This window comes from Herpetosiphon sp., assembly GCF_003512625.1.
Taxonomy (GTDB): domain Bacteria; phylum Chloroflexota; class Chloroflexia; order Chloroflexales; family Herpetosiphonaceae; genus Herpetosiphon; species Herpetosiphon aurantiacus.
Genome location: NZ_DOPT01000044.1, coordinates 1 through 57671, shown reverse-complemented (window position 1 = coordinate 57671; position 57671 = coordinate 1). Strand labels below are relative to the sequence as shown.

Genomic DNA, 57671 nt, shown 5'->3' with positions numbered 1-57671 from the left:
ATTCTCAATCACGCTGATCAAATGCACCGATACCAGTGAGGTTAATAATAAGGGATAGGCATGCTGCAAAACTGTGGTTAATCGTGCTCCACGCCAGCGCCAACTTGGCAACCACGGTACATCGGCTTGCAACAAGGGTATTAATCGCAAAACCGCCCCAACCACCAAGCCCCAAGCCAAGCCATACACGCTGCCAGTTGCAATCAAAGCAATTACGGGAGCTAATTTCAACATCAAATCGGCCAAGGCTGGGCGAGTGAATTGCTCAAACGCTTGATACCACGCGCCCAATACCGCTGTGAAACACATCACCGGAAAGGCCAATAAGCCAATTCGAATAATCGTGGTGGTCATAAGCAAGGTTGGTTGATCGAAGCCTGGGCCAAATAAACGGGCCAATTGCGCGGCATAAAGCCAACCCAAACCGGTGAGTGGAATTGCCGCCAAACTTACCAAGCCTAAACTCGCGCGAAGCGTGCGCGGACTATTCGTTTGATCGTGCAAAATCATGGGAACGAGGGTTGGCCCGGCAATATCGCCTAGTAAAAATCCCATCAATAACACCACCGCTGCCCCGGCCAAATAGGCATCAGCGGTCGTGCTTGTGCCAAAAAAATGGGCTAAAGCTACTTTTTCAGCAAACCCTAGCACTTTATAGGCGGCGGTTGCGGCAACTAAAATTAGCGATGTACGAAACAAGGTTTTTGGCTGCATAGATACTCTTTTAATCGAATTGCTCGTATAATTGACATTATGCAACAGCAAACCGAACAATTAAGCGATGGGCAACGATTAAATGCGGCGCAAATTTGGGCATTTTTAGCCAAAGCCGCAGTTGGCCGCTTGGCAACTCACGATCACGCCCACAATCAGAGCAATCTTACGCCGCTCTTTTTTGTCTGCGAAGCACCGCATATTTATTTTGCAACTCAACCTGGCCACAAGCTGAATTTGTTGCGGCGCTATCCCCAAGGCGTGGGCTTACAAGCCGATGCCTTTGATCCAGAATCTTCAACCAGTGTCTTTGTTTGGGGGCGCTACCGCGATGTGCCACTGGGCGCGGAGTATGCCCATGCCACCCGTTTGCTGGCCTTCAAATATGGCACTGGCTTTTGGCAACAAATTCTTGATCAAGCCACCAAGGCCTTGAAGGCTGGGCCTCGCGCGGTAATCACGACAATCAGCCAAGCCACCACTGGTTGTATTCAAATCGAACGGATCGGCGGGCGACGCTGGGAGCATGGCCTATGATGCGTATTTTAGCGCCAGCCGAAGCCTTGGCTTTGCTCGATGAACTGTCGGTGCTCCGCATTGCGGGTTTTGATCAAGCGCGATCTGCCAGCTATGCCGTGCCCTTGGCCTTTGTGCGGCGCGATCAATGCCTGTTGATTGCGATTCGCGCCACGGGCCGCTTGGCCCAGCTATTGCAACAGCAACCCCAAGGCTGGTGCATCGAAGCCGATCAGATTAACCCTGATTGGACGTTTCGCTCAGTTGTTGCCCAAGCCAGCGCTCAGCCTTTGGCCGACCCGCACATTGCGCTGGTGGCGCTAGCTGAGCGCTATGGCCGCAATTGGCCGCAATGGCGACCGAATGCCCCAATTCAAGCCTTTTCATTGGAACTAGCGGCGATCCAAGGCCGCCACAAATCCTAAGGAGCGCCGATGATCACCGTTACCCGCGAACGTCAACTCCGCCGCCCAATCAGCGAACTCTGGCAACTGTTGGCCAATCCGCATAATTTGCCGCGAATTTTGCCACGCATCGCCCGCGTCGAAGTCAGTGAGCTAGCTAATGATCGCCAACCAGTAACTGCCTATTTCGATTTTGGCATTCCGCTTGGGACGCAGGCCGCCCAAGGCACATTTAGCCTGATCGAGCAACAATCGATTCGCTTTGATGCCGAACAACCCTTGCCAATTATGGCTCACTGGCAACTCCAACCTCATGCCAATAACACCAAAGTGCATGCCAGCCTCAGCTTCGATCTTAAACCAATTTTGGGGCCAGTCGCCAAAGTTGTGCCGATGAGCATCGTCAAAAGCGAAGTTTCGCGTGAGCTAGAGCAAGCGCTCGCCCGCATCGAACGCCTACGTCTGAGCTAGAGGACAAATCATGCCAGCAAAGCCGCTTGCGCCAAGTAAACGTTGGTTTGATCTGATTGTGGCTGGTTTGGGCTTGCTGCTGCTTAGTCCATTGCTGCTGCTGATTAGCTTAGCGATTAAATTAACCTCGCGTGGCCCAATTTTCTACATTCGCCCGCGGGTTGGCCGCGATGGCCATGAATTTCCCTTCTATAAATTTCGCACGATGGTGCTGAATGCTGAAGGCCAAGGCTTGGGCATTGAGGTCGCCCACAACGATCAACGCATTACGCGAGTTGGTCAATGGTTGCGCCGTTGGAGTTTCGATGAATTGCCGCAATTATTGAATGTTGTGCGGGGTGAGATGAGCTTAATCGGCCCGCGACCCAGCTTGCCCGAACAAGTAGCGCGTTATACTCCCGACCAGCGTCAACGGTTGGCGGTGCGCCCAGGGATTACTGGCTGGGCCCAAGTTAATGGCCGCAACGATATCGATTGGGCTGCTCGGATTCAGCTTGATTGTTGGTATATTGAGCATTGGAGTTGGCGGCTCGATAGGCTGATTCTTTGGCGGACAATTGGGGCAATTTTACGCCCAGTTGGGATTTATGGGCGCGATGGCGTGGCCAAAGATTTGCGGAGTAAATAATGCGACCAGTAATTATTGTTGGCACTGGCGGCCATGCGCGTGAGGTAGCTGAAATTGTGCAAGCCCAACATGCGGCTGGTAAAGGCGGCCCATTACGTGGCATGCTTACCGACGACGTTGCGCAGCATGGTACAAGCATTTTCGGTATTCGGGTGTTGGGGCCAATCGATTGGCTGACCACCCGTTTGGCTCAAGTGCATGTCGTGGTTGCGATTGGTGATAATGCCACTCGCCAGCGCATCGCCCACCAATTTGGCGCAGAGTTACAAGCGACCAGCGCAATCTCGCCTCATGCGCTGGTTTCGCCGCATGCCACGATTGGCGCAGGCGCAATGATTTTCCCCAATGCTGTGGTTGGGCCGCTTGCCGTCATTGGCGAATATAGTATCGTGAATGTTGGGGCGAGCGTTAGCCACGATAGCGTTGTGGCAGCATTTTGCAATCTCAACCCTGGCTCGCGAGTTGCTGGCACCTGCCAGATTGGCGAAGGCGTTTCGCTCGGAATGGGCGCACAGGTTATTCAAGGCCGTAGCATCGGGGCATGGACGGTGGTTGGGGCGGGCGCGGTGGTTATTCGCGATTTGCCCAGCCAAGCAAAGGCAGTTGGTGTGCCAACCCGTTTGTTGGGTTGATCCATGAAGGACACGAAGAGCACTAAGCTCGGTTAAGTGGTTCTTTGTCATTTTTATAAATTTTCAAGATTCTACTTAACTCAACATTCGTGCCCTTCGTGTCCTTCATGGATCAATCGGCTAGTTTTGGTCGGAATTTATAGCCATAGACCAACAAATCATCGTCGCCAACTTTGCCCCAACTGCGGGTCACTGCTTCCATAGCCATGCCAATTTGTAACTCGCTTGGCTCGCAATCAGTCAATTGAGCAGTAATCATACAACCATCAGCCAGCTTGATCATGCCCACCAGCACAATTGGCTCGTGGTCAAATTCGTTACGATTGCTACGTTGGGCTGTCCATGAGTAGAGTTCGCCAGTGTTGGCTAATTGATAAGGCTGCCAAGCGTCGCTGGCCTCGCCTAATTTGGCTGGCTGAGCCGGAAAACGTACCCGACCATCGCTGTGGCGCTGGCCTTCGAGGCGGTAGCGTTGGCCTTTGAGTCGCCATTGTTTTGGTAAATTCATCTAGACCTCCGCTACTTGCAAAATATGAGTCACGGCAGTTGCGCCAACGCCACCCAAGCACTGGGCTAGGGCTGTTTTGGCATTGGCAATTTGGTTGGCTCCGGCTTGGCCGCGCAGTTGAGCCACTAACTCAACCACTTGATAGACTCCGGTTGCGCCGCCAACATCGCCACGAGCTTTGTAGCCCCCAGCAGTCGCCAAAGGCAACGCGCCATCCTTGGCAATCACACCTTCGGCGGCCAGTTGTGTGGCATGACCACGTTCGGCATACCCAAGTGCCTCTAAACTCAAGGCTGCGGCAATCCCGTGCGGGTCGCTTAATTCGATGATGTTAATTGCATCGCGCTTGAGTTTAGCTTGTTGCAACGCGTTGTTACCGCTAGCTGCTGCCGCTTCAAGCCACAACAGATCGGGGCGTTGCGCCAAGGCAACATTGGTGCTGCTGGTTGCGCTGCCCACAATTGCGATTGGCTGCGCTATTTCGCGGGCATAGCGTTGGCTGACCAACACCACTGCTGCTGCACCATCGGCCACCGTCGAGCAATCGAGCATATTCAATGGCTCGGCAATTTGGCCGGCATTGGCCCATTTTTGAGCGTTGATTGCAAAGCGATACAGCGCATGGCGATTGCCAGCCCCATTGGCATGTGCATTAACCGCAAATGGCGCGAAGGCGGTGGCTGGCAATTGATATTCATGCAAATAACGTTGCATCAACAGTGCCCAAGCCCCAGTTAATGTCAGCCCAAGTGCCCGTTCAAGTTCGCCATCCAAGCCCAAGGCCAAGGCAGCCTGCAAAGCAGCATCGAGTTTGTCAGTGGCCTTTTCAACGCCTAGCACGACCACCACATCAGCCTGGCCGCTGGCAATTGCCAAATAGCCTTGACGCAAAGCCAATGCGCCGCTAGCACCAGCCGCTTCAACCCGTACCGCTTCGCAGTTCAAGCCAGCCGCGCCAGCGATATACGCGCCCAATTGGCTTTGCTCACTCAGCGTATCGCCTAGCGCATTGCCAACATACAACGCTTGAATTAAGCTTGGATCGAGTGAACCAACCGCGCCATGCAGCGCCTCTAAGGCCAAATCGAGCAACGAACGATCATAATGTTCGCGAACGGCGGTGCAAGCTGTGCCTGCAATAAAAACCTGGTTCATGCTCCTACCCCTTTACTCAACAATTTTGCCGCGCCACTTGGCATAGGTGGCATAATCGATTAATTGCCGACGTTTGAGATAGGCGCTGGTGCGTGGCGCTAAATTGCGAGCTGCCGCCAAAGCCTCAGTTACCACTAACGAATAGGCATCGCTGCCAGCTCCACTGCCATAGGAAGCCAGCAAAATCCGGTCGCCAGCTTGAGCCACATCAAGCACAGCACATAAGCCAATCATTGAGGCTGCCGAATAGCTGTTGCCAATTTCGCCCGCCAACAAACCAGCTTGGCATTGTTCGGGAGCAAAACCCACCTGTTTCGCAACAGTTTGCGGAAATTTAACATTCGGTTGGTGAAACACAGCATATTGATAATCGGCAGCAGTGCGACCTAATTCGGCCAACAATTGCTTGGCAGCAGTGCTAACGTGGTGAAAATAGGCTGGCTCGCCGGTAAAGCGATTGCCATGCATCGGGTAAGGTCGATCAGCGCGGCGAAAGAAATCAGGGGTATCAGAAACATACGAAAGGGTTGCTTCAATAGTGGCTAGCGCTTGCTGAGCAGGCCCGACGATCAACGCTCCCGCAGCGGCAGCAGCGGTATATTCCAAAGCATCGCCTGGGCGACCTTGGGCCGTATCAGCGCCAATCGCTAGCACATAATCAGCCATTCCACTGCCAACCAAGCCCATGCCTGCGCTCAAGGCCTCGGTGCCAGCTTTGCAGGCAAATTCCCAATCGGCGGCGCTGATCCAGCGCGATGTGCCAAGGGCTTCGGCGACTAATGTGCCGCTAGGCTTGACACTATAAGGGTGGCTTTCGCTGCCAACCCACACAGCGGCTAATTGTTGTGGGTCGAGTTGCGCCCGATTGAGTGCATTCCGGCCTGCCTCAATCGCCATGGTAATTGTATCTTCATCGGGGCCAGGCACACTTTTTGATGTAATTGGCAATGCTCCTTCGCCAGCGGCCCATACTCGAGCGATCTCTTGGGCTGCAATTCGATAGCGCGGAACATATGCTCCATACCCAACGATCCCAACTGGACGTTCAGGTTGACGCATGAGTTTGTCCTTTCAACAATGGTTGGTGGTGCTTCGTTGCAACCGCTGGCCGCATTGCCAACTCAATTTCTGCTAGCACTCTAGCACGCCAAAGCTGCCAAAACCTGTCAAGCCAGCCGTAAAAGCTTGATGAAAACTCTCAACTTGGGCGAAGCTGTGGTATGCTGATGGATATTTGGGCAATTTTAATGATTGATTACGGCTGGCAAGTCAATTTGGTTTGCTATGCCAAACTATGGGTCGCAATTGCCCTATCAGTGCGAGATGTTGTATGTATTACGAATATCAGCATGAGCAAAATTTGGTTGTGAGCACTGCCGAAATGGAGCTTGGGTTTTCGACCTCAACAGGCATGCTCACCTTGCTGCGTCGCCCTAACCAAGCCAACATTTTGAATATCGGTAGCATTGGCATGTCGGTCGATGTGCAATTAGCCGATGGTTGGGTCAGCGAAACTCATTTTCCCCGCTATTTAAGCCATCATGGCCGTGAAGTTGACGGCGTAACTGAATTGACGATCAACATTGGCTTGGGCTTTTTGCGCATCAGCGATAGCTTGCAAATTACTGGAACCTTGATTCGGCGTTCGGTCGCTGTGACCAACAGTGGCGGCAACGAGGCGCGGGTACATTGGGTGCGGTTGAGTTGGCCCTATGCGCGGGTTGGCAGTTATAGCGAAGCTCGGTTTGAAGCACCTAGCAATAGTTTTCGGCCACGGCTGGATATTGCCGCAGTTTCAAAATTGCGGCGTGGTACATTGCCGACGCAAACGATTGCCCCAGCCATTCGCCGTGGACGCTTATTTGAAAATGCACCAGATCGTGGACCCGGGTTATTAGCCTTGCACAGCACCAGCGAGAGCGATAATTTGCTGTGTTGGTATTGGAGTAAAAGCCAATCGGCTTGGCCCGATATTGATGGCAACGATTTGGCATTAACGGTCGGCCACGAGCTTGAAATTGCTGGCTGGCTCGCGCCCGATGCCACGCTGAGCGGCGGCACGCAATATTGTATGTTGGTGCATGGCAATTGGTACGATGCGATGCATGCCTTTCATAACACCTGGCCTGTGCTGGGAGTGCAGACCTTGCCCGATGTGCCCGATTGGGTTTGCGCCGCCAATATTTATGAAACGCACGTTGGTTTATGGGGTGGCTTTGCCAAATTTAGCCAAGAGCTAACCCGTTTGCGCGATTTGGGCTTCGATACGATTAATCTCATGCCAATTTGGCGCTATCACAATCTTTCGGACCAGCCGTGGGATATGAACTGGCAGGCTTCTGGTTCGCCCTACGCGATCGAAGATTTTGAGCAGCTGGAGCCTAGCTTGGGCACTGCCGAAGAATTTAAGGTCTTGGTTGAGCAAGCGCACGCCTTGGGCATGCGAATTTTATGCGATCTGGTGGTGCAAGGTTGCTCGCGCACTGCCCGCTATGTGCAAGAGCGGCCAGGCTGGTTTTGTCGCGATGAGCGGGGGCGCTTGGTTTCATCGCACGGTTGGAACGATACCTACAGCTTTGATTGGGCGAATCCTGAAGTGCAAGATTTCTATGTTGATTGGACGACTCGTTTTGCCCAAACCTATCAGATTGATGGCTGGCGAGTTGATGCCCCACATCGCAAGGAGCCAAATTGGGATCGGCGCTTGGAGCGGATGGCTGCTAGCACCTCATTTGGCGTATTGACGATTGTTGAGCGCATGCGCCAAGCCTTGCGCCAAATCAACCCGCAAGCAGCATTATTGTGTGAATTGTATGGCCCGTTGTTTCCAATTAATCACGATTTTGCCTACGATTATCTGGCGCATTTGATGTTTTTCCACGCTGGCTTGGGCGTGCTCTCGCCCTACGAATTGGGCGAATGGCTCGAAGATCACTTTTTGGCTTTGCCCAAGGGAGCAATTCGAGTTTGCTTTACTGAAACCCACGATACCCGCGATGTCAACCCGATTGCCGATGCCGTGCGAGGTTCGCGTTTGGCGCGGTTGCTGCTGACTGGCATGGTTGGCTGTGGCTTTGTGCCAATGCTTTGGACGGGACAGGAAGTGGGACAGGAAGCCTGGCTCAAACAATTATTCAGCATTCGTGCCAACTACCCAATTTTGCGTTATGGCAAACAACTGTTTAACGTCATGCCCTGCGATATGCCCTCAGTTTGGAGCGTGCTACGGGTTTGGCACGAAGAACGCTTGGCGGTGGTGCTGAATATGGGGCCACATCGGCGCACTGCCACCCTGAGCATGCCCGTTGATCGTATGCACATGGTCGAAGGTGACTATCATTTGTTTGATTTAGTGCGCGGCCAAGCAGTCGAATACGCTGGGCGCAACACTTGGCGACGTGATGATTTGTTGAATTTGACCTTGATTTTAGAGCCATTCGATAGTCTGCTGCTGCATATTCGAGCTGGTACGCCGCCCCAATCAGAGCCTGCCAAGGCTGAGCCAGTTGCCGCCGCTGCACCAGCAACCACGAGCCGACGACGGAATCGATAACAAATGGAGATCGGTTGTCGGGGATCGGGGATCAGGTTTTAACCCAGAGGCGCAGAGAATGGCTATGGGCTGAATGTAATAGGCTAGCGGAATATTTGATGAAATTTCAACCAATCCCCCGCTAGCCCATAGCCTAAAGCCTGTAATCAACTTCCCTTCGTGCGCTTCGTGTCCTTCGTGGATCAAAAAAGCTCTGCGTCTCTGCGTTAATAGGGTTATTGCTGGATGTTCCAACCAAACCCCGCTAGCCAAAAGCCCAGAGCCAATTCCCCCTTCGTGTCCTTCGTGGTTAAATTTCATCCTGCATCCCTCGTTGCCCCAAGCTTGTATGGTAAGATAAGGCAAGATTTGATTTTACTTCACGGAGGACAACGATGTCGGACCATAAGGTGTACTATAACTACATTGGCGGCGAGTGGGTGCCAGCGCGTTCGGGCAAGACCTACGAGAACCGCAACCCCGCCGATACCCGCGATGTGATTGGCATCTTCCCCGACTCTGGTGCTGAGGATATTGCCGATGCGGTTGCTGCCGCAAAGGAAGCCTACAATGCATGGCGACTTGTGCCAGCTCCCAAGCGTGGCGAGTTGCTGTATCGGGCTTCGCAAATTCTTCAAGAACGCAAAGAGCAATATGCCAATGATATGACCCGTGAAATGGGCAAGGTTTTGGCCGAAACCCGTGGCGATGTCCAAGAAGCGATCGACATGGGCTATTTTATGGCTGGCGAAGGTCGGCGTTTGTATGGCGTAACCACGCCCTCGGAATTGCCCAATAAATTCCAAATGAGCGTGCGCCAACCGTTGGGCGTGTGTGGCTTGATTACGCCATGGAACTTCCCAATGGCCATCCCATCGTGGAAGATTTTTCCAGCCTTGATTTGCGGCAACACCGTGGTGATCAAGCCTGCCGAAGATACGCCACTTTCAACCTACAACTTTGTGCAAGCTTTGGTTGATGCTGGCCTACCCAAAGGCGTGGTCAATATTGTTTCAGGCCATGGCCCAACTGCTGGCGAGCCATTGGTGCAACATCCCGATGTTAAAGTGATTTCGTTCACTGGCTCGACCGAAGTTGGTCGCCATGTTTCAACGCTTTGTGCCCAACAAGGCAAGCATGTATCGCTCGAAATGGGCGGCAAAAACCCCATGATCATCATGGACGATGCTGATCTTGATTTGGTGTTGGCGGGCGCGGTTTGGGGCGCGTTTGGTACAACTGGCCAACGCTGTACCGCGACCTCACGGATTATTGCTCATCGCTCAATTGTTGATGAACTGACCAGCCGCATCCAAGCTGAAGCCAAAACCATTCAAGTGGGCAATGGCTTGCTCGATGGCATGCAAATGGGACCATCAATTAACGAAGGCCAATTGAGCGTGGTTGAAAAATATGTCAAGATTGGCCGTGAAGAAGGCGCTGAATTGGTGCTGGGCGGCGAACGCTTGACCGATGGCGATTTAGGCCATGGCTTCTTCCACCAGCCAACCATTTTTGGCAATGTCAAACGCAATATGCGCATTGCTCAAGAGGAAATTTTCGGGCCAGTGGTCTCGATCATTCCGGTTGATAGCCTTGAAGAAGCGATTGATGTTGCCAACGATGTGCCATACGGCTTATCATCATCGATTTATACTCGCAATGTCAACAATGCCTTCATTGCCATGCGCGATCTCTACACTGGGATTGTCTATGTCAATGCGCCAACCATCGGGGCCGAAATTCACTTGCCCTTCGGTGGTACCAAAGGCACTGGCAACGGCAAGCGTGAAGGTGGCACGCAGGTACTCGATACCTACAGCGAATGGAAATCGTTGTATGTCGATTACAGTGGTGGCTTGCAACGCGCCCAAATCGATAACGCCGAATAACCAGTATTTCAGCCGAGAGCCAGTCGTTGGGCTGGCTCTTGGTTGGATGCAAAAGCGCGTTAAGACTTTGTTTCTTGTCACTCCCCCCTCGTTCGAGTACAATACCAAAAAATTCTGACACATTTCGTTGTCTCAATGAGCAGCGCTGCTCCAACCCCTTTGCAACGACACGAGAACACACACTTATGATCGCAACATCTTCACGACAGGTAGCCGTGCCACGCACACAACGTCGCCGCTTCACGGTTGAACATCTGGCCTATATTGGCCTTGGCTTGCTCTCGGTGCTGATGCACGTGTGGGCGCTTGGCGGTCGATCATTGCACCACGATGAGACGATTCATGCCTATTATTCGTGGTTGCTCTATCGCGGCGATGGCTATTTGCATGATCCGTTGACCCACGGGCCGTTTTTGTATTATTGGACAGCCTTGCAATACTTTTTGTTTGGCGACAATGAGTTTACGGCACGTTTGGCCGCTGCGACCTTTGGCATTGCCTTAACCCTCACGCCGTGGCTGTTGCGCAAAAATATTGGGCGCGGCACAGCTTTGTTGATGGTGGGCTATCTGTTAATTTCGCCAGTAACCTTGTATGTCGGGCGTTTTATTCGCCACGATATTTTTGCGGTTACTCAAGAAATTATCTGTCTGATTGCGATCATTCGCTATATTTCCACGCGCCATGTGCGTTGGATTTATATTTTCTTCGCTTCGTTTGCTTTAATGTTTGTAACGATTGAGACCTCGTATCTCTTTACCTTGACCCTTGGTAGTTTTATTGTGCTGGTCACCTTGTGGCAAGTCAATCGCAAGCTGTTGATTCTGTTTGGAGTCTATGGCTTATTGGCGGTCGCTTGTCTCAAAGGCATCCCTGATCATCGTGGCCTCTTGGTTACAGCTAATGGCAACCCCGCCCCAGTGCTCGATGCCAATGGTCAAGAGCAATGGTTGCCGCTGCCGTTGGTCACTGAAAGCCAAGCCTTGGTCGTGCGTAATCAAGGCGATGATCTGTTTTTCGATGACACCGCCAATGGTGGTTTCCGCCAAGGCTACTTCTCGAAATTGCGCGAAACCTTGTTTGGCATTAGCGCTGCCGAGGTGCAATCGAATCCAAGCCGCCTCTATCACCAAGTTAAAAATCAAACGCTCTATGGCAACAACGGCGTGTTTATGCACATGCCAATTACCGCCCTAACGCTGCTCACGCTGGTCTTTTTGATCGCGGTGATTGTGATTATTTGGTTTTACAAGGGCAAAGATCAGACGCAAACTATGTGGAAACGGGCGGTCAGCCAAGCTCCCGAGCGTAGTTTATTGCCCGCTCTAGATTCGTTGTGGAGTATGCACGGGGCGCTGGCGGTGATTTTGGGACTAGTGATTTACGCCGCTTTCTTCACCTCGTTTGGTGTGCATCCGGTTGGCGTGGTTTCGGGGATTGCTGGTTCGTTGCTGTATTGGGTGGCCCAACACGATGTTGAGCGCGGCGGTCAGCCCAGCCATTATTATTTTGTGCAATTGCTGGTGTACGAGCCATTACTGCTGTTTGCTGGCTTTGCGGGAACCTTGGCAGGCATCGGCCACTTGGTGTTGCAAATCAAACGAGGCGCTGCCTTGACGGCTCAGCGCATGGCGCCTGGTTTGTTGGCGTGGTGGGCGGCTGGCTCGTTTGCTCTGTATAGCTGGGCTGGCGAGAAAATGCCATGGATCACCTTGCACGTGGCCGTACCATTGATTTTTATTGCAGCTTGGGGCATTGGGCGGATTTTCACTTGGGGCTTTCAGCCAATTCAAAAAGCTTGGCTTAGCAGCAAAATCCCAACCCGCCGCGATGAATGGCTTGGGCTATTCGGCTATTTGGCGGTAGTGGGTTTGGTTGCTAGCTATGCACTCATGCAATTAGTGCGGATGATTCGCATCCAACCCAATATTGCACCAACTGGTAGCCCCGCAACGCCGATGTTCCTTGTGAGCATGATCTTGATCATGCTAGCAATTACCGGTTTTTATAGCTTGTTCCATGGCTGGCGGCGAGCGCTCACAGGCTTGACCTTGGCCTTAACCATTATGTGGAGTGCCTATTCATTCCGCTCGGCTTGGCGCTTGAACTACCAAAATGGCGATATTCCGGTAGAAATGCTGGTGTATGTGCAAAGTTCGCCCGATGTTGGCCGCGTGATGGACGATTTGCGCAAAATCTCGGTTGCTGAGACAGGCCGCATGGAATTGCCGATTATGTATGATAACGAGCAAATCTGGAAGTGGTATGTGCGCGAATATACCAAAGCGGTTGGCTTCTCTGGCTCGATGAATAGCCCAGCCACCGCTGAAACAGCAGCAATTTTGATGATCGACAGCAATTGGTCAACCAACGAAGCCAATGTCCAAGGCTTCCTTGAAGGGCGCTTCCCATTGCGTTGGTGGTTCCCTGAAAGCCAGTTTTATCGCTTTGCCGAAGTACCAGAACTTGATGCCAATGGTCAAACCATGCGCGATAGTAGCGGTGAGCAAGTGATGAAAGCTGCGCCATACGAGCAAGATTCGACGATTGGGCGATTAATCCGCGACCCATTTGATGCTAAAACCCAAAATGAGCTTTGGCGTTACTTGCTGTTCCGTCAGCCGCCAGGCCAACTCTCATCGGTTGATTTTAAAGTCTATGTTCGCCCGCGCTATGCCCACGTGTTGGGCGTGCAAGCTCAAAACGTGAATGGCCAATCGCAGGTGCGTTAGGCCGGTCTGTGTTTCCACTTTGTAACGAGATGATTTGTTGCTTATGACCACACCTGACTTAACCAAAAAGCGTCTGCGTCGCGCTCAGCCAATTCAAGTGCGCCGTCGGCAGAGTTCATCATGGTTAGATCGTTCGATTGCATTTAGCTGGCTGAATAGCGAGCTAATTGGCTATGTTGTGCTGATTGCGCTGAGTGTGTTTATGCACTTGTGGCAATTGGGCAATATGGCCATGCACCACGATGAATCGATCCATGCCAAATATAGCTGGCAGTTTTATATGGGCAAAGGTGGCTTCCAATGTGGCCTGAACAATGCCTCATCGGATACCTACTGCTATAACCCAGTTTTTCACGGCCCAACCCTGTATCTCAGTACCTATCTGAGCTACTTTTTATTTGGGGCGAGCGATGCCACCGCCCGTTTACCAATGGCCGTGGCTGGCATTGCTTTGGTCGCCTCATGTTGGATGTTGCGGCCATTAATTGGTAAACGTGCTGCGTTGTTGAGCGCTGGCTTGATGGTGCTCTCACCAACCTTGCTCTACTTTACGCGCTTTGCCCGCCACGATGCCTTGGCAATTCTGTTCACCTTTTGGTTGATGGTCGGCTTGTTTCGCTTTTGGCAATCGGGCCGTGGTCGCTGGCTCAATTTGGCTATGGCCAGTTTGGCGTTGCTCTGGGCAACTCATGAGCTAGTCTTTATTATTGGCTTTATTATCATCAGCTTCTTGGTGCAGCGCTTACTATGGGAAGCGTTTGGCTCGAAAAAATTCGTGATTGTCTCAGGCGTTTTGATGGCAATTACTGGGATCTTGATGATCTTCCAGCCGCACGTGTCGCTACCAACCGCCACCAATCAAGAAGCCAATGAGCTGAATTTTGGTGGTTTGGGCTTGATTGGGTTTTCGACCTTGCTCTTTGGGCAATTAATTAGCCTGCGTTGGAGTGAAGCCCCACTATTTCGCCAAGGCCTGCGCTATGTGACCAAACGGGTGTTTTGGCAAGCCTTTGCGGCCTTTGCAGTAACCTTTATTGTGCTGTTCAGCACCTTCTTCACCTACCCGCGTGGGGTGGTCGATGGCCTGTTTGCTGGAATTAGCTATTGGTTTGGCACACAGCAGACCTATGCTCGTGGCGACCAGCCATGGTTCTACTATTTCATGCAATTGGGTATTTACGAATTATTGCCAGTCAGCTTGACCTTGGTTGGCTTAGGTGGTTGGCTGGCCAAAATTGGCTGGCGCAAGGCCGTTACCAATTCCAGTTTATGGGATGATGAAACCAGCGCTGAAACCCCGAAATCTGCTGATGCTGACGCTACAAGTGCTCAGCCCGAAGCCCAAGCTGAACCTGTGGTTGTCACGATTGAGCCAATTGTTGATGGTGTTCCGATCGGCGAAAATCCAGTTGTGGTTGCTGGTCAAACCTCATATATGGCCCAAGCTGTAGCCGAAGCCAAGTCTAGCGAACCTACATTCGAAGAAACGGTGCCAGCAATTTGGTTGGGCTTTTTGTTCTATTGGTTCTTGATGGCATTAACCCTGTTTTCGTGGGCTGGCGAGAAAATGCCCTGGTTGACGATTCACATGACCCTGCCCGCCGTTTTGGCAGGAGCATGGGCACTCGATAAAATCGTTGAGCGCACCAATTGGGCCGAAACCAAACGCACAATTGCCTGGTTGGCAATTCCCTTGGGCAGCATCGCCTTTGCCCTGATTATTGCGATTATGGGTTCGATTGGGGCTTCAACCGGAGCCAGCCAACAGGTTATGACCACCCGCGTCAGTGCCTTCTTGCTGGTCGTGTTGTTGCTGATCGTTGGGGTATTGCTGTGGATGTTGGTGCAACGCGCCCGCTTGCGAATCATCGCGGCCTTTGCAACCTTGGGTATTTTGGCACTTTTGGGGGTTTATAGCCTGCGCTCAAGCGTGGTTGCAGCCTATATTCAACCTGATGTGCCCGTGGAATTTTTGGTCTATACCCAAACCGCCCCTGACATGCCAGTGATTGTGCGTGAAGCTGAGCGCTTGGCAATTAGCCAAACTCGCAACAGCCGCTCAATCGAAGATCCAACTGGCGGCCACACCATGAAAATTCTGATTAGCTCAGGCGATGATTCAAGCCCAAGCCGTGAAGGTGGCCTGAATCAACCGCTCGATTGGTATTTCCGCGATTGGACAAACATTCAGTGGGTCAGCAAGAGCCAAATCGCTACACTTGATCAAAGTATGCTCGATGCTCCAATGGCGATCTTCTCGAAATCGAATTTAGCTGCTGATACGACCCAACGCATGGAGCAAGCAGGCTATGTGCAGCTCTACGATACCTATCATAATTGGTGGTTCCCCGAAGGCAGCAGCGACGGCTTATCAAGCTATAAAGAAAAACTCTACGATCCGGCCTATGGCTGCGATCCCGCGCTCAAAGGTCAGCAAGATATCAATGGGCGCTCAAAATTCAACTGTACTTTGGGCGGCGCATTCATTCTGACATGGCCGTTGCGCCCATCAAATTGGGTCGCATTGCGTGAGTATATGCTCTCGCGCGAGTTGCCCGATACGGTTTCATTGAATGGTCGCGAGATTGTGGTTTACGTCAAGCGCGATTTGGCCAGCTTGCCAGTTGGCGAAGGTGGTGCAGTTAGCGGCACAGGCAGCACGCTCAAACTGGTTTCCGAAGGCCAATTGTTGGGCGACGAACCAGCCGAACCACGGGGCATTGCAACTGGCCCCGATGGCTCGGTTTATATCGCCGATGCCCCGAATAATCGGATTTTGGTCTATCAAACCGATAGCCAAACCCGCATTATCAGCGGCACGAACACTGGCGCATTGCTCGAACCATCGGGCGTTGCGGTCGATGAACAGGGCTTCGTCTATGTTGCTGATACCTGGAATGCCCGCATTGCCAAGTTCAACCCTCAAGGCAATTTCGTCACCAGTTGGGGTAGCGGCAGCGAAGAATTACAACCTGGTTCAGGCAAGCGTTTGACCCGCACTGGCGGCACAACTGAGGGCAATAGCGCCAATCCACTGGGCTTCTTTGGCCCGCGCAACTTGGTAGTCAGTGCTGGCCGCGTCTATATCGCCGACACTGGCAACAAACGGGTGGTTGTCACCGATACTGATGGCAATTATCTAGGCCAAGTTGGCACTGCTGGCGCAGGCATCGGTCAATTCAACGAGCCAATTGGCTTGGGCATTGCCAACAACAATTTATATGTTGGCGATACTTGGAATGGCCGAATTCAGGTGTTCCCACTTGATGCCAATGGCGTGCCACAAGGCGTACCAAGCGTGCAATGGCCAGTTGCTGGCTGGCAAACCGATACCTACCTCGACCCATTTATTGCGGTTGATAGCCAAGGTCGGGTGGCGGCGGCTATTCCGAGCAAAAACCAAGTTGCGTTGTATGGAGCAACTGGCCAATTGCTGCTGGTTTGGGGTGGCCAAGGCAACGACGATGCCTCAACTGGCCAACCCAGCGGTATGGCCTTCGCCCCTGATGGCAGCGTCTATGTCAGCGAAAAAGCCAATCGTCGGATTCAACGCTGGGTTCTGCCCAAAGTTCGCTAAATCAAGCTAGCTTGACACAAGCCCATGGCTAAAACCATGGGCTTGTGTCATTAACGAGCGTTGCTATGCTACAATGGCGTTTATTCCAGCCCCATTTTGTTGATTGCGCTTTTGCGTAGGTGAAGGTGTGTTATGACTCAGCCGCAAACCACATATGACCCCGACAGCGATAGCCTGTTGTTGCGTTTGGCCTCTGGCGAGGAATGGGTGCAGTTTGATTTAAATGAGTATGTGCAGGTCGAGACCGATCCCCAATTGCAGACCTGCTATGCCTTGACCTTGAATGATTATTCGCTGCTGATTGCCCAAACCAAATATGGACAGCGCTTCTTTCCGCTTGATGGTTTGCAAACGCTCCACCAAGCGCAACAAGAACGGTTGTTGGCTTTATTACTTAGCCACGACTTACAACCATTTTTAAGCGTTGCCGCCTTCACGCCTTCCTTGGTCGATACCATCCCGATGATCACCATCCACGATTCGATCAGCTTTGATCAGGCTGAATGGCAATCGCGCTTTGGCCAATATCGCAATAGCTAGCTGTTATTTTATGATTGAGAGAGTGTCCTATGACAACGGATCTGTTGCAGGCTGCCCGCCAGGCATTGCAAGAACACAATTATCCCTTAGCACAACAACACTTAATTCCGCTTGTGCGGGCTAATCCTAGTAATGGTGAAGCATGGTGGCATTTAGCCCAAACCTTTGATGACCCTCAAAAACGCCAAGATTGCCTTGATCGTGCGCAACGTCATGGCTACTCACCGCCAGTAGCGATAGCTGAACCTGAAATTATTTTGCCATGGGAACAAGCCGATGCTTGGAATAGCCCTATGCCAATGACCAATCCCTCACCATCGTTTGCGCCACCACCGCCGAGCAGTGCTGTGGCTGCCAATCCGCGCCAGCCCGCGCCAAGTGCTGCCCATCAATTACCAACCGCACCACCGTACCCAACGCTTAAACCAGCCGATCTGCGCCAAATTGTTAGTATTCTGAAAAGCCCTGTATCACGAGATCAGCAAATTCAGTCGGTTATGGGCATGTTTCATTGCTCTGCTGAGCATGCTGATACGCTCTTGCAAGGGGTTGCTTACCACTACCCTGAGCAGTTTAAGAGCCCAGTTAAGCGCAACCTCTATAGAATCTCGGTGGAAGTGGCTAGCGTTCTTTTAGGTGTGATTTTGACGCTGATTGCGACCTTTTTGATTTTCGATCCAGACCGAACGAATAGCCTTAGATGGCCGGTTCGCCTGCTTTTAGTTGGCATCTTTATTACGCTAACCGCATCCTATCGCGTATTTAAGCTGATGTATAACACTCCTGAACACTAGTCGTGGCACAGCATTTGCTTTTATACAATTGTGTAAAAGACAGATAGTTGTAGCGATAACAAAGGAGTTAGCAATGAGTAATTTAGGCGAACGAATCAAAGGTAAGGCTGAAGAAATATATGGCGATGCCAAAGAACGCCTTGGCGATGCCTTAGATAACGAACAAATGCAAGCTGAAGGCCGCGCCACCGAACTCAAAGGCGAAGCCCGCCAAGAGGCCGCCAAAGCCGCCGAACGGCTGGGTGGCATGGCCGATGAAGCCAAAGGTAACCTCAAACAAGTAGCTGGCGATTTGTTGAACAACGAACAAATGCAAGCTGAGGGTATCGCTGAAGAACTCAAAGGCGAAGCCCGTCGCAAAGCCAACCAATAGCTATCAACAGTTCCCTCGCAATAGCTCACCTAACGCCACCATGAATCGGTGGCGTTAGGCTTTTATGGTGATTTTTGCCGTAGTACCCGCCCAAAATGCCTCCATTGTGGCTCTATCTCAGGTAGAGTAAAACAAATGGAGGCGTTTATGAATCGTTCAAGCTCACTATTCACATTATTAATCGTGGCAATCTTATTGATTCCAACATCATCACAAGCAACCACGAGTACCTCAACTCGCCGCTTTATCGATCAGCCTTGGCTGAATCTTTATTATACAAATTTGGTATGGGAAGATACGGGTAAATGTCGGGCGATGTTCCGCGTGAAAACTACGGATTTATGCACCCATGGCCCTGATTCGCCTGAACCTCAAATGGCTAAAAGTTGGGCTGAAGAATTATTTTATCCTAACAATCAAATGCATTTGTCAATAGAGCAATCATCCCAACCTTGCCTTGACGATAGTACCAACGACTATCGAACTCAAGTTTTATATGTGCGGGCTAGCGATGCCCAAGATAATAGCTCGATCATCGCGCCCGTTTTACGCAAGCATTTATTGGGTGTAAACGAAATCTATAACCAAAGTGCCCAATTAACTGGTGGTCAGCGCCATATTCGTTGGCAACTTAACCAAGCCTGCCAAATTGACGTGCAGCATGTGGTTATTCCGCCAGCAGCCGATGATGATTTTGGCGCAACGATCAATGCCGTGGTGGCCCAAGGCTTCAATCGTGATGATCGTAAATATGTGATGTTTGTTGAAGCCCGCTATTACTGTGGGATTGCCACGGTGCAGCACGATACGCAACCAAGCAGTGCCAATTTAAATAACCATAGCGTAGCCTATGCCCGGATTGATGCTGGCTGTTGGAATGCTCGCGTAGTCGCTCACGAACATATGCATATGATTGGTGGAGTTCAGCCAAGTGCGCCGCATACCACCAAGAGTTGGCATTGCACCGATGAATGGGACATTATGTGCTACTCCGATGCACCGTCGTATCCAGATTTAGAAATCGCCTGCCCTGAGCATAGCATTCGTGATATTTTCGATTGTGGCAATGATGATTATTTTCATACCAACCCAGCCGCCGATAATTACCTTGCCAGCAATTGGAATAGCGCCAATAGCCTATTTTTGAGCCAACAAAGCCAATATTGGCGGATCTATCTGCCGATTGCCAGCAATTGAACGGGCCGGACTACCCATGCCAGTCCTTGTTAGAACTAGTAGTAGTACAGTGCTGATAAGTGCCTTGTAGTGCAGGCGAGATATGCCTTTAGGGCTATAGGCAGTTTGCGCAATAAGCCGTAGCCTAAAAGCCTGATTGATTGAATTATGTTGAATGGGCACATGTATGAACACATTGGCTAATGCTGCGCTGATTCCCCTGCTGATCGCTGCCAAACAGGCCGACCGAGGCGCGTTCGTCCAAATCTATGAGCATTATCGCAATGCCTTGCTGCGCTTTTTCTATGCTCATTGCAGCAGTGCTGATCTGGCTGAGGAGTTGAGTAGCGAACTATGGTTGCGGGTGGTGGAGCATCTGCCACACTTCAATTTGCCGCTCGAGCATGCTGATTTGGCCTTTACTGGCTGGCTTTTTCAAATTGCGCGGCATCTGCTCACCGATGGTTATCGCCAACGCCAGCGTCAAGCCTATGAACCACTCAACGAGGCAACCGCGCTGGCCAACTCTGATCCAACCGCAATTAGCGAATTACACGCAATTCAAGCATCGTTAGTCCATGCTTTAGCCGCGCTCACGCCCGATCAACGTGAGGTAGTGTACCTACGCTTTTTTGCCCACTACACCAGTGCCCAAGTCGCTGCCTATACTGGTCGAACGGAATATGCGGTCAAATCGTTGCAATATCGTGCCCTGCATACCCTTGCTCGCTCAACCGAGCTTCGGCAATGGTATCTTGGTGAAAAAGAGCCGCTGTTTAAATTTAGCATGTGATGAAAACCTTTCCAAGAGAGAATAGGACTAATGGTCTATCAGCAAGCCATAGCGAAAAAGCACTCCTCACGTTTTACCTAGCAGAATCGCAACAGAAGGAGCCACCCATGTCAGCAAAACCAACCAACGAATGGCGTTTCAAAATCTTGCTTGCCAGCCTTGTAATCATTTTTATGTTTGCAGGGTTGAGCCAAGCCAGCGGCAAAACCAGCCCCTTAGACCATGGTGTCGATAATCCATACCCAATGCCAACCCGGACTCGCGTGCCGTTTGTCACTCGTACACCCCGCCCAACTCATGTGCCAATCACCCGCACACCCCGCCCAACTCGTGTGCCAATCACTCGCACGCCCGAGGCCACTCGTACACCTTGGCCAACCCCACTTGCTACTCGCACTCCATTGGCAACGCGCACGCCCGAGGCCACTCGTACACCTTGGCCAACCCCACTTGCTACTCGCACTCCATTGGCAACGCGCACGCCCGAAGCTACCCGCTTGCCGATCACCCGCACGCCCGAGGCAACGCGTACACCTTGGCCAACCCGCACCCCTGAAGCAACAAAAACGCCAACTCCTACACTTTAGTTAAATTATAGAGCAGCCAGATTACATATTGATCTCGCTGCTCTAGCTACAAAAATAGGACTAAAGATTAAATAAGTACTTTTAATATTTTATACGAGTAGTAATAATTAAATGCCAAGAATATAGGACTAAAGAACTGTAAAATTCACATATCGATTGATTGAATACTTCGTTTCTCTCAATAGCAATACTATTTTGGTGAAGGAGTATTCAATGTTTAAATTCCGATCGATTTCAAGCAAGCGATTAACGCTATTCGCAAGCAGTCTAGGATTATTGTTAATCGCAGGTTGTAGCCAAACAACCCAACAAACGCAGAATTCCAGCAACTATCCAGGACCACAAGCTACGGCAACTGCTTTGATCGCTTCAACTACCCGCACGCCGCGCCCAGAACCAACCAAAACTAAAACTGCCACTGCGGTAGCCACGCCTACGCGTCCAGCCACCTATCCTCAGCCGACTAAAACGCTGGTAGCAGTTGCGACCCGTACCCCACGGCCTGAACCAACCAACATCGCCTCACCCGTGCCAGCAACTCCAAGCCAAACCTTGGTTGCGACCCGCACGCCCCGACCTGAACCAACATTAACGCCACGCCCAGCGCCAACCGCAACCAACATTCCACCAGTCAATCCCTATCCGCAGCCAACCACTGGCAGCCAACCAACGCTTGTCATTCAACCAACGGCTGGCGTTCAGCCTACAACTGGAACGCAACCAGAACCAACTCAGACCCCACGATCAGAACCAACGGCCAATCCGTATCCGCAGCCCCAACCAACGCGCACGCCTCGGCCCGAACCGACGGCCAATCCGTATCCACAGCCTCAACCAACGCGCACACCCCGACCCGAACCGACGGCCAATCCGTATCCACAGCCACAGCCAACGCGCACGCCTCGGCCCGAACCGACGGCCAATCCGTATCCACAGCCACAGCCAACGCGCACGCCCCGACCCGAACCAACCCAACATCCCTATCCATAAGCTAAAATGAAGCAGAGGCGATCGAATTCGATCGCCTCTGCTTCTCTTTTTGATACGTGCAATCTAGAGTTGTTCGAGCACTGCGCTCTCTTGACCAAGCATTGAGTAGAGGTTGCTCAATAAGCCCTCTTGGGGATTGATGCGATAACTTGGTTCTAACATCACTTGGCCCATTGGATTCGGCAAATAGATCGTGATTGGCTGGTCACCTTCATAGCCGCGCAACACCCGATCAATCTCTTGCATGCGCCGAATATCAGTTTCGGTGTTGCCTGAGCGGGGCAAATAAATGTGGAGATGATAACGCGGCCCGCTAGCAATCGCTACGTTGCTGCTATCTTCAGGCGCTGCGGTTGGCGCAACACTGACTTTACGCCGTGGCCGTGGCACAATTGTAACGGCGGCTGGAGCTGCTTCGGCATGACCATTGCCATTGCTATGATTGCCGTTGCCATTGGGATAATGCCCGTTGCCATTGCCATTACTTGCAGCATAGCCATTGCCATTGCTATTAGCGGGGGCTGAATTAACGCTGGGTGTGCTCATAGCTGGACGTACCTCAACATACACATCGTCATGGAATGGTTCCTCAGGCATTGGTGCGCCATCATCAAGATACTCGGGCATGGCCTCGACCGCGCCAACCGAACGCCGCACCGCCACGGTTGCCGCAGGTGCAGCTTTGTTGGTTGTTTGTTCAACCTTAAAGGCCGTGACGGATTCAAGCATCAACTGCATTTCGTCGCGGCGATTGTCAACTTTGGCCGTAATTTGCACAATTGCATCATCAACCAGCAGCTCGGCATATTGCTCCAAAGTACGTGGAAAGGCCACAAATTCAATTTCGCCCTCAAGATCCTCGACCTTGCCCACCAGCATCGAATCGCCTTTTTTGGTTTGGATGCGCTTGGTGTTGTTAATCATGCCAATCAAGCGGATGGTTGTGCCAATGTGCTTTTTATCGATCATTCCAAGGCTGATCCGACCTGGATCGTGTGGAGCATTGGCTAAGGCTTGAGCCATGGGATGCTCAGAGATATACATCCCCAACAGCTCTTTTTCCCAGTTCAACAATTCGCGCTGCATTTCGAGGCCAGTTGCGGCTGGCGGAAAGGGAATTGGTGAGATCGTCGGAGTGCTGGTTTGCTCGCCACCACCCAGCATATCAAACAGGCTATTTTGGCCTGCTTCACGGGCTTTTTGGGTTTCATGGCCGGCGCTAATCGCCCGATCAAGGATTGCTAATTTTTGGTGACGCGTGCCAGGCAACGAATCCATCGCGCCACATTTGACCAAACTTTCCATTACGCGCTTGTTAAGCACACCGCGATCAACCCGCGCACAAAAATCTTCGATGCTGCTGAATGGGCCGCTTTCGTCGCGAACTTTCAAAATTGCCTGAATCGGACCAACCCCTACGTTGCGAATTGCACTCAGTCCAAAGCGAATCCCGCGATTGTATTTGATGCCTTCGGGCAATTCGCCAGCAATATCAACAATCGTAAAGCCTTCTTTGCTCCCATTGACATCGGGCGGCGAGACGGCTACGCCCAAACGCGAGGCTTCGGCAACGCTCTTGGCCACTTCATCGATCTCGCCCGAAGCTGCTGAGAGCGTAGCGGTCATATATTCGGTTGGATAATTGTTTTTGAGCCAAGCCGTTTGATACGAGAGCAAACCATACAGCGTCGAGTGCGGACGGTTGAATGAATAGCCAGCAAATGGCAGAATCAGTTCCCATAGTTCGTCGGCTTGAGCTTGGGTTAGGCCTTTGCGTAAACACCCTTCTTTAAACCGCACCGAGTTTTCAGCCATCAGCTCTTTGTTTTTCTTGCTGATGGCCTTAATCACGATATAGGCTTCACCAAGCGTATATTCAGCAACTGCTTGGAGCAATTGCATAATTTGTTCTTGATAAACGATAACCCCGTAGGTATCTTCAAGAATTGGCTTGAGAATCGGGTGAATATATTTAATCGCGTGGGGATTATTTTTGTTGTGAATATAGACTGGAATTTGTTCTAGCGGGCCTGGCCGATACAGTGCCACCATACCGTACAAATCATCCACACGGGTCGGCTTGAGCTGTACAAGATAACGGGTCATGCCTGCCGATTCAAGCTGGAAAACATCGACAGTTTCGCCACGGCCTAGGGCTTCAAAGGTTTTCTTATCATCAAGCGGAATATCCGAGAGCCACATGGTTTTGCCAGTGGTTTGCTCGATCAGCTGCAAGGCTTCGGCGGCCACCGAAAGGTTGGTCAAGCCCAAAATATCCATTTTGAGCAGACCCATTTTTGCTAGCGTTGGGCCTTCAAAAGCGGCCATTACCCCATGTTCATCTTTGGTGGTGCGTTGCAATGGCACCATGTTTTCGAGCGGATGGCGACTAACGACGACCCCACAGGCATGGGTGCCGACGCTCTTCATCCGTCCCTCGACCTTTTGCGCCCAATCCATCAATTCGCGCAATTTGGGGTCGGTATCGTAAATTTGCTTCAGTTCGGGTACTTTATCCAGCGATTTAGCGATGGTCATGCCCACAGGCAAGGTTGGAATTAATTTGGCAACCCGATCAACTTCACTCAGCGGAATATCAAGCACCCGACCCATATCGCGTAACGCTGCTTTGGCTCCTAGCGTGCCATAGGTGATAATTTGGGCCACATTTTCACGGCCATATTTGGTCGCAATATAATCGAGAATTTCGCCGCGTCGCGCATCGGCAAAATCGGTGTCGATATCGGGCATTTCCAAGCGTTCGGGCGAGAGAAAACGCTCGAACAGCAGTTTATTCTGCACCGGATCAACATCAGTGATGCCTAAGCAATAGAGAACCAACGAAGCGCCCGCTGAACCCCGTGGCAGACAGGGAATCCCATTCGAGCGAGCGAATTTGACATAATCCCAAACGATCAACATATAATCAGGGAAGCCAGTTTGGTTGATCACATCAAGTTCATAGCTGAGGCGCTGCACATATTCCTCAGTGGGATTGCCATTGCAGCGCTTGATCAAGCCTTCTTCACAAATCAGGCGCAAATAGGAAGCAGCATCGTGACCTTCGGGAATATCAAATTCGGGCAATTCGACCCGCCCAAAATCCAGTTTCAAGTTACACATATCGGCAATTCGGCGGGTATTTTCCATCGGAGCCGTGCCATAGATTTTGTAACGATCCCACATTTCGTCACCTGACATAATGTGGTAGGTTTCGTCCATTTGATAATTTTTCGAGCACAACTCTTGGAGTGTCAGGTTAAAGCCCATTGCCATCACCCGCGAATGGGTATCGAGGTCTTCGCGGCGCACAAAGTGGGTATCGTTGGTCGCCACCAAAGGCACGTGCATCTCATTGGCGATCCGCACCAACTCTTCGTTAATTTCGACCAGTTCTGGAGTATTGTTGTGCAGTTGCAATTCGATGAAATAATTCTCAGGCCCGAATAAATCGCGGAACCATGCCACCGTTTCGATCGCTTTTTGGCGTTGCTTAGCTTGAACTTGCTGAATCACTTCGCCCGCAATACACGACGAGGTAACGATCAAGCCTTCGTGATACTGCTCAAGCAACTGGCGATCGATCCGTGGTCGGGCGAAAATGCCCTTGCCCATCCCATCGAGATGCGAGCGCGAGGTCAATTTCACCAAATTGCGATAACCAACCTCGTTTTGGGCAATCAACAGCAGGTGATAATAATTTTTGCCACCCTTAACCATAGGATCTTTGTTGGAGTTGGGAGCGATATAGGCTTCCATGCCAATAATTGGCTTGACATTGGCTTTTTTGGCGTTGGCATAAAACTCCATTGCGCCATACATCACACCATGGTCGGTTATGGCGATGCTGTCCATCTGAAGTTCAGCCGCACGTTCGGCGATGGCCTTAGTTGTGGCATAGCCATCAAGCAAGCTATACTCCGAGTGAACGTGAAGATGGACAAAATCTTTCATAACAAACCTCTTCTATGGCTAGAGTTGCCCATAGCGAAAGCCGCCCACAAATTGGCGGCAAAATAGCAAAAAATGCTTTACACAAATTGAGTGCAAAAGGTGGTTTTTAGGCCATCGCTATGGTAGAGAAAACGCTTATTCTCAGCTTGGTGTGTCAAGGGAGCGTGTAGTTTACTCAGAATTTGAGGTAAAAAAGCCCGTTTTGCTGGCTCCCGCTTGGTCTTTGTATTATACCATAGCTGCTTGTGGATAACTACGTGAATAAGCTGTGGATTAAAGGTGTAAAACATTATGTCGAGGTTTCTACATAATCGCCGCTAGTAGGTTAAACCCCAAGTGGGTTTGATCAAGTACCATCAATCAAACCCACTTGGGCAGCATCAACAGCGATTAATCGCTGCCTTACTTAACGCACGATCTGCGGCAAATAGCACAGATATGTTGTATTTTCGGGCGGCCCAAAGCTGAGTGCAGCCACACCCAACGAGGGCGTTTCCCCAACATGAGTAAATTTGCCTGCAAGATACAAATGCCGATCGTTGACACTAATTTGGGTAACCTCGCCATTGGCTGGCTGAGCTAGGCCTTGCCAACTTGTGCCATCCCACCGCGCTAGCGTGCCAGTTGCAACAGTATCAACGCTTGCGAATGGCCCACCAACATACAAAAAGTCATCGTCATCAGCCACCAAGACATTTGGCACTTGATCAAACGTCGCAACCAAATCACTGCTCGTTCTATTGAAACGCCGTAGCTGATTGTGCTCAAGGAAGTAAAGCGAGCCGCGCCAGCCAACAATTTGCAAACGACTTTGACTATCGGTAATCCCCAAAATTGCAATTTCTTGCCAACTTGTCCCATCCCACTGTTTAAAGTGGGTGTGCCAGTAGCCGCGTTCGCCACTTGGCTCAACCGCATACAATTGATCGCCAGTCATCAATACCTGATCGCGAATAGCTAAAGGATAGGTATAAGGAGCAAGATTGCTAATTTGGCCTTGATTGATCAAAACTACGCCTTTTAAGAAATCTCCATACAAATTGCCTAAAAGTTGCGAGCCTGAAATAGTCCAAGTACTAATCGCAGTGCTCGCGCCAAAGACATCGCTCAGCGTGCCATTGGACTGAATCTGCCACAGATTTCGCGCAATGTTGTTGGTCGTGGTAATAGCGTGCTCGGAGCCAAAATAGCTGGTTTGATCATCAACCGAGAGCACTTGGAACGGTTGCGAAGTAATTTTATGCACTAAAGGCTGCCAACTAATCGTATTCCAAGTGAAAAGCTTTTGATCGTAGCTAGCGAATGGGTTGAAATCTTTCGTATGGGCAATTGGTCTGCCTTGCTGCCCACCAAGGCTAGCAACATTGGCATAGCGCATGGTTGTGGCAAGCGATTCAAGTTGCGTTCCATCCCAACGGACGAGGCTGCTTGGTTGACCATTGAGGGTGAAATCGCCCGCTAGATAGAGCAGATTATTACGATTAGCAAGCGTGTCAATTCGGCGAATTTGCATTGGCAAGTTGACCAATTGCCAAGCAGCGGGCGTAAGTTGATACAGTTGTTTACTATCACTCACATAAATTTGCTGGTTGGCAAGTTGGGTAAAGCTCATATAGGTAAATTTGAGCGACGTTGAAATACTATTCGTCCATTGATCGGTTTGCCAAACTTGTACTTGGGTATGGGTGCGGTTGGAATCGCTATAGATCGGACGATAGAAACCGTCGTTTCCTGCAAATAACCATTGGAAATTATAGCGTTGGGAAAAATCCGGCCAAGGCATCTCGATCCATTCATCGTTTTGCCACAAGGCATAACTTACCACATATGGCTCTTCACCAGGATGGGTATGGGTTATCATCATGCGATCATCAACGATCTTCATTCCATGTACTTCGTCAATTGGATAGCTGGGTATGCTCACAAGCTGTTGATTGCGCCAACCAATAATCCCGCTCGTTGGCTGACCATTGAAGCGATTGAAATTGCCTGCTAGATAGAGTGTATCGCTCATCACGCCTAATTGCCCAACCCGAGCAGTGGTAGCATCGCTACGGCTAACCCCACTACCAACAGCCGCAAAATTCGTGCCATTCCAAAGGGCAATTCCGTTCAGTGGCGTTCCAGCTAAGCGCTTAAACCGTCCACCAAGATAGAGTTGATCGTGATAGTAGGCCGCCGTAGCCAGCGTGCCACTATCATCAGCATGCAGCCCATAGCCTTGCCACGTGCCTTGCTGGCTCATGGTGGCAAGCCCGTTAACTAATTGGCCATTCAGATAGTTGAAATCGCCCAAAACCGTTAATCTGCCATCGTCAGCAAACACCAAATTAGTAATCGTGCCTGGAATATTGAGGTTATTAGCTAAACGTGAATTCCACGTTCCAGTGATCGTTTGGGTGGTTTGGAGGTGATTTAACGCGGGTTGGCTAAGAGTCACAAATTGAGTTGAATCAACAAGCGCAGCAGAATCATGCGCAGCAACTATTGGCGCTCGGTTGATAATACCCAAAATTGCCAAATGCCCTATAACCAATAACAATAGCATCCGCCTGAGTGCTGAGCGAGTTGGCAGCATTGACAAACTCCTTAATAATTGTTGAGTAAATTAACTAACTATCTAGTGATATAGCAGATTTTTAATAATTTGTAAACACCGTAAATCGAATCAATCGCTGCCCAGTAGGTGTATCCCCATTCGTAGCCAGCCAATCCTTGACAATACTTGACATCCAAAACTGCTAGGTTGATACTTAACCAACACATTAGCTCCACACTCCCCTCACCTATTTTTATGCTTGAGCTTGCTTTCCAAGGGCGTAAGGCAAGCCAGTTATTTCGCTGAAGGAAGACTGTTATGCAGCAAGCCCTTGCCCCCGACCCTGCCACGATTCGTCAACATCTTACCCAAACCTATGCGATTCAGCCCAACCGCATCGAGCAAATCAATCGTGGCAATGACCCACGCGCGGCGATTTACCATGTGCAAACCAACGAACAACCCTACTTTCTCAAGCTCAAGGCTGGCTCAATCTATCAGGCAGGGGTGTTATTATCGCGCTATCTCAAGGATCGGGGAGTGGCGGCGGTTGCGCCAGTCGATACCCGCACCCAGCAGCTTTGGAGCCATTGCCAACAATTTCATAGCGTGCTCTACCCCTATATCGAAGGCGCAACAGGCATGGACCAAGGCATGTCGGCGCTGCAATGGCGGAGTTTTGGCCAACAATTGCGCCGAATTCATACGATGCAAGTGCGTGCGCCGCTACGCCAGATGCTGCAATGGGAGCAATTTCGCCCGCTCTGGTTGCCAACGGTTCAAGCAATTCACAACAGCATCAATACTTGGCCAATTGGCGATAGCTATAGCGCCGAGTTAATTGATTTTTGGCGAGTCAAATCGGTCGAAATCAGTTATTTGATCAAGCGAATTAGCGCATTAGGCCATGAGCTAAGGGCCAATGCTGGTGATTTTGGCCTGAGCCATGGCGATATTCACACCGCCAACATTGTGCTCGATCAGATTCAACAGATTAATATCGTCGATTGGGATTACCCGATGTTTGCTCCCAAAGAGCGTGATTTGCGTTTTGTGGTTGGTTCTGTCATCGGTGTGCCAGTGCAGCAGCATGAAGAACAATGGTTTTTTGAGGGCTACGGCCAACCAACGATTGACTACAAAGCCTTGGCCTACTATCGTTATGAGCGGGTGATTCAAGACCTTGGCGATTATGCCCAGCGGGTATTGTTACGCCGTGATGCCCCGCCAGCATTCAAACAAGCCGCCTTACAATCGTTGCGTTCGCGCTTTTCGACTGGCAATATCATCGAATCGGCCTATCAAGCTGATCGCACAAGTTAATGGAGAAGGATTGAGATGCCTACAATTGCCCCAATTTTAGCTCAAAGCCATGACTCAATTCGGTTTGTAGTCGATGCAGTTGAGCCATGCCAAAGCTCGCCAGTGTGCTTGCAACCCCAAGAATTGCCGCTTTGGCAAGGGCTGCCACCACTGAAAACCCTGCAAACCCAAACTCAATTATTTGCCCGAACGGGCAGTGATCATCAATTATTGAGTTGTTTGGAGCTAGCCTATGGGCAACATTATCCGCTGGTGCTCACCCCCGATTGCATTTGGCTGACAATCGCCCAAGGTTTTAGTTCGCACGTAAATCAACACTATCAACAATTACGCCAACGCTTAGTTGAACATACAGGCAAAAAAAACTTGCGGGTTGATGAAGGGATCACATGGGCTGATACGATTGGGTTTTGGGCCGACCAACTAGCGCAAGCTCTACCTAAAAACCTAGTTAAAATGACTTTTCAACCACAACTTCAATCACCCATACCGCCAGCCAGATTGTGTTGATGGAGGGCTTTCAAGCCTTTTTTGACTATGATTTTATGCCAATCTGTGGCATTCCAAATATTACGTTGCTGGGCACACCTGCCGATTGGCACTCAATCGCTGAACGGGTAAAATGGCTAGCAACTTTTGATCTTGGCTGGTGGACGGAGCGGCTAGCTTCAATTTGCGAGGGCTTGATTTTAACCATCGAAGGTCAACCGCCGCATAGGTTCTGGCAACAAATCTATCATCAAACCAGTGGTTTTTGTGATGACAAAATTGATGGCTGGATTATCGATTTGTTTCCATATATCAAGAAAGTTGGTAAACCTGGCCAGTTATGTCGTAACCCAATGCTTGCCCACCAACGCCAGCTTTTGGATGATCCGCTTGCCTCACCATCAATCCAACTAACTCAACCTGAACCATTGGTAAATTTGGCGGAAATAGAGCCATTTGATCCTGAGGTGTTGGAGTTTGAAACTGAGTCCAGAGAAAGCGGTCTTGCGCCTTGGATTTTTCCGAGTGGTTTAGCCAAAGTGACGACAACCTATCGCGAGCATATAGATGGACCTGCAACGAAGGTTAGGCTAGTCGCAGGCTTGATTGGCACAGGCTACAATCGTGATACCAATCAACTTAGCCCTGAAATTGGTTGGGCGGTGTATTAATGAAATTTAGCTGTGCTAGGTGCTTATCGTTAAGTGCGATTTGACTGAATGGAGAAGTATTGAGATGCCTGAAATTGCCCCAATTTTAGCCCAAAGCCATGGCTCAATTCAGTTCGTGGTCGATGCAGTTGAGCCTTATCAAAGTTCGTTTGAGTTGGTTGCTGCTCAGGCGCAATTTGCGACTCGGATCAAACGCCAGCTCATCCAAACCAGCCATGATCCGGCTCAGTTGTTGGTCAAAACGAATACTGATAATCCATTAATTCAAACAATCCACCTTGCTTTTAGCCAGCACTATCCCTTGGTACTCACACCCGATTGTCTTTGGCTAACGATCGCTCAGGGCTTTGCGAATCATGTCAACCGACATGCTGAGCATTTGCGCCAGCGTTTTGTTGCCCATGAAGCTAAAAAGCAGCTCACCATTCGGGTTGATGATCTCAGTAGTCAAGCAGCATGGACCCAAGCAATCGAACTTTGGGCAGCATTCCTCAATCAAGCATTACCCGACCAACTTGCCCAAACCTTGCAATGCGATTTTTCAACCACAACCTCAATTAGCCGCACCGCCAGCCAAATTGGGTTGATGGAAAGGTTTGAGCATTATTTTGATTACGGGGCGGTTTGCGTTTGTGGCATTCCAAATATCACCCTGCTAGGCACGCCTGCCGATTGGCGCTCAATCGCCGAACGTGTCGAACGCTTGGCCGAGTATGATTTGGCTTGGTGGACGGAGCGAATTGCCCCAATTTGCGAGGGCTTGATTTTGACTAGCGAAGGCCGACCGCCGCACAGTTTTTGGCAACAACTCTATAAACCCTATGATCAGTATGGTGGCGAAGTTGTCACGGGCTGGGTTGCCGACCTCTTTCCTTATATCAAAGATACCAAAGAACAGCCAACGCTGCGCAATCCGCTGTTTGAGCAACCACGTTCAAGCCTATTAAATGCTGAACTTGATCACGAGCTTGATTGGCCGTACAACCCCGCAATCTATCAAGAAAGGCTGATTCAGTACTTATTTGAGCTACCCGCCGAAAGTGATGCAACTCCAAGCAAAAGCCTTGGTGAGGGCATTGCTAATCATCGCTTCCCTAGTGGCTTAGCTCGCGTACCAATCACAATCGAATTGCCTGATGGCTCAAACCAAGCATTGGCCTGTGTGGCTGGCTTGATTGGTACACACTACGATTCTGCCAAACAACAGCTTAGCCCTGAAATTGGTTGGGCGGTTTGTCAAAGATGAATTATGTAGGCTGAACTTTTCAGCCATCGATCGAGAGGGAATGCGAGTAATGATATTTTAGCAGGTGATAGTCCAGCAGCATCGATAACACTCTGATATTAATCCCTGTACTTTTTCGTCTATGGATTCGCTTCCATAGCAGAGCATGCTATACTCTTCCTCGACGAGAATACCCCACATCGCAGCCTTATTCGAGCCACCACTGTATTCCTCGCAACAGAATTATTTAGGAGGAATGAGCATATGACCGCCGAAATCGTTCAAGCTCAATTTGAGCAGCTTGAGCAAATCGCCAGCCGTTTCAACCGCCAAGCCGAACAAAGTGAATCGATCACCCAAAGTATTCGTCAAGTGCACGATGCTTTAGTTGGCGGCCAATGGCAAGGCGATGCCGCCAAAGCCTTTGCCAATGAAATGCAAAGCAATGTTTTTCCGGCCTTTAGGCGCCTAACCGCTGCCCTCCGCGAGAGTCAAGCAGTTACCTTACAAATCAAAAACCTGATGCGCCAGGCCGAAGAAGAAGCCGCCCGCTTGTTTCAAGGGCCGCTGACCGAAGGCGATGCCGCAGCAAAACCTGCTGGAGGACAGCCTAATAGCAATACTACCCAATTTACAGCCGAAGAAACACCAACGCCAACCCCACCTGCCGACCCTAACAACTACGATCGCTTTGATCAAACCTTGCAATACATGCATCAAGAGATGATCACCAATGCCCAAAGCGAAACTGTAGGCATGATCAAATCGTTGCTCGACTCATTTAGAAATCCCCAATGGTACGACTATCTTGGTGGCGGCAATCCCGGTGATAAATTAATTGCGGCCTTAGCAATGTGGGCAGCCAAAGTCCATAGCGGCGGCGATTGGGATCACAAGCCAAAATTAAACGATCTGCTTGATCTTGATGGCGATCCCTCTACCAATGCTGATAACGATTTCTACTTTCCGATTCGTGGCGACCAAACCAACGAATACTACTACGATATTTGGTCAAATATTCACTATGGCTATGTTGGGGCAGCCGCTGGCTTTGATACCAGCACCCTGCAAGATGGAGCCAACCTTGGCGATGCCTTCACCGGCACGAACGACCCAGGCGATGTGCTAACTGTGCAGATTGGGATTGATCTCTGGAACAAATATGGTAGTTCGATGACTCCTGAACAATTGCATGCCGAAATTTTGGCACATCGCGACGAGTTGGTTAATCTCGATAAAACGACATCAGGCAAAAATCAACGCTAGTTGATCCGGCTGGAGTTAGCACATGGCAGGGTTTAGTGATCTCTTGATGATCAGCGGTATATTGGTCTTTTTTCTATTGAGTAGCTTGAGCTTGGGCTATAGTATCGGTCAGTTGGCCAGCCCATATGCAACGATCAAGCTATTGCCGATTGTGATTGCTGCCAGCCTTGGTCTTGCCAGCCTTGCTGGTTGTTATTGGTGCTTTAGCAGCTTTTCACGCTTTGATCTGATCGATCGTTGTCGGCCTGATGGCACGGGTTTTTGTGCCAGTAACGGTCAGGCAATCGACCAATTTGAACAAGCTTTATTGCAAGAACAACGCTGGCAATTTGGCTTGTGGATTATCATTCCCCTGATCGTGCTGCTTGGCTTGACATGGTTGTTCAAACGTCGAACACCGCGCCTAGCCAGCTAATCGCGTATAATTGAGCATCAGATCGTTGCCCATGGGTTGAGCCTCAGCCCATGGGTTTTTAATGGAATGAGCGCCATGCAACCAAGCCTATTTTTGCGCCAGTGGCAACGCTGGTGGCCGTATCTCAGCATTACCTTTGTCGCCCTGCTTTTGCTGTGGCGGGTGGTGCTGGGCAACATTTTCTTGCCGCTGGATATCGTGGCCCACCTGCATCCTTGGCGCTTTTCCTACGAACGGGTGGCGGTCAATAATCCAATCAATAGCGATCTGGTTACCCAAATTTACCCGCGCCGCTTGGTAACCAACCAGATTCTTGAGCAAGGCGCGTTGCCCCTATGGAACCCGACGATTTTAACTGGCACGCCGTTGTTGGCCGATGGTCAGTTGGCCTTTTTCTACCCTTTGAGTTGGCTGTTTGTGCTGCTGCCAGTTGGCTATGCCTTTGGGATTTATACGCTGTTGAATGTGTGGTTGGCGGGGATTGGCACGTTTAAATTTGCTCAACGCATGCAACTTGAGCCAATGCCAGCAACGCTCGCTGCCGTGGGCTATATGCTCAGTGGCTTTTTACTCAATTGGCTGCATTTTCCCGAGTTTAGTGCGGCTTGTGCCATGCTGCCGTGGTGTTTTTGGGCGGTGCTGCGGGCCTGCCAAAGCCAACGTTGGCACGATTGGCTGCTCGCCAGTTTGGTGCTGGCCTTGCCGTTGGTCAGCCAAATTCAACTAGCCTTCTATGTGTATGTCGGGGTTGGCTGTTTGCTGCTGGCTCAACTGTTGGCGTTGCCAACTTGGCGCTTACGCTTCCAACAAATCGGCCAATTTAGCAGTGCAATTGGCTTGGCGCTCGGATTGAGTGCGGTGCAGTTGTTGCCACAAATTGCCCTTTCGGCTCAGGGCCAACGCCTTGATATTGGCTCAGGGCTTGGCTCGGCCAGTTCAATCATGGTGTGGCTGCTGCGCTTGGCGTTGCCGATTGTTGATGGAGCCGCCCGCGAAACTGCTAGCGCATGGCAACCACATTTGTTGCAGGGCATTCAACCCTATGCAGGCATCGTAAGTTTGGCCTTGGCAGGCTTGGCGATTTGGCGCAGCAAACAGCCTGGCGTGAGGCTGTTTGCCTGCTTGGCGCTTGGCTCGTTTGCGGTGGCGATTGGCACACCGTTGCTCCAATTGCTGCTTTGGTTGGTTCCGCCCTATCGCCAATTTGCTGATCATCAGCGGTGGTTTAGCCTGTGGGGTTTTGCGATAGCCCTGTTGGCAGGCTTTGGCTTACAACGTTTGCAGCAACCGAGCAACAAGCCAAATCGGGCGCTCTGGGTGCAACGCGGCCTCTTGCTGCTTGGATTAATTGGTGTGGCTGGCTGGGCTTTGCAACATATCGCCTTATTCACTGTCGATTCGCGTTATGCCCAATATAGCACCATGCTGCGTTTGGCACTCAACCCAACCAGCCTTGCTATTCTGGGCTTGAGTGGTTTGGCATTGGTAGGGTTGTTGATCAAACGCATTCCACGGCGTTGGAGCAATCTTGCTGTTTTGTTGATTCTGCTGGGCGATTTGCTTTGGTATGGTGGCAGCTACAACACCAGCATTGATCCTGCAATCTTCCAGCCAACCGCTGATCAGCAAGCCAGTTTGGCTGCCGAGCCAGCCTTGCAAGATCCGGCGATTCTGTATCCGCCAACTCGCCAGATCAATTTTCTGCTGAGCCAACCCGGGGTGTTTCGCGTGTTTGGAGCCGATTATCAAGCCATGCCGACGAATGTGTTTAGTGCTTTTGGACTTGAGGATATTCGCGGCTATCAATCGCTCTATTTAGCCCAATACAATCGGCTAACGCGCCTAATGGATGGCAAGGATTATCATAAACTTGGCGAGGGTGGCAACAGCCTACACGCGTATTTCACCATGGCCTACAACCAGCGGCGTTTGCTGAATATGCTGAATGTGGAATATCTGATTTTTACGCCTAATAGCCCCAACCCTGAGTTGTATCAACCCTTAGAATTGGTGCAACGTAACGATGAAGGCACGATTTATCGCAATCCTGAGGTGTTGCCACGCGCCTGGATGGTCTATCAAACCGAGGTAATTAGCGACGAATTAGCCCAACTTGATCGGCTGGCAGCTAACGATTTTGACCCAGCCAAGCAAGCAATTGTGGCCGAGCCAATTCCGGCGCTTGGCCAAGCACCGAGCCAAACGCTGACTCCTACGGTGAGCTATGAGCCAAATCGGGCGCTGGTGCAGGTCGAAACTTCAGCGGCAGGTTTGTTGGTTTTGGCTGATGCCTACACCAACGATTGGCAAGTAAGCGTTGACGGCCAAACAGCTCAACTCTATCGCACCAATTATGCTTTGCGCGGCGTATGGGTTGATGCAGGCCAACACACAGTCGAATTCAGCTATCGACCCAAGAGCTTAATCGTTGGTGGTTGGGTTAGTGGCCTAAGTTTAGCCCTGATTTTGCTTGGCCTAGCTTTGAGCTGGTATAAAACGAGAAAGGCTGCATAATGACAATGTGGAATGAACGCACCGTGCAAGATGTGTTACAACGCCCAGAACGCTTGCTTAGCCAAACTGATTGGCGGCACATAATTCAGCAACAGGGTGGATTAACTGCGTTTTACCAACAATTGCAACAACTGCCACTTGAAGCCAATCAACAAGCGGTGCTGAACGTTTTGACGACCTATCCAGGTGCGCCAGTTGAAACCTATTGTTCATTGCTGAATGTGCACAAAGCGACCTATCATCGCTATCAAAAAGCCTTGATTCAACAACTAACCAGCTTGCTCAATAACGAGCAACCGCAAGCACACACGCCAACCCAAGCGCCGTCGTTGCACCAACTGCGCCCGATTTTGGCCGATTTTGTGGGCCGTACAGCCGAACTCAAACAAGCTCACTATGCGATCGATATCGCCCACAATGCCGCACAGGGTGCGGTAATTAACGGAATTCAAGGCATGGGCGGGGTTGGAAAAACTGAGCTAGCAATCTATTTGGCGCATCAGTTGATTCCGCATTTTCCTGATGCCCAAATTGTGCTCAATTTGTATGGCTCGCGCGAGCAACCGCTGACGATTGAGCAAGCACTGGGCACGGTGATTGCCCTGTTTAAGCCGAATGCCAAATTGCCTGAACAACGCGAAAAACTGCTTGAAATCTATCATGAGGTGTTGGCTGATAAGCGGGTATTGATTTTGGCCGACGATGCGCGAGATTTGGCCCATGTCCAAGATTTAACCCCGCCAGTTGGTAGTTGTTTGTTGGTCACTAGCCGCTTGCGGTTTGCGATGCCGCTGATGGCGCAACTGCATCTGACCGAGTTTCAGGAGCCTGAGGCCATCGCTTTGCTCCAGCAAATTTGCCCACGACTTGAGGCTGAAACTGCCCAGCAATTGGCCGTTGCCTGTGGTTATCTACCCTTAGCTTTGCGCATCAGTGCCAGTATTTTGGCCCAAAACCCTGAGTTAGCGGTTGCCGAATATCTGATCCAACTGCGCGATCAACAGCAACAACTCGCCGCCTTGGAATACCCCGATGATCCGCAGGCCAGCGTGGCAGCATCGTTGGCCTTGAGTTACGCCCGTTTGCCCAGCGAATTGCAAGCCTTGGCGCGTCAACTCAGCCTGATTGTGGCCGACTTTAGTAGTGCCATGGGTTTAGCAACAGCAGGGCTGGATTTCAACATGGCCAACGAAAATTTGCTGTATAAATTGGCCTTGCACAACTTGATTCAATTTGAGCATCGCCAAGAGCGCTGGCGCATGCACGACCTCGTTCGCAGCGTGCTACGCCGTTATTTGGACGAAGCAGAACAAACTCAAACTCTATTGAATTATGCCCAAGCCAGTGTTGAAACTCTCAAAATTATTTATCAGGATTTTCGAGCAGGCGGAGCTACTCAAACTAAAAGCATTGATAATTTTGATCGCGAATATGCTCATATTGTAGCAATTTGGCAATGGGCGCAACAACAACCGATCTCGCCAGTAATAGATAAAATCGTGGTTGAATTAGGATTTTCCAGTGGTGGAGTTAGTCGGATACGAGTTGGTCGTCGCTATAGCACTTTAGCCGAACATGAGTTTGGGTTTGAGGCAGCTCTGCGTATTCAAGAGCTTTATAAAGCAGCAATATTTGCTGGAGCACTTGCTAATAGATATCTCGCTCGTGCAGAGTATAAAATATCACTCGGGTGGCATGAACGAGCTTATGCGCTTGCTCTTGAGATCAACGATCTTTATTTACAATCGTTATTTTTAGGTGATATGGCCACATGTTATAGCCAAATGGGTGGTGATAAACATCTGGATAAAGCCCTGGACTTAGAGCGCGAGGCACTACGATTGTTTAGGTTAAGCGGGTATGAGGGTTCAGGTGAAAGCCTCAGAGTGAATAATCTCGCAACAAACCTTGCATTGCTTGGATACCATGAAGAAGCTGCTGAATATTTTATTGAAGCTGTTACTATCGCTCAAAAATCTGAGAACCAAGCTGATGAGTGTCGTGCACTCTATAATCTCGGTGAAACGTATCTCAAATTGAACCAACTTGACCAAGCCCAAATAGCTTTTGATCAAGCACTTACTATTGTTGAGCGCATGAATTTTGATGAAGGCCGCGCTTACATGTTGCAAGGCCAAGCAAATGTAGCGATGTTGCAAAAAAACTATCACCAAGCAATCCAAAGATTCAATCAAGCATATGCACTCATGCAGCATTATAATCGGACTATTGCGTTAAACATTCAATGGAAAATCGGCCTCCTGTATTGGAAGCTTAGTGATGTGTTAGCAGCTGAAGCCCAAATGCAAGCAGTGCTTGAACAAGAACGCCCATTGGGGATTGATCGGGTGCAAGATCATGAACTACAACTGAGCAATTTGCGCAATCGCCAACCCTTTGATGATAGCCTGTTGGTATCGATGCTCAAAGAATAGCAATATGCCGAAAATCACATAGGTTCTATGCAATTCTAGCAATAGGCTGTTGGGGAATCGGCTGAGATTTGGTACAATAGCGAGGCAACTATTTTGGCACTGCTGCCACTCCCACTCCCATGCTTGGGCTTGGTTGGCAGCCTATGGCTTACACAAAGGAGTGATCAATGGCCACCGCATCGCCAACGCTCAGCCGCTTGGAATATCCACAAGAAGATCACGATACATGGGCAGCGCTGTGGCAGCGTCAAATGCCCCTCGCGCAACAACATGCTTGCAAGCTATTTCTCGAAGGCATCGATATTTTGAATCTCGATCGCACCCACTTGCCCGACCCATTAGCAGTTAGCGATTACCTGAACACGCTGACTGGCTGGGCTTTGGGCGATGCCCAAAATGCCTATCTTGGGCCAACCGAGTGGTTTGAGCATATCGCTGAGCGCCGTTTTCCGGTCACCAACTATATTCGCCGCCCGCATGAACTCGAATTTACGCCGCTGCCCGATTTGTTTCACGAGTATTTTGGCCACTTGCCAGCCTTTACCAACCGCGAATTTGCCGATATTGCCCAATTGTTCGGGCCGCTGTATCTCTCGGCCAAAGATGAACGCCAGCAATTAGGCATTGCACGGATTTGGTGGTTTAGCACCGAGTTTGGTTTGTTGCGTGAAAACGGCGAGTTGAAGGTTTTGGGGGCTGGGTTGCTCTCATCTCCAGGCGAGTTATTGCACGCGCTCAATCCCGAAACCCCGCGCTATGAGTTTGATATTGAACGGGTTGCCGACACCGCTTCAGCACCCTATGGCTACCACGAGCACTACTTCATCCTCAATAGCCTCGATCACTTGCGCTCAATCGTCTATGAATATGCCGAGTTAGAAGGCTTACCCAAGCCTCAATTGCCGTTATAAAACCACAACATGCCCTCACCCCCTAGCCCCCTCTCCCGCTCAGCGAGCGAGGGGGAAGCAGCCCAGCATGACGGGTGGAATGCCCCTCGCCCGCCGCAGTGGGAGAGGGGTTGGGGTGAGGGAACGAGGTAACAACCTACCCTTGAATGTCTAGCTCGCCCAAACTACGTGAGCGCGGGGTTGCTTTAGATTATTCCCACAGCAAACGAATACATTCAGCATTATCAACCACGCGACTGCCACCATCAGTATGCCAACGCCGCATCACTGCTTGATCAAGCGTGGTGATGGTTTGGGTTTGCAGCCAAAGCATGGTGCGGATAATCTGGCTATGGGCAAAAACACAGCTAATGCCATCCAAGGCTTGGAGTTGTTGCATGGCGGCTTGCACCCGTTCGATCAACATACGAAAACTCTCGGCATCGGGGCCATGCCGATAATCAGGGTCGCAGCGTTGCCAATACTCATCAACCATTGGCTGGCGATCAGCTTGGTTGGTATCGCGGCAAAGCGCTGGCGAAAGATAGGTGAATTCGTGGATTGGCCAAACCTCAGCTTGGAGCTCAGGATAGTGGTTTAGCAAGGGTTCAGCGGTTTGTTGGGTACGCAGATATGGCGAAACGATCACTCGATGGGGCTTGGGCAAGCGTTCGATCAAGCCATACGCTTGTTGCCAACCCAATGCCGTCAAGGGGATGCTAGCTGGATCGGGCGTGCGTTCGCCAGCATTGGCAACGCTCTCGCCATGGCGAATCAGCCAGCATTCATGGCTCATTTGGCGCTCCAGCGGGCATAAATCGAGGTCGATAATAAACGGCCTGCCGATTGTTCGCGCAAGGTTTGTTCGCCAGCCTCAAGCTCGCCTGGCAAACCCGCCAAGCTATCGCCCAGCGTGTTGGCCAACATCAAAGCCGAGGAGCGGGTATCGTAGGTCGTTACCAAGAAGAACAATGGTTTGGGAGCCAGAATCGTGCGACATTCTTGCAAAAGCACTGGAAATGATTCAGCAAATTGCCAAACTTGGCCTTGGCTGCCCCGCCCAAAAGCTGGGGGGTCCATAATGATGCCTTCGTAGTGAGCGCCGCGCCGTGCTTCACGCCGTACAAATTTTAAGGCATCATCAATAATCCAGCGAATTGAATCGGGCGCAAGTTGCGAAGCTGTTTGATTTTCCTTGGCCCAATCGACCGAAGCTTTAGAAGCATCCAAGTGGGTTACTTTGGCTCCAGCTTTCGCAGCAACCAACGAGGCCACGCCAGTATATGCAAACAAATTGAGTACTCGTGGTTGCTCGGTGCTTCGCTTAATTTGCTCGGCAATCCAATCCCATTGCGCACCATGTTCAGGGAAAACCCCAACATGGCGAAACGGGGTCAGTTGGGCTTTGAAGCGTAAGCCTTGGTAGCTCATCATCCATGTTTCAGGGTGTGGCTTGAGTTTACGCCAATTTTCGCCCTTACCTTGATATTCATAAATTGCATGAGCCGCTTCCCATGCCTTGGCATCGAGTTTGGGTTGCCACAAGGCTTCACTTTCGGGGCGAATCACGGTGACTGGGCCAAAACGCTCAAGTTTGCGGCCATTGCCACTATCGAGCAAGGCGTAATCGTGCCAATTATCGGATGTTAGTAGTGAAAGTGTTTTCATAACTTTAGGGGTCGGGGGTCGGGGGTTAGGGGCCAGTGACCCCTAATTATCCCATTGACCTTACCAAACCTGATACCTTAACTTGTGTTTATAGGTTAAAAATTGATCCACGAAGGGCACGAAGGACATGAAGGTTTAGTTTTTTGCCACGAATTACACGAATTGCACGAATAATCCGCTAATTCTCACATCTTTCATCCCTCATCCCTCATCCTTTACAATCTCCCAACCATTGCGCAAATAGATTGTGCGAATATCTTTGGAGAGCAAATAGCCCAAAGCCAGCACAATCAACAGTAACGGCGATAGTACCTCGACGCTGATGATCGAGTTGCTCAGCAGCAGGGCATTGCTGAACACATAAAAGGTGCTCAGAATAAACATAATCACGGTGGCAAACCACGCCCACCGCCACAAGCGCCATAAGCCAAACGCCAATGCAATCAGGTAAATCGTGACGACACTGGCCACATCGCTAGGCATGACATCAGTTCCGCCCGTTGCCAAGGCGGAAATCACCACCAACGCGGCGGCTCCATAAAAGGCTAGTACCATCAGCACAATGCCCTTGGGGCGCTTGGCGCGGCGCAATTTAATCTCTTGTGAATCTGAATCGCTGGTTGACATACTATTGGCCTTCATCAACCTGCCCCAAAATAATTCGGTCGATCACCGATTCAACTGGGGCGAGGTCGTCGGTAAAGACCCGATTTTCGCCTACGCCATCCCAACGGCGAATTGGTTTTTTGCTGCTATTGCTGGCTAGTGCTTGCTCCATCACATAGCGCAGAGTCGGGTCTTGAATGGTTGCGAGATTGGCTTCAAAGTTAGCAACGCCATCGCCAACATCGCCAGGAATGCCAATCAACATTGTATTAAAATTATTCGGCACATCGATCATATAGACATGGGCAAACACGCTGCTCATGGTGCTGGCCAACACATTGACCAAGCGATAATCGCCGCCAGCAGCGGTGTTGGGCTTGCCTGCATTAACCACAGCAACTCCGTTGGGAGCTAAATGGTCGCGTACCGTTTCAAAAAACTCACGGGTGGTGAGGTGAAACGGAATATAGGGCTGTTTGTAGGCATCCATGCCGATAATATCATATTTATTGTCGTTGCCAGCGAAGAAAATTCGGCCATCAGCAACATAAGTATTGAAATTAGGAAACTGGGGAGTTTCGCCGCGTGCTTGATAATATTGCACGTCGTGCATCGCGAAGTATTCACGGCCTAGTTCAACAATTCGTGGGTCGATTTCAATTCCATCGATCACTGAATCTTTGCCATAAATGGCTAAAAATTGTTTGGGCACTGAGCCAGCCGCCGAGCCAACCATGGCCATACTGTTGACGCTTTCCATGCTACGGTTGGGGTAGAAGTAAGGCGCAATATTATAAAAATCCCATGGCCCGTTGGTCAGCAAATCGCTAGCATTATTAGTTTGCTCGAATTTTGGGTAGTAAATTGAGTGGATGGCTTGGCCTTCGTTGAGCACCAAGCCGATCATTTTGTTGGCATCGCTGCCCCGTTCGACAATCTGAATATAGTTGTAAGCCGAATCATCTTCAGTAATCAGGCTACAACCACGGCAATCGGCGACCTTGATTGGCTCGCTTTGCGGCCAAAATGCCAATGCCACCACTACGATCAAGGCCACCAAAGCGACTGGCAGCAACTTGCGCCGCTCCAACCAGAAGCCAGGCAAAATTAACACCAACAAGCCCATGGCAAAAATATAAATTGTCATATTTGTGCCAACCGTGGGAATGAGGAAGAGCACCGGCAAGAACGTACCGAGAATCGAGCCAAGCGTCGAAATTGCCGAGAGGTTGCCCGCCGCCTTGCCCGCATCGGCAGCATCGCGAATCGCGAGGCGTACTGCGAAGGGGCTAACCATGCCCAACAAGGTGATTGGCACTGAGAACAAGGCCAAAACCCCCAGCAACGAGCCAATAAACGAGCCCGCTGAACGAGTGGCAAAGGCCTCAAGCGACCACTTCAAAATTGGCCGTGAGATCCAAGGGATCACAGCAGCAGTGATTGCCCCGACCAAAATGATCGTACAAAGCAAGCCCAATTCAGGCCGACGGTCGGCCCAACGCCCGCCGAGGGTATAGCCAATCGTCAAATAGAGCAAAGTTAAACCAATGACGTTGGCCCAAATCAACTGCGATGTACCGAAGTAAGGAGCCAAAAGCCGCGAAGCAGTCATTTCGATGCCGAGCGTACAGATCCCCGCACCAAAGACTAACAACATAAGGTAACGACGTGCCAATGCTTGAATCCTTTCAACAAAAAGCCGTGGAAGCCACCCACTGGGCGTTGCATCCACGGCACGGCATGACTAAAAAATCAATTAGCGCTTTAGCTAACCGATTGGAAAACCGTTTGCAAAACTTGCAGAATCAGCAGCGCAATTAATGGCGAGAGATCAAACATGCCGATAGATGGAATAACTCGCCGAATTGGTAGCAAGATTGGGTCGGTGATTTCGCGCAGAATCAAGGCAAAGCGTGATTGACCCGTCGGATCAAACCACGACATGATGATTCGCACAAAAATCGCGATTTCGAGAATTGGGATTAATAGGAGAAAAAACTGGCTAATGAAATTGCCCATGAGCGCCCCCAACAGGTGGTTTGCCGCATTTCTGCGTGAAGTATACCATAAGCGTTTGGCTTATGGTCAGCTAAGCGCAGCATAAATTGCCCGATGTCACATTAGTTCATACAAACTCTCTAGGTAGCGTGATAGTTGCGTGATAGCAGATGGCTATCCTGCCCTGGCGATGAGTTTTCAGCTATTGATTAGGAGGAATGTATGCGACGGATGCTACAGTTTTTGGCAATCGTGATGCTGGTGATCGGTGGCACTTGGCCGCAATTTCAGGCCAACGCAGCTCAATCAGAGCCAAATTTGCAGGCTCCCACGGCACTCAATGCGGTGGCCGACGACCAATTTTGGAATAACGATAATTTGGTGGCCGATGCCAATAATAAGATTAATGCGATTACAACATTGAATAACGATCTGTTTGTTGGTGGGTTGTTTAGCCGAGTCGGCGGCATCGATGCTGCACGAGTAGCCCGTTGGAATGGCGAACGTTGGTTTGCGCTAGGCAGTGGTATCAGCGGCGCAAATGCCAAAATCGAGGCGATCGATGCCTCAACCAGCGGCAATGTCTACGCTGTGGGCGAGTTCGCTAGTGCTGGCGGGGTCGCCGCTGATAGTATCGCCCGCTGGAATATTGCCACCCAACAATGGTCGGCGCTAGCAACCAATGTTAATGGCTCGGTCGATGCTGTGGTGGTTGTGCCCGATGCGAATGGCGATATTGTGTATGTTGGCGGCAGCTTTACGAGCATCGATGGGGTCAGCGCCAATCGAATTGCCCGCTGGACGAATGGCACATGGAGCGCCTTGGCTGATGGCCTAGCAGGCACAAATGCCCAAGTTTTTGCTGTAGCCTTCAATCCCAGCAACACGGCCCAAATTTTGGCAGGCGGGGTATTTACCAGCGCCAATGGTTTGGTTGCCAACAATATCGCCTTATGGGATGGCAATGCTTGGCAAAGCCTTGGTACTGGCACGAACAATGGGGTAAATGGTCGAGTGCGCTTTGTCGATTTTCGCAGCAGCAATTTTGTGGTGGTTGGTGGTAGTTTCACCAGTGCAGGCGTTGTCTTGCCAGTGGGCGGCTCGGCAGCTTGGCGCGGCGGCAATACGTGGGAAGCCTTCACTGGCCGCGGCTTTAATCCAATTGCGTCAAATTCTGAAATTCGCGCAATTGCCGAATTACCTGGGCGAATCTTTGTTGGGGGCAATTATTTTGGTCTGGTGAACTCCAGCGGTCAGGTAACCACGGGGAATTTAATGGGGCTATGGAACGGCACAACCTGGCAGTTTATACCAAATTCACCCTTCAAAATTAGCCAAATCGAACGGATTGGCACAACTGAACAATTTTTCGTTACTGGTGAAAGTACCAATATACTTAATCCGAGTGGTTTTGTTAGTTTGTTTATTCCCACGCCAACTGGCAGCAATCAGCCGCATCAATTCTTGCCCTTGGGTGGCACAATCAGCGGGCCGGATAATGCAGTATTTGCGGTGCATGCCAGCGCTTCAGGCGTGTTTGTCGGTGGCGAATTCAACCGCGCCAGCGATCAGGCGATCAACAATATTGCGCTGTTCAACCCAACGACCCGCACATGGTCGCCATTATTTGGCAAAACTGAAAATGGCACCAATGATACCGTGCGGGCAATTGCGCCATTTGGCAGTGATCAATTGATCGTTGCTGGCGATTTTAGCGAGGCTGGCGGAATCAACACCGCAGGCGTGGCCAAGTGGGATATTGGTGATCAGCAATGGTTTGAGATTTCCAATAGTATCAATGGTTCGGTGCGGGCAATTGCCATCAACGGTAGTGAAATTGTGATTGGCGGCGATTTTACCCAAATCGATGGTACGACTGTCAATCATATTGCCCGCAGTACCAACGGCGGAAATTCATGGTCGGCGCTTGGCTCAGGCATTGGCGGGCCAGTTCATGCCTTGGTGTTCCGCAGCGGAACGTTATTTGCAGGCGGTGATTTTAGCACTGCTAGCGGCGTGAGCGCCAATAATATTGCCCGTTGGAATGGTACAGCCTGGCAAGCATTGCGCGGTGGCACTGACGATATTGTATTTTCGTTAGCGGCATTTGGCACCCAGATTGCGGTTGGTGGCTCGTTCAATTTAGCTGATGGCGTGGCTGGAACCAGCGCAATCGCCCTTGTTCACCCGACAACTGGGGTTTGGTCGCCGTTGGCTCAAGGCTTTGGCATTGGCAACACTGTTCAAACGCTGGCAGTGCGTGGCACTGATTTGTATGCAGCTGGTACGTTTTTCTACTCGCAGCCTAACCCCACTCGCCCAACCAATATCGCCCGTTGGGATGGTACTGCTTGGCAAGCATTGGGTAGCGGAATTAGTGGCGGCACTGGCAATGCCGATTCGGTCAAAGGATTCGCAATGAGCGTGCGCGGCGATGATCTATTTGTTGGTGGAATTTTTGATGCTGCTGGCAGCAAATCATCGAAGCGCTTTGCCCAATGGACTCAGCCCGAAGTTGATTTGGCGGTCAGTCTGCGCGATTCGGCTGATCCGGTACAGGTCAACACCCCATTCCAATACAATGTGAGCTTAATCAACCAAGGCATCATTACCGCAACCAGCGTGATTTACGAGCAAACATTTGATAGCTCGGTTAGTTTTGGCAATATTAGTGCTAGCCAAGGCACATGTAGTTTCAGCAATGCCACGACCTTGCGTTGTACGCTTGGCACGCTCACGCCCAATGCCCGCGCTACTGTGGTAGTCAATGCTACGCCAACTCAAGTTAGAACGATCACAAGCCGTGGCACGCTTAGTTCGCCGGCTGATGAGCCTATTACAGCCAACAATCAACAACAAATTAGCACCCAAATTATTGCTCCAGGCAACCCAGTGCCAACTATCAGCAGCATTACGCCCAATAGTTTTGTGCAACAAGCAATTGGCTTGCCAGTGCAAATCAGCGTCAGCGGCACGGGTTTTGTTGCTAGCTCCAAGGTGTTTGTTGATGGAATTGAACGCCCAACTACCTTCTTAAATAATGTTCAAATTAATTTCTCAATGCCAGTCAATACAGCACTGGGTAATCATAGCGTGATTGTGCGCAATCCCACACCTGGCGGCGGCGATTCGAATAGCGTTAATTTGGCAGTTTTGCGCAATAACGTCGGATTTAGCAGCATCACTCCCGATACAGGCGGTGTAGATGTAGGTTTGCAAACCACCTTCACGATTAGCTGGACTCACACCACCGATCCATGGCGGATTATCGATAGCCTTGATTTACGCTTGGTCAATGCCGATGGAATTGGGTTGTGGGCACGCTTTACTGAGGGCGTTTCGGGCACATTTAGTTTGCTCAACAGCGAGGGTGATATCATCGGCACAGCGATTGCCGAAACTCCAAACATCCTCAGCAGCGACACTGCCGAGCTTGATGTTGAAGCCAGCAGTTTTGCCGGCAGCGGCCCAACTGGCTTTAGCATGAATGTAACCTTCAACGTGACCTTCAACGAGGCGGCGCGTGGTCGCTATAATATCGAACTCTACGCCAGCGATGATCATGGCGAGTTGCAAGGGCCAGATGTGCTGGGCACCTTCGATGTTGGCATTCACCAAATCTTCCTGCCAATGACAATTAAATAAACGTTTGTTTGATTAAGCGTCTAGCCTCGGTTGCCATGTTTCGCGACCGAGGCTAATGTTTTTAATGATCACGCTTGCTATACTCAAAGCATCTTGCCAACCAAGGAGCTAAGCATGCCAAAGCGTCCACCACTCCCCGAAGCCGTCCGCGATCTCGCGCTTTATCAATTTAGTTCAAGCAATGCTGAGCGCACAACACGAGGCAGACACATTATCACCGCAGCCACCGATTTGGAATATCGTTGGGGCTTCGATCCTGAGAGCACAGCCGAAAATCCAATCTATTTGGTCAAAGTCCAGATTCAGCATTGGGATATTATTCAGCCAGAAATTTATATGGTTAGCCTTGTTGATCAAGCTTTTGAAATCAGCGAAATCAAACTAGGCGATCGCAAAGTCGCCTGGAGCCATTGGCGGGTTGTGCCAAGCAGGCTGAGCTAAAACAAACTGTATCTTGCAATATTCTAATTTTATTGATATAAATGCATATAATCTAGAATAGTAGAATATTGCAAGAGGTAGGATACATGGCTAACTGGTTTTGGGTGTTCATGTTAATGATCATGTTGGTTGGATGTGGCAGTGCGAGTGTTCAACCAACGGCTGTGCCAAGTGCAGCGGTGGCGACTGCGACCACTACAACAATTAGCAATCCTCAAACTTCCGCGCAAATGCTGGAGTTTATACGCCAACATGCCGCCAATACGTCGATGGTCAGCTATAGCACCAACAGCGATGGCAGCATCAACCAAGCTGATCCGGTGATTCAATTCAATGCTGAAATGCCATTGCCACTTGCCTCGACCATGAAGATTGTGGTCTTGGCAAGCTATGCCCAAGCAGTCGAGGCGGGCACGCTTGATCCCGAAGAACCGATTGCTTTGGCCGATTGGGAGCTGTGGTATTGGCCGAATACTGATGGTGGCGCACATCCGGCGGCATTAAAACGGCTTGAAATTCCTGCCGATCAACGCGGCTTTGCCAATGACCCGCAAAAAACCGTGCCGCTCAAAACCCTTGCTCAAGCCATGATTTTCGAGAGCGATAACGCCGCCACCGATTATTTGATCGATCGCTTGGGCATGGCGGCGCTTGATCAAACGATCAAAACGCTAGGGATGCAGCAGCAAACCAAAATTCTGCCAATTATGGGGCTGTTTCTGTTGGTAATGAACCCCGATGCGCCAATCGATTCAAGCACCCTACCAACCTTATTGAAGTTGGATCAAGCCAGCATCGAGCAACAAGCCTTAGCACTAGCTGAGCGCTACAAAACAGAACCAGCATGGCGCGAAACTGTGCGCAATCAAGGCCAAATAACCCTAAGCTTGGCTGAACAAGGTCAGGTTTTCTCGCACATTATACCCAGAGGTAGCGCCAGCGATTATGCTAAAGTGATGGCATTGGTTGGCAATAATCAATTGATCAGCCCTGAAGTTTCGCAAACTATGCGCGAATATCTAGAATGGCCGATGACTATTGCTGGCAATGAAGCGATGTTCAAGCATTTTGGCACCAAGGGTGGTAGCCTGCCCGCAATGCTGACCGAAGCCATGTTTGTGCAGCCTGCGCAAGGCGAATGGGCTGATCGCACGCGGGTGGTCGTGCTCTTTTTCAATCAATTACCCGATGCCACATGGCTTGGCTTGCTCCAAACGTTTATGCAGCAGCAATTTGCCGTGCAAGTCGCGCTAGAACCCGCATTTGCTCAATCGGTCGCAAGCCAGCTAAAATAGGGCGATTTCAGCCAGAGGAACCAACTTCATGGATGCAGCCCAAGCCTTGCTCGACCGAATTGCCGCGTTGGAAGCCCGGGTCAGTGCCTTAGAAAGCCAAACTCCGGTAATACCGCCAATTATAAATCAAGACTTAGGCTTGGTACGGCTATTACAACAACGCACAGGCAGCGATTATGAGCATGAGCTTGGCCATGGAGCATTTCTCTTTGCTGGCTCAATTAATTCGGCGCTTGGCAATTATGTTTGGCAGGGCGAATATGGCTTAGGCGAATTGCTGCGCTACCCTGCCGAACAACTTATTAGTGTATTAAGTGCCTTGGCTAGTCCCGTGCGTTTACAAATTATCCAGACCTTGCTGGAAAGCCCTGCCAGCAGCCAAAGCCTGTTGGAACGCTTGAATATGCAATCGGCGGGCCAGTTATATCATCATCTCAAGGAATTACGCAACGCTGGGATTATTACCCAACGTGGGCGCAGCGATTACACCTTGGAAATCACGGCATTAATTCCGGTGATGGTGATTTTAGCCGCAGCCAAGAATATCGGAGACTAATATAGTACAGCGATCATCGATTGACATACCCTCACCTCCTAGCCCCCGCTCCCGCCGAGCGAGGCGAGGGGGAACCACTGTATCAGAACGGTGGAACATCCCTCGCCCGCCGCAGTGGGCGAGGGGCTGGGGGTGAGGGAACGGCGGAACCGATTGTTAACCTCATCATCCATTACACCAACCAATCTCCGATAGCCTAACGTCAATAGCCGATAGCCTCGCTCTACTTACTCCACCACCACTTTGCCAACGACTGCATAATCACCAAGCAGGATGCCGTCTTGGCTCCAAACTCCGGCGCGGCTCCAATCGCCAAATTCATCAAACCAGCCGATTCGCACTTCATACTCGCCAGCAGCCAAATCGCTGGGAATATTGATTGTCAGTAGATCTTCCCACCAATCGTCGGGTGTCCAGCGTAGCGAATGCCAAACCCCATCTTGCGGCTGCACATCGAAGGCAAAACTCTCATCTTTGCTGCCAACCTCGGCCAAATGCACAAATAACGACCATTGGCGATCTTGTTTGCCAACCGCTCGCCACAACGTGTTGACCAGCCATGGTTGGCCTGCTTTGGCGGTTGGGGGCAGCAAAATGCCGCGTAATTCAATTGGATTAGCAGTATCGGGTCGCCACAAGGCCAAAACTGGCCGCTCCGGCTGTGGCTCAACCACCAAATAGGGGTAGGCCGCGCTGATCACGGTATTTGGCAAGCCCACCGCCATTGTTACTAATAACGCTGGTAAGAGCCAAGCCGCCGTTTTGATGCTGCGCTCAAGCCCAATCGCCAAGGCACACGCCGCCACCGGAGCCGCCGGAAATAAGAAACGAGCTTGCCAGCCAACTTGGCCACTCAATACTGCAAAAGCGAAAGTCCAAGCAAAGGCCAAGCCAACCAAGGCCCAAGCGATTTGCCAGCGTTGATCGATGCGCAAGCGTCGAATGCCTAAAATTGCCAGGCCAAGCCAAATCGCTAACAACCAATACAGCCATTGCGGCGCGGCCACGCTCATCCAGCCAAAGCGGGCAATCAGCGAACTGCCCAAGGCATGCATGGCCTCGCCCCAATCGTGCAAGCTCCACGGTGAAAAGGTTGGGCTGCTAAATTCGCCTTTGTACAAGCCCAAACCAAATGGGTCGCCATACAGCAGCAAATTGCGCACATACCACCAACCTGCTATTGCTGTACTACTTAGGCTCAGCCAACCAAGCGCAGGCCAGAGGTTGATCGAGCGGCGCAATTGCCAAAGCCGTAGCCCAATCAAAGGGATTAGCAGCACCGCACTTTGTTTGGTTAGTAAGGCTGCCCCTAGGGTTGCCCCAACCGCCCATGGCCACCAGGCTTGCGGATTTGGCTCAAGCAACAGCCATAACAAGCCAGCACACAACAGCCATAGCAATGGATCATTCGAGACTAAAACTGAGTGAAATAGCAATTGCGGCCAAAATGCCAACAAACTGGCGGCGAAGGTTGCTAAGGTCTTACTCAAGCCCAAACGTAAACCGATTGCATAACCCACAACAATCGTCAGGGCGGCACAGCCAATTGAAAACCAACGCAAACGATGCCATACCAGCACATCGGCTTGGTAGGGTGGTCGATCGATTGAGCGCCAAGCAAAGGCGGCTGGCTCCTTGCCCCCAGCCCAAATCCAGCGATGATTATTCGCTAGAATCACTACCCGATCTTCGACGGCAACCGAGCGAGCTAATGGTTGCATCAACCAATAGGCCAGTGGTGGCTGATGGCCTTCGCCTGGCACATCGCCTAAACGCTGATCGGGCAGGCGATTATTGCGGGCCACAAATAGGGCATATTCGGCATGGCCTGGCTCATCTGGGCCTTCGCCCAAGGGAATGCGGGTACTCCACCAGACCGCAAGCGTGCAATACACCAGCAGGAGGAGCAGCAAAGGCCAATGATAGCGGAAGCGTTGTAATGCAGGCATTGAAGCAAGGCGCTGAATGGTCTCATTCAGCGCCGATCGGAGAATTAACCGAATTGTTCCAAGAACCGACCATCGTTGGAGAAGAACCAGCGAATGTCGTCGATGTCGTAGCGCAGCATGGTTTGGCGTTCTGGCCCCATCCCAAAGGCAAAGCCGCTCCACTCAGCGGGATCATAGCCGCCGTTGCGCAAGACGGTTGGGTGCACCATCCCTGCGCCCAGAATTTCCAGCCAGCCGCTCTTTTTGCAAATCCGACAGCCTTCGCCACCACAAATGAAACATTCGATATCGACTTCGACGCTTGGCTCGGTGAAGGGGAAGTATGAAGGGCGATAACGCACTTTCACATCATCCTTAAACATGCGCCGCGCAAAGTTGGCCAAGGTACCTTTGAGGTCGGCCATGGTAATGTTTTTGCCGATCACCAAGCCTTCAACTTGATGGAACATCATCTCGGATCGAGCGCTGACTGGCTCGTAGCGATAGCACTTACCAGGCAAAATCACCCGAATTGGCTCAGGATTCAATGTTCGCATCACATGAATTTGGCCAGGCGAGGTGTGGGTGCGCAACACGACCTTTTGATGAGGATCGTCGGATTGCACATAGAACGTATCCCACATATCGCGGGCTGGGTGATGCGCCGGCATATTGAGCAATTCAAAATTATACTCATCGGATTCGACTTCGCGGCTTTCCCAGACTTGAAAGCCCATTTCAGCAAAAATATGCTGAATTCGGCGCAGCGATTGAGTGCTGGGGTGCAAACGGCCAATATTGGCAGCTCGCCCAGGCAAACTAATGTCAACCGCGTCTTCTTCAAGCTCTTGATGCAAGGCCGCGCTTTGCAAACGCGCTTCTAAAGTGGTTTCTTGTTCGCTCAAGGCTTGCTTGATCGCGCCAAAGCGTTGGCCAAAGGCTGGCCGATCTTTGGGGTCGAGCTTACCGATTGATTGACTGGCTTGGGCCAACGCGCCCTTTTTGCCAGTCCATTGGGTGCGCCATGCAGCCAAATCATCGAGTGATTGGACGCTGGCTAAGGCCGCAGCGGCCTCTTTTTCAATTTGATCTAATTGCTCAAACATTGCCATTCCTACCTTTTAATATGCTCCGCGTAGTGTAGCACACTCATTGGGGTTTCTGTTCATTTAAATCGCGCAGTTGAATACCATCAACACTAACCAAGGCCAGATGGCTCATTTCACGCCGACGGGCATCATTTAAATTGGCCGCATACGAACGCTGGCGCAAATCAACTGCCGTGCGATAGCCTTGTTGGCGGAGTGCTGCTGCTGCCTGAATTACCAAGCCATGATCATCGCCAACAACCAACACACTTTTAACTGGGGCAATTTCGGCTGGCGCAACTGCTGCGACGATTCGTTCGAGTCCATAGGCAAAGCCAACGGCTGGCATTGCTCGCCCACCAAGCGCCGCAACTAAATCATCATAGCGGCCACCGCCACAGAGTTGCAAGCCATCAGCGCCATCGATCTCGAAAATCAGGCCAGTGTAGTAGTGCAAGCCACGACCCATGCCAAAATCCAGCACAATCTGATCTGCTGGCACGCCATATGCCTCAAGTAAGGTCAGGGTGGTTTGCAACTCATCCAAAGCGTCGGGTGCAACCGTATATTCTTGGCATAGCTCGCGCATCTGTTGCATCACATCTGGTGCCGAGCCACGGGCAGCGGTTAAAGCTGAAAGCAACTGCCATGCGCGATCAAGATTAAGCGCATCGTCGCCACGGCGCAGCTTGCGCACCAAGCGTTGAATGATTGCTTGTGGCTCACGCCCGCCGCTATCGAGGCGCACCCCAAGACTGGGTAATACGCGCAACAACAGCGTCTCAAGATCTTGGTCGGCGAGATGGGCTAGGCTGGCTAAATCAACTGGCAGATCGTCGTCGTCGTCGCGCCATTGTTGTTTAACCGCATCAAGCCCTTTAGAACGAATCCGTTCGAGGCTCCAGGTGAGCGCCGACGTGATCCGTTCGGGTAAGCCGAGGCTATTGAGCAACGTCTTAATTACACCAATATGGCCAATGGTTAACGTCCATTGCTGAATGCCCAATTCGCGCAGGCCAGTGACAGCCAAACCAAGGGCTTCAGCATCGGCCAACGGGCCAGGTGCACCGATTAATTCGATGCCAACTTGGGTAAATTGCCGATAGGTCGCGCGACGTGGGCGTTCATAGCGAAACACTGGCCCAGCGTAGCGCAAGCGTAAGGGAATTGGCGCATCGCCCATGCCACTGATGACTGCTCGTAAGACCGAGGCTGTCCATTCAGGGCGTAAGGCCAAATCACGGCCACCTTGATTCCAATGGTACAATTTGGCGATGAGATCATCACCAGATTTTTTTAAATACAACTCACGATGCTCAAGCAATGGCAACTCAATCGGGTCATAGCCAGCTTGATCAAAAGTAGCGGTTAATGTCTGAATCAGCGCCTGACGTTGGTGAACGGCAGCGGCAAAAAGGTCACGGGTTCCGCGAACCACTTCAGGAGTTAATTGATAGCCCACAGGTTCCTCCGAGCACAATCGCAACCATTGTACGCGAAAATTTCGCAAGGGTGAACGGAACCAAATAGGGTCGTATAGCGTAAAGTACTTATGTCTGCCTTGACGGCTACTCAGTGGCGTGATACGCTGCTTTTATTGGTACTTTACAGCTTGTTAACTGCCACGGGAAGGAAAGCCTATGCATGGATTAATGATTTTTTCGGGATTATTTGGTGCGTTGGCAGTCATCTTCTGGTTCTTCGGTCAGCCAATTTGGTCATTGTTAAATGTCCCCCGTCAACTCAATCAATTGTGGCAAGGTGTGGCTGTGCGGCGTAATCACGCAATCGAGCACGCCACAGTCAATGTGCTCGAAGAGCGCTATGGTTCGCAATTGGTCGATGGCTGTGCGACAACCGAAGGCTTTCGCATTCGCGCCGCGATTGATCCAGCGTTGTTGTTCGATGCTGCCCGTGAAGGCTTGTTACGCCTGCAACGCGGCGAACGCTCGATGGCGATTTATCGCCGTTGTGCAACGGCCTTGAGTTTTTGTTTCCTGACCGTTGCTTCGATCGGCCTTGGCATGGTTGCTTTCCTCGATATGTTGTCAAGTACCAGTATTTTCTTGGCATTAACCATTGCTGGCGCACTTACCCCCAAGTTAAGCCCACTTTTTCAACGCTTTTTTACAACTTCGCTCGATGTTAAGGGTATGAGTATTGGCGCGATTGAGTTAGTGCCACCAACCTTGTTTATGGGCTTGTCGTTTGCTGCTGGCGGCGCAGAGTTTGCCGTGCGCACCAAACCAGCTCGGCGCATTTATCAACCCCCCTATCGCTATGGCGAACGGGTTCCGGTGTATGTGCCAGTCGAAAATAATACCCGCCAACGCTAAATCTGGATTCAATTCAAATCAAAGGCCGAAGTTGCTTACTTCGGCTTTTTTGTTGCCCAACAAAACTCACCCTTGTGTCTACCCTTGGGGATGACCCTATACTAGCGCTATGAACGAACAGCGTATCTCAATTGGTAACTTTGCCCAAGCAACTCGCCTATCGCTCAAAGCCTTGCGGATGTACGATCAATTAGGCATCTTAGCGGCTCACTATGTCGATCCACAGACTGGCTATCGTTATTATCAGGCTGAGCAACTGGCCACTGCTCGCTTGATTGGTATGTTGCGTCAAATTAACATGCCACTTGCCACGATTCGCCAATTGATTAATGCTTCCGCTAAAGATGCCGAGATTTTGCTTAGCCGCTACATTCGTTCAGTCGAGTTGCAGGCAATCCAAGCCCGTCGTGCCCAAAGCCTCATCCTCGGGTTAATTCGTCAAGAAGGAGTTTGTATGAGCCTTGAAGTAACTGTCCGCCAACAAGCCGATCAGCCCATCCTCAGCATCACCAAACGCACGTTTGTTAACGAGTTGGATAATGTGATTGCGCATGCCTTCCACACGATGGAACGTTTTGCCGCTGACCATCATTTAGTTGTGCGTGGCTCTGCGTTTGGCATTTTTCACGGCACGATTAACGCCGATGATGATGGCCCGATTGAAGTTTGTTTACCTGTTGATCAGCTTGTCGAGTCGCAAGGCGAGATAGTTGGGCGAATTTTGCCTGCTGGTAAAGTTGCAGTTGTGACAATGCACGGCGATCAGTGTGAGTTTCCGCATATTTTGGCGGGCTACGATGCTGGTAGCGATTGGGTCAAAGCTAATGGTTATGTGGTTTCCGATTCACCGCGCGAAATCTGGATCAACCCGCCTGGCCCTGATGCTTTGATGGAAATCGCTTGGCCATTCCACGAAGCCTAAAATGTGCCCTCACCCCCTTGCCCCCTCTCCCGCCGAGCGAGCGAGGGGGAACCACCGTATCATAACTATTGGAACTCCCCTCGCCCGCGTTTTCGTGGGAGAGGGGCTTTAATGGCGTGGTTTTGGCATGATTTGTGGTGAAAACGGGTGCTCCCCCTCGCCCGCGTTTTCGTGGGAGAGGGGGTGAGGGAACGCTCCACAGCAGACCAATCGTAAAAAACCTACCCTTGTAAGGAGGGGGCAGAGGGGGAGGGAATCTAAAGCAAGCTAATTAGCCAATGAAACAGCGGAGCTACCAGTAAGGCAGGTAGCAACGAAGCCACGCGAATTTTGGTCAGATCAAGCAGATTGATGCCCACGCCAACCACCATCAAGCCCCCAACTCCCGTAATGATCAACACCCGTGGATCGACCGCTGGATTGGGCAAAATCGTGGCTAAAGCACCAGCCGCCAGCGCCACCCCACCTTGATAAATCAAAATGATCAAAATCGAAAAGCCCACGCCAATCCCAAAGCTGCTAGCCAAAGCAATTGCCGCCAAGCCATCGAGCGCCGCTTTGATGATCAGTAGCTGTGAATCGCCGATCAAGCCATTGTTAATGCTACCAATCAAGGTCATTGGGCCAATACAAAACAGCAATGAAGCTGCTACAAAGCCCTCGGTAAAGCGTCCGCTCCCATTAAATTTAGCTTTGAGCCAATCGCCTAATGCAGCTAAACGCTGCTCGACTCGCCACCACTCCCCCAACAAACCACCAACCACCAAACCAACCAAGCCAATCACCACCCCATCGACTACAATTGGCTGAGCTGCTAGGGCTGTGCTTTGCAAGGTTGCTCCAGCTTTGTTCATGCTGCCAGCCATCGATAAGCCAATAAAGATCGTCACCAAGCCCAGTGCCTGCATAATGACTGTTTGCATGCGTTCGGGTAAACGCCCACGTAACGCTAAGCCTAAGCCTGTGCCAAGTGCCACCGTCGCCACATTGATCAACGTTCCATTGAGTTTCGCCCACAGACTCAGATCCATCCTACGTACTCCTAAACAAAAACCACGAAGCGTCAAGGCTTCGTGGTTGTTTAATATTGGTGACCCCGGCGCGACTCGAACGCGCGACACACAGTTTAGGAAACTGTTGCTCTATCCACCTGAGCTACGGGATCATACCATCGGCAATTATGCTTAAGCCGGCCCGAAATGTCAACCCCGTTAATGAACGTATGAAGGATGAATTATGAGGGCTGAAATTGGTAACAAAGAAGATAGAACATAGATGGAATGGTTTATGAGGTTGGCAACCGCCAGTATTCCCTCACCCCCGACCCCTCTCCCACGGCGGTTTAAGGGCGGACAGGGACGCACACCATGGGTTCACACAACGACCTCGGGTTGGTATACTGGGTGGTGACGAAACCAAACCCATCCCAAAACCGAGGTCGTATGCCGAGTAT

46 protein-coding genes and 1 tRNA gene (1 of these 47 running past the window's edge) are annotated in these 57671 nt (G+C 50.8%); 31 read left to right on the top strand and 16 right to left on the bottom strand.

The genetic code is table 11. The features are described 5' to 3' along the window. On the bottom strand, window positions 1-714 hold the 5' end (the start) of the coding sequence (gene murJ / locus DEF47_RS09815) for a murein biosynthesis integral membrane protein MurJ (RefSeq protein ID WP_012191404.1). It extends 786 nt beyond the left edge of the window; the window shows 714 of its 1500 coding nt (coding positions 1-714); it begins with the start codon at window positions 712-714; the stop codon falls past the left edge of the window. 39 nt (window positions 715-753) lie between these two features. On the opposite strand from murJ, the gene DEF47_RS09810 reads away from it, so the two are divergent. The 5 genes from DEF47_RS09810 to DEF47_RS09790 are packed head-to-tail and all read left to right on the top strand — an operon-like array spanning window position 754 to window position 3365. Beyond that, window positions 754-1251, top strand: coding sequence for a pyridoxamine 5'-phosphate oxidase family protein (locus DEF47_RS09810; RefSeq protein WP_012191403.1), 498 nt, complete (start codon window positions 754-756; stop codon window positions 1249-1251). Further along, on the top strand, window positions 1248-1655 hold the full coding sequence (locus DEF47_RS09805; protein WP_012191402.1) for a pyridoxamine 5'-phosphate oxidase family protein: 408 nt from the start codon (window positions 1248-1250) through the stop codon (window positions 1653-1655). Before DEF47_RS09810 ends, DEF47_RS09805 begins: the two co-directional genes overlap by 4 nt. Before the next feature lie 9 nt (window positions 1656-1664). Further along, a complete protein-coding gene (locus DEF47_RS09800) occupies window positions 1665-2105 on the top strand; it encodes an SRPBCC family protein (RefSeq protein WP_012191401.1) in 441 nt (146 codons plus the stop codon). Window positions 2106-2115: 10 nt separating this feature from the next. Further along, the gene (locus tag DEF47_RS09795; protein WP_012191400.1) at window positions 2116-2733 is read left to right on the top strand and encodes a sugar transferase; all 618 of its coding nucleotides are present in this window, start codon (window positions 2116-2118) and stop codon (window positions 2731-2733) included. Further along, entirely contained in the window at window positions 2733-3365 is a 633-nt protein-coding gene (locus tag DEF47_RS09790; protein WP_012191399.1) for an acetyltransferase, read from the top strand. The genes DEF47_RS09795 and DEF47_RS09790 overlap by 1 nt, the downstream gene beginning before the upstream one ends. A gap of 112 nt (window positions 3366-3477) precedes the next feature. Here DEF47_RS09790 and DEF47_RS09785 read toward each other — a convergent pair whose 3' ends face one another. Genes DEF47_RS09785 through DEF47_RS09775 form a run of 3 tightly spaced genes read right to left on the bottom strand, consistent with a single transcriptional unit; the run spans window position 3478 to window position 6087 of the window. Then, window positions 3478-3873, bottom strand: coding sequence for a Zn-ribbon domain-containing OB-fold protein (locus DEF47_RS09785; RefSeq protein ID WP_012191398.1), 396 nt, complete (start codon window positions 3871-3873; stop codon window positions 3478-3480). Further along, a complete protein-coding gene (locus tag DEF47_RS09780) occupies window positions 3874-5028 on the bottom strand; it encodes a thiolase C-terminal domain-containing protein (protein ID WP_012191397.1) in 1155 nt (384 codons plus the stop codon). 12 nt (window positions 5029-5040) lie between these two features. Further along, window positions 5041-6087, bottom strand: a complete 1047-nt coding sequence (locus DEF47_RS09775; protein WP_012191396.1) for a hydroxymethylglutaryl-CoA synthase — start codon at window positions 6085-6087, stop codon at window positions 5041-5043. Between the two features lie 271 nt (window positions 6088-6358). Between DEF47_RS09775 and DEF47_RS09770 the strand changes: the two genes are divergently transcribed. The 11 genes from DEF47_RS09770 (at window position 6359) to DEF47_RS09720 (ending at window position 22014) form a co-directional block, all read left to right on the top strand. Next, window positions 6359-8581 (top strand): alpha-amylase family glycosyl hydrolase, encoded by a 2223-nt coding sequence (locus DEF47_RS09770; protein ID WP_287045111.1) that lies wholly within the window; start codon window positions 6359-6361, stop codon window positions 8579-8581. A 374-nt stretch (window positions 8582-8955) separates the two neighbouring features. After that, window positions 8956-10452: an aldehyde dehydrogenase family protein gene (locus DEF47_RS09765; protein WP_012191394.1), complete on the top strand. Its 1497-nt coding sequence runs from the start codon at window positions 8956-8958 to the stop codon at window positions 10450-10452. Window positions 10453-10637: 185 nt separating this feature from the next. Next, entirely contained in the window at window positions 10638-13184 is a 2547-nt protein-coding gene (locus DEF47_RS09760) for a flippase activity-associated protein Agl23 (protein WP_012191393.1), read from the top strand. A gap of 43 nt (window positions 13185-13227) precedes the next feature. Then, window positions 13228-16761 (top strand): flippase activity-associated protein Agl23, encoded by a 3534-nt coding sequence (locus DEF47_RS09755; RefSeq protein ID WP_012191392.1) that lies wholly within the window; start codon window positions 13228-13230, stop codon window positions 16759-16761. 132 nt (window positions 16762-16893) lie between these two features. Next, a complete protein-coding gene (locus DEF47_RS09750; RefSeq protein WP_012191391.1) occupies window positions 16894-17301 on the top strand; it encodes a hypothetical protein in 408 nt (135 codons plus the stop codon). A gap of 29 nt (window positions 17302-17330) precedes the next feature. Continuing rightward, window positions 17331-18095 carry a hypothetical protein gene (locus tag DEF47_RS09745; protein WP_012191390.1) on the top strand — a complete coding sequence of 255 codons (765 nt, stop codon included), beginning with the start codon at window positions 17331-17333 and terminating at the stop codon, window positions 18093-18095. A 73-nt stretch (window positions 18096-18168) separates the two neighbouring features. After that, entirely contained in the window at window positions 18169-18468 is a 300-nt protein-coding gene (locus DEF47_RS09740; protein ID WP_012191389.1) for a CsbD family protein, read from the top strand. A gap of 147 nt (window positions 18469-18615) precedes the next feature. Next, on the top strand, window positions 18616-19665 hold the full coding sequence (locus DEF47_RS09735) for a hypothetical protein (RefSeq protein ID WP_012191388.1): 1050 nt from the start codon (window positions 18616-18618) through the stop codon (window positions 19663-19665). A gap of 166 nt (window positions 19666-19831) precedes the next feature. Then, on the top strand, window positions 19832-20437 hold the full coding sequence (locus DEF47_RS09730) for an RNA polymerase sigma factor (protein ID WP_041304737.1): 606 nt from the start codon (window positions 19832-19834) through the stop codon (window positions 20435-20437). A gap of 107 nt (window positions 20438-20544) precedes the next feature. Then, a complete protein-coding gene (locus DEF47_RS09725; RefSeq protein ID WP_287045110.1) occupies window positions 20545-21024 on the top strand; it encodes a hypothetical protein in 480 nt (159 codons plus the stop codon). Between the two features lie 213 nt (window positions 21025-21237). Then, a complete protein-coding gene (locus tag DEF47_RS09720; protein ID WP_012191385.1) occupies window positions 21238-22014 on the top strand; it encodes a hypothetical protein in 777 nt (258 codons plus the stop codon). A 63-nt stretch (window positions 22015-22077) separates the two neighbouring features. Here DEF47_RS09720 and dnaE read toward each other — a convergent pair whose 3' ends face one another. Both dnaE and DEF47_RS09710 read right to left on the bottom strand, forming a co-directional pair. Then, the gene (gene dnaE / locus DEF47_RS09715) at window positions 22078-25968 is read right to left on the bottom strand and encodes a DNA polymerase III subunit alpha (RefSeq protein WP_012191384.1); all 3891 of its coding nucleotides are present in this window, start codon (window positions 25966-25968) and stop codon (window positions 22078-22080) included. A gap of 406 nt (window positions 25969-26374) precedes the next feature. Further along, entirely contained in the window at window positions 26375-28546 is a 2172-nt protein-coding gene (locus DEF47_RS09710; protein WP_012191383.1) for a hypothetical protein, read from the bottom strand. A gap of 279 nt (window positions 28547-28825) precedes the next feature. On the opposite strand from DEF47_RS09710, the gene DEF47_RS09705 reads away from it, so the two are divergent. The 9 genes from DEF47_RS09705 to DEF47_RS09665 all read left to right on the top strand — a co-directional run bounded on the left by DEF47_RS09705 (window position 28826) and on the right by DEF47_RS09665 (window position 39756). Next, entirely contained in the window at window positions 28826-29830 is a 1005-nt protein-coding gene (locus DEF47_RS09705; RefSeq protein WP_012191382.1) for a phosphotransferase, read from the top strand. Window positions 29831-29845: 15 nt separating this feature from the next. Then, window positions 29846-30340, top strand: coding sequence for a DUF4419 domain-containing protein (locus DEF47_RS09700; protein WP_041304735.1), 495 nt, complete (start codon window positions 29846-29848; stop codon window positions 30338-30340). Further along, a complete protein-coding gene (locus DEF47_RS09695) occupies window positions 30340-30990 on the top strand; it encodes a DUF4419 domain-containing protein (RefSeq protein WP_041304733.1) in 651 nt (216 codons plus the stop codon). Before DEF47_RS09700 ends, DEF47_RS09695 begins: the two co-directional genes overlap by 1 nt. A 64-nt stretch (window positions 30991-31054) precedes the next feature. Next, the gene (locus tag DEF47_RS09690) at window positions 31055-32236 is read left to right on the top strand and encodes a DUF4419 domain-containing protein (RefSeq protein ID WP_012191381.1); all 1182 of its coding nucleotides are present in this window, start codon (window positions 31055-31057) and stop codon (window positions 32234-32236) included. Between the two features lie 243 nt (window positions 32237-32479). Beyond that, window positions 32480-33481, top strand: a complete 1002-nt coding sequence (locus DEF47_RS09685; RefSeq protein ID WP_012191380.1) for a WXG100 family type VII secretion target — start codon at window positions 32480-32482, stop codon at window positions 33479-33481. A 22-nt stretch (window positions 33482-33503) separates the two neighbouring features. Then, window positions 33504-33896 (top strand): hypothetical protein, encoded by a 393-nt coding sequence (locus DEF47_RS09680; protein ID WP_012191379.1) that lies wholly within the window; start codon window positions 33504-33506, stop codon window positions 33894-33896. Between the two features lie 75 nt (window positions 33897-33971). Next, window positions 33972-36410, top strand: a complete 2439-nt coding sequence (locus DEF47_RS09675) for a YfhO family protein (protein WP_287045109.1) — start codon at window positions 33972-33974, stop codon at window positions 36408-36410. Continuing rightward, a complete protein-coding gene (locus DEF47_RS09670) occupies window positions 36410-38845 on the top strand; it encodes a tetratricopeptide repeat protein (RefSeq protein WP_012191377.1) in 2436 nt (811 codons plus the stop codon). Before DEF47_RS09675 ends, DEF47_RS09670 begins: the two co-directional genes overlap by 1 nt. Window positions 38846-39012: 167 nt before the next feature. Further along, window positions 39013-39756, top strand: coding sequence for an amino acid hydroxylase (locus DEF47_RS09665; protein ID WP_012191376.1), 744 nt, complete (start codon window positions 39013-39015; stop codon window positions 39754-39756). A 190-nt stretch (window positions 39757-39946) separates the two neighbouring features. Here the strand turns inward: DEF47_RS09665 and DEF47_RS09660 are convergent, their stop codons facing one another. The 5 genes from DEF47_RS09660 to DEF47_RS09640 all read right to left on the bottom strand — a co-directional run bounded on the left by DEF47_RS09660 (window position 39947) and on the right by DEF47_RS09640 (window position 44028). Next, window positions 39947-40531 (bottom strand): histidine phosphatase family protein, encoded by a 585-nt coding sequence (locus DEF47_RS09660; protein WP_012191375.1) that lies wholly within the window; start codon window positions 40529-40531, stop codon window positions 39947-39949. After that, window positions 40528-41403: a class I SAM-dependent methyltransferase gene (locus tag DEF47_RS09655; protein WP_012191374.1), complete on the bottom strand. Its 876-nt coding sequence runs from the start codon at window positions 41401-41403 to the stop codon at window positions 40528-40530. The genes DEF47_RS09660 and DEF47_RS09655 overlap by 4 nt, the downstream gene beginning before the upstream one ends. Before the next feature lie 201 nt (window positions 41404-41604). After that, the gene (locus tag DEF47_RS09650) at window positions 41605-42045 is read right to left on the bottom strand and encodes a hypothetical protein (RefSeq protein WP_012191373.1); all 441 of its coding nucleotides are present in this window, start codon (window positions 42043-42045) and stop codon (window positions 41605-41607) included. Further along, a complete protein-coding gene (locus tag DEF47_RS09645) occupies window positions 42032-43684 on the bottom strand; it encodes a spermidine synthase (protein ID WP_287045107.1) in 1653 nt (550 codons plus the stop codon). The genes DEF47_RS09650 and DEF47_RS09645 overlap by 14 nt, the downstream gene beginning before the upstream one ends. Window positions 43685-43773: 89 nt before the next feature. After that, complete coding sequence (locus DEF47_RS09640; protein ID WP_012191371.1) at window positions 43774-44028, bottom strand: YggT family protein; 255 nt, start codon at window positions 44026-44028, stop codon at window positions 43774-43776. Between the two features lie 201 nt (window positions 44029-44229). On the opposite strand from DEF47_RS09640, the gene DEF47_RS09635 reads away from it, so the two are divergent. The 4 genes from DEF47_RS09635 to DEF47_RS09620 all read left to right on the top strand — a co-directional run bounded on the left by DEF47_RS09635 (window position 44230) and on the right by DEF47_RS09620 (window position 49944). Continuing rightward, entirely contained in the window at window positions 44230-47652 is a 3423-nt protein-coding gene (locus DEF47_RS09635) for a choice-of-anchor Z repeating domain-containing protein (protein ID WP_012191370.1), read from the top strand. A 114-nt stretch (window positions 47653-47766) separates the two neighbouring features. Continuing rightward, window positions 47767-48093, top strand: a complete 327-nt coding sequence (locus DEF47_RS09630; protein ID WP_012191369.1) for a hypothetical protein — start codon at window positions 47767-47769, stop codon at window positions 48091-48093. An 86-nt stretch (window positions 48094-48179) separates the two neighbouring features. Next, on the top strand, window positions 48180-49388 hold the full coding sequence (locus tag DEF47_RS09625; RefSeq protein WP_012191368.1) for a serine hydrolase: 1209 nt from the start codon (window positions 48180-48182) through the stop codon (window positions 49386-49388). A 28-nt stretch (window positions 49389-49416) separates the two neighbouring features. Continuing rightward, window positions 49417-49944, top strand: a complete 528-nt coding sequence (locus DEF47_RS09620; protein ID WP_012191367.1) for an ArsR/SmtB family transcription factor — start codon at window positions 49417-49419, stop codon at window positions 49942-49944. 227 nt (window positions 49945-50171) lie between these two features. Here DEF47_RS09620 and DEF47_RS09615 read toward each other — a convergent pair whose 3' ends face one another. Genes DEF47_RS09615 through hisZ form a run of 3 tightly spaced genes read right to left on the bottom strand, consistent with a single transcriptional unit; the run spans window position 50172 to window position 54422 of the window. Next, window positions 50172-51893 carry an ArnT family glycosyltransferase gene (locus DEF47_RS09615; RefSeq protein WP_012191366.1) on the bottom strand — a complete coding sequence of 574 codons (1722 nt, stop codon included), beginning with the start codon at window positions 51891-51893 and terminating at the stop codon, window positions 50172-50174. 44 nt (window positions 51894-51937) lie between these two features. Continuing rightward, window positions 51938-52984: a phenylalanine--tRNA ligase subunit alpha gene (pheS, locus tag DEF47_RS09610; protein WP_041304731.1), complete on the bottom strand. Its 1047-nt coding sequence runs from the start codon at window positions 52982-52984 to the stop codon at window positions 51938-51940. A 37-nt stretch (window positions 52985-53021) separates the two neighbouring features. After that, window positions 53022-54422: an ATP phosphoribosyltransferase regulatory subunit gene (gene hisZ, locus DEF47_RS09605; protein WP_012191364.1), complete on the bottom strand. Its 1401-nt coding sequence runs from the start codon at window positions 54420-54422 to the stop codon at window positions 53022-53024. Between the two features lie 178 nt (window positions 54423-54600). On the opposite strand from hisZ, the gene DEF47_RS09600 reads away from it, so the two are divergent. Both DEF47_RS09600 and DEF47_RS09595 read left to right on the top strand, forming a co-directional pair. Continuing rightward, a complete protein-coding gene (locus tag DEF47_RS09600; RefSeq protein ID WP_012191363.1) occupies window positions 54601-55296 on the top strand; it encodes a DUF6391 domain-containing protein in 696 nt (231 codons plus the stop codon). Between the two features lie 109 nt (window positions 55297-55405). Beyond that, complete coding sequence (locus tag DEF47_RS09595) at window positions 55406-56218, top strand: MerR family transcriptional regulator (protein ID WP_012191362.1); 813 nt, start codon at window positions 55406-55408, stop codon at window positions 56216-56218. A gap of 257 nt (window positions 56219-56475) precedes the next feature. On the opposite strand, the gene DEF47_RS09590 is transcribed toward DEF47_RS09595, so the two are convergent. Beyond that, entirely contained in the window at window positions 56476-57249 is a 774-nt protein-coding gene (locus DEF47_RS09590; protein ID WP_012191361.1) for a DUF554 domain-containing protein, read from the bottom strand. Window positions 57250-57306: 57 nt separating this feature from the next. Then, a tRNA-Arg gene (locus tag DEF47_RS09585) sits at window positions 57307-57383 on the bottom strand. Window positions 57384-57671: the final 288 nt, after the last annotated feature.

Bases quoted from the DNA above. Each gene is read 5' to 3' on its own strand.
- DEF47_RS09810 (WP_012191403.1), top strand. From the start codon at position 754: ATGCAACAGCAAACCGAACAATTAAGCGATGGGCAACGATTAAATGCG.
- DEF47_RS09805 (WP_012191402.1), top strand. From the start codon at position 1,248: ATGATGCGTATTTTAGCGCCAGCCGAAGCCTTGGCTTTGCTCGATGAA.
- DEF47_RS09800 (WP_012191401.1), top strand. From the start codon at position 1,665: ATGATCACCGTTACCCGCGAACGTCAACTCCGCCGCCCAATCAGCGAA.
- DEF47_RS09795 (WP_012191400.1), top strand. From the start codon at position 2,116: ATGCCAGCAAAGCCGCTTGCGCCAAGTAAACGTTGGTTTGATCTGATT.
- DEF47_RS09790 (WP_012191399.1), top strand. From the start codon at position 2,733: ATGCGACCAGTAATTATTGTTGGCACTGGCGGCCATGCGCGTGAGGTA.
- DEF47_RS09785 (WP_012191398.1), bottom strand. From the start codon at position 3,873: ATGAATTTACCAAAACAATGGCGACTCAAAGGCCAACGCTACCGCCTC.
- DEF47_RS09780 (WP_012191397.1), bottom strand. From the start codon at position 5,028: ATGAACCAGGTTTTTATTGCAGGCACAGCTTGCACCGCCGTTCGCGAA.
- DEF47_RS09775 (WP_012191396.1), bottom strand. From the start codon at position 6,087: ATGCGTCAACCTGAACGTCCAGTTGGGATCGTTGGGTATGGAGCATAT.
- DEF47_RS09770 (WP_287045111.1), top strand. From the start codon at position 6,359: ATGTATTACGAATATCAGCATGAGCAAAATTTGGTTGTGAGCACTGCC.
- DEF47_RS09765 (WP_012191394.1), top strand. From the start codon at position 8,956: ATGTCGGACCATAAGGTGTACTATAACTACATTGGCGGCGAGTGGGTG.
- DEF47_RS09760 (WP_012191393.1), top strand. From the start codon at position 10,638: ATGATCGCAACATCTTCACGACAGGTAGCCGTGCCACGCACACAACGT.
- DEF47_RS09755 (WP_012191392.1), top strand. From the start codon at position 13,228: ATGACCACACCTGACTTAACCAAAAAGCGTCTGCGTCGCGCTCAGCCA.
- DEF47_RS09750 (WP_012191391.1), top strand. From the start codon at position 16,894: ATGACTCAGCCGCAAACCACATATGACCCCGACAGCGATAGCCTGTTG.
- DEF47_RS09745 (WP_012191390.1), top strand. From the start codon at position 17,331: ATGACAACGGATCTGTTGCAGGCTGCCCGCCAGGCATTGCAAGAACAC.
- DEF47_RS09740 (WP_012191389.1), top strand. From the start codon at position 18,169: ATGAGTAATTTAGGCGAACGAATCAAAGGTAAGGCTGAAGAAATATAT.
- DEF47_RS09735 (WP_012191388.1), top strand. From the start codon at position 18,616: ATGAATCGTTCAAGCTCACTATTCACATTATTAATCGTGGCAATCTTA.
- DEF47_RS09730 (WP_041304737.1), top strand. From the start codon at position 19,832: ATGAACACATTGGCTAATGCTGCGCTGATTCCCCTGCTGATCGCTGCC.
- DEF47_RS09725 (WP_287045110.1), top strand. From the start codon at position 20,545: ATGTCAGCAAAACCAACCAACGAATGGCGTTTCAAAATCTTGCTTGCC.
- DEF47_RS09720 (WP_012191385.1), top strand. From the start codon at position 21,238: ATGTTTAAATTCCGATCGATTTCAAGCAAGCGATTAACGCTATTCGCA.
- dnaE (WP_012191384.1), bottom strand. From the start codon at position 25,968: ATGAAAGATTTTGTCCATCTTCACGTTCACTCGGAGTATAGCTTGCTT.
- DEF47_RS09710 (WP_012191383.1), bottom strand. From the start codon at position 28,546: ATGCTGCCAACTCGCTCAGCACTCAGGCGGATGCTATTGTTATTGGTT.
- DEF47_RS09705 (WP_012191382.1), top strand. From the start codon at position 28,826: ATGCAGCAAGCCCTTGCCCCCGACCCTGCCACGATTCGTCAACATCTT.
- DEF47_RS09700 (WP_041304735.1), top strand. From the start codon at position 29,846: ATGCCTACAATTGCCCCAATTTTAGCTCAAAGCCATGACTCAATTCGG.
- DEF47_RS09695 (WP_041304733.1), top strand. From the start codon at position 30,340: ATGGAGGGCTTTCAAGCCTTTTTTGACTATGATTTTATGCCAATCTGT.
- DEF47_RS09690 (WP_012191381.1), top strand. From the start codon at position 31,055: ATGCCTGAAATTGCCCCAATTTTAGCCCAAAGCCATGGCTCAATTCAG.
- DEF47_RS09685 (WP_012191380.1), top strand. From the start codon at position 32,480: ATGACCGCCGAAATCGTTCAAGCTCAATTTGAGCAGCTTGAGCAAATC.
- DEF47_RS09680 (WP_012191379.1), top strand. From the start codon at position 33,504: ATGGCAGGGTTTAGTGATCTCTTGATGATCAGCGGTATATTGGTCTTT.
- DEF47_RS09675 (WP_287045109.1), top strand. From the start codon at position 33,972: ATGCAACCAAGCCTATTTTTGCGCCAGTGGCAACGCTGGTGGCCGTAT.
- DEF47_RS09670 (WP_012191377.1), top strand. From the start codon at position 36,410: ATGACAATGTGGAATGAACGCACCGTGCAAGATGTGTTACAACGCCCA.
- DEF47_RS09665 (WP_012191376.1), top strand. From the start codon at position 39,013: ATGGCCACCGCATCGCCAACGCTCAGCCGCTTGGAATATCCACAAGAA.
- DEF47_RS09660 (WP_012191375.1), bottom strand. From the start codon at position 40,531: ATGAGCCATGAATGCTGGCTGATTCGCCATGGCGAGAGCGTTGCCAAT.
- DEF47_RS09655 (WP_012191374.1), bottom strand. From the start codon at position 41,403: ATGAAAACACTTTCACTACTAACATCCGATAATTGGCACGATTACGCC.
- DEF47_RS09650 (WP_012191373.1), bottom strand. From the start codon at position 42,045: ATGAAGGCCAATAGTATGTCAACCAGCGATTCAGATTCACAAGAGATT.
- DEF47_RS09640 (WP_012191371.1), bottom strand. From the start codon at position 44,028: ATGGGCAATTTCATTAGCCAGTTTTTTCTCCTATTAATCCCAATTCTC.
- DEF47_RS09635 (WP_012191370.1), top strand. From the start codon at position 44,230: ATGCGACGGATGCTACAGTTTTTGGCAATCGTGATGCTGGTGATCGGT.
- DEF47_RS09630 (WP_012191369.1), top strand. From the start codon at position 47,767: ATGCCAAAGCGTCCACCACTCCCCGAAGCCGTCCGCGATCTCGCGCTT.
- DEF47_RS09625 (WP_012191368.1), top strand. From the start codon at position 48,180: ATGGCTAACTGGTTTTGGGTGTTCATGTTAATGATCATGTTGGTTGGA.
- DEF47_RS09620 (WP_012191367.1), top strand. From the start codon at position 49,417: ATGGATGCAGCCCAAGCCTTGCTCGACCGAATTGCCGCGTTGGAAGCC.
- DEF47_RS09615 (WP_012191366.1), bottom strand. From the start codon at position 51,893: ATGCCTGCATTACAACGCTTCCGCTATCATTGGCCTTTGCTGCTCCTC.
- pheS (WP_041304731.1), bottom strand. From the start codon at position 52,984: ATGGCAATGTTTGAGCAATTAGATCAAATTGAAAAAGAGGCCGCTGCG.
- DEF47_RS09600 (WP_012191363.1), top strand. From the start codon at position 54,601: ATGCATGGATTAATGATTTTTTCGGGATTATTTGGTGCGTTGGCAGTC.
- DEF47_RS09595 (WP_012191362.1), top strand. From the start codon at position 55,406: ATGAACGAACAGCGTATCTCAATTGGTAACTTTGCCCAAGCAACTCGC.
- DEF47_RS09590 (WP_012191361.1), bottom strand. From the start codon at position 57,249: ATGGATCTGAGTCTGTGGGCGAAACTCAATGGAACGTTGATCAATGTG.